52 protein-coding genes and 1 tRNA gene (1 of these 53 only partly in view) are annotated in these 57285 nt (G+C 71.8%); 30 read left to right on the forward strand and 23 right to left on the reverse strand.

Annotated elements, in window-relative coordinates; genetic code table 11:
* Positions 1-161 precede the first annotated feature (161 nt).
* The 4 genes from dnaN to ADK67_RS08145 form a co-directional block, all read right to left on the reverse strand.
* Positions 162-1265 (reverse strand): DNA polymerase III subunit beta, encoded by a 1104-nt coding sequence (dnaN, locus tag ADK67_RS08130; protein WP_053715779.1) that lies wholly within the window; start codon positions 1263-1265, stop codon positions 162-164.
* A gap of 29 nt (positions 1266-1294) precedes the next feature.
* Positions 1295-2530, reverse strand: a complete 1236-nt coding sequence (locus ADK67_RS08135; protein WP_053715780.1) for an MFS transporter — start codon at positions 2528-2530, stop codon at positions 1295-1297.
* A 455-nt stretch (positions 2531-2985) separates the two neighbouring features.
* A complete protein-coding gene (locus ADK67_RS08140; protein WP_033441932.1) occupies positions 2986-3660 on the reverse strand; it encodes a Crp/Fnr family transcriptional regulator in 675 nt (224 codons plus the stop codon).
* A 201-nt stretch (positions 3661-3861) separates the two neighbouring features.
* Positions 3862-4113 (reverse strand): hypothetical protein, encoded by a 252-nt coding sequence (locus ADK67_RS08145; protein ID WP_015097743.1) that lies wholly within the window; start codon positions 4111-4113, stop codon positions 3862-3864.
* A 281-nt stretch (positions 4114-4394) separates the two neighbouring features.
* On the opposite strand from ADK67_RS08145, the gene nth reads away from it, so the two are divergent.
* From nth to ADK67_RS08165, 4 genes are read left to right on the forward strand one after another with little or no spacing between them, the layout of a single operon-like run.
* Positions 4395-5162, forward strand: a complete 768-nt coding sequence (gene nth, locus ADK67_RS08150; RefSeq protein ID WP_053715781.1) for an endonuclease III — start codon at positions 4395-4397, stop codon at positions 5160-5162.
* Positions 5159-5761, forward strand: coding sequence for a TlpA family protein disulfide reductase (locus ADK67_RS08155; protein WP_053715782.1), 603 nt, complete (start codon positions 5159-5161; stop codon positions 5759-5761). The genes nth and ADK67_RS08155 overlap by 4 nt, the downstream gene beginning before the upstream one ends.
* On the forward strand, positions 5758-6429 hold the full coding sequence (locus ADK67_RS08160) for an NUDIX hydrolase (RefSeq protein ID WP_053715783.1): 672 nt from the start codon (positions 5758-5760) through the stop codon (positions 6427-6429). Before ADK67_RS08155 ends, ADK67_RS08160 begins: the two co-directional genes overlap by 4 nt.
* Complete coding sequence (locus ADK67_RS08165; protein WP_053715784.1) at positions 6426-7613, forward strand: MarP family serine protease; 1188 nt, start codon at positions 6426-6428, stop codon at positions 7611-7613. The genes ADK67_RS08160 and ADK67_RS08165 overlap by 4 nt, the downstream gene beginning before the upstream one ends.
* Here ADK67_RS08165 and ADK67_RS08170 read toward each other — a convergent pair whose 3' ends face one another.
* The 5 genes from ADK67_RS08170 to ADK67_RS08190 all read right to left on the reverse strand — a co-directional run bounded on the left by ADK67_RS08170 (position 7614) and on the right by ADK67_RS08190 (position 13151).
* Positions 7614-8540: an alpha/beta fold hydrolase gene (locus ADK67_RS08170; protein WP_053715785.1), complete on the reverse strand. Its 927-nt coding sequence runs from the start codon at positions 8538-8540 to the stop codon at positions 7614-7616.
* Positions 8541-8548: 8 nt separating this feature from the next.
* The gene (locus ADK67_RS08175) at positions 8549-9019 is read right to left on the reverse strand and encodes a phage holin family protein (RefSeq protein WP_053715786.1); all 471 of its coding nucleotides are present in this window, start codon (positions 9017-9019) and stop codon (positions 8549-8551) included.
* A gap of 57 nt (positions 9020-9076) precedes the next feature.
* Complete coding sequence (gene nhaA / locus ADK67_RS08180) at positions 9077-10276, reverse strand: Na+/H+ antiporter NhaA (RefSeq protein WP_082403306.1); 1200 nt, start codon at positions 10274-10276, stop codon at positions 9077-9079.
* Between the two features lie 126 nt (positions 10277-10402).
* Positions 10403-12379: an acetate--CoA ligase gene (acs, locus tag ADK67_RS08185; RefSeq protein WP_053715788.1), complete on the reverse strand. Its 1977-nt coding sequence runs from the start codon at positions 12377-12379 to the stop codon at positions 10403-10405.
* 202 nt (positions 12380-12581) lie between these two features.
* Positions 12582-13151: a GNAT family N-acetyltransferase gene (locus tag ADK67_RS08190; protein WP_053715789.1), complete on the reverse strand. Its 570-nt coding sequence runs from the start codon at positions 13149-13151 to the stop codon at positions 12582-12584.
* A gap of 93 nt (positions 13152-13244) precedes the next feature.
* Here ADK67_RS08190 and ADK67_RS08195 point away from each other — a divergent pair, with 93 nt between their 5' ends.
* Positions 13245-13970, forward strand: a complete 726-nt coding sequence (locus ADK67_RS08195; RefSeq protein ID WP_053715906.1) for a hypothetical protein — start codon at positions 13245-13247, stop codon at positions 13968-13970.
* Positions 13971-14142: 172 nt separating this feature from the next.
* Here ADK67_RS08195 and kynU read toward each other — a convergent pair whose 3' ends face one another.
* Positions 14143-15273 (reverse strand): kynureninase, encoded by a 1131-nt coding sequence (gene kynU / locus ADK67_RS08200; RefSeq protein ID WP_442974113.1) that lies wholly within the window; start codon positions 15271-15273, stop codon positions 14143-14145.
* Positions 15270-16085, reverse strand: a complete 816-nt coding sequence (locus tag ADK67_RS08205) for a tryptophan 2,3-dioxygenase (RefSeq protein ID WP_157620008.1) — start codon at positions 16083-16085, stop codon at positions 15270-15272. Before ADK67_RS08205 ends, kynU begins: the two co-directional genes overlap by 4 nt.
* Positions 16086-16192: 107 nt before the next feature.
* On the opposite strand from ADK67_RS08205, the gene ADK67_RS08210 reads away from it, so the two are divergent.
* Positions 16193-16642: an Lrp/AsnC family transcriptional regulator gene (locus ADK67_RS08210; RefSeq protein WP_197289340.1), complete on the forward strand. Its 450-nt coding sequence runs from the start codon at positions 16193-16195 to the stop codon at positions 16640-16642.
* On the opposite strand, the gene murQ is transcribed toward ADK67_RS08210, so the two are convergent.
* The 6 genes from murQ to ADK67_RS08240 all read right to left on the reverse strand — a co-directional run bounded on the left by murQ (position 16611) and on the right by ADK67_RS08240 (position 24588).
* Positions 16611-17546 carry an N-acetylmuramic acid 6-phosphate etherase gene (murQ, locus tag ADK67_RS08215; protein ID WP_053715792.1) on the reverse strand — a complete coding sequence of 312 codons (936 nt, stop codon included), beginning with the start codon at positions 17544-17546 and terminating at the stop codon, positions 16611-16613. The two genes, ADK67_RS08210 and murQ, sit on opposite strands and share 32 nt — an antisense overlap.
* The gene (locus tag ADK67_RS08220) at positions 17543-18460 is read right to left on the reverse strand and encodes a MurR/RpiR family transcriptional regulator (protein WP_053715793.1); all 918 of its coding nucleotides are present in this window, start codon (positions 18458-18460) and stop codon (positions 17543-17545) included. Before ADK67_RS08220 ends, murQ begins: the two co-directional genes overlap by 4 nt.
* 109 nt (positions 18461-18569) lie before the next feature.
* Positions 18570-20222: a serine hydrolase domain-containing protein gene (locus ADK67_RS08225; RefSeq protein WP_053715794.1), complete on the reverse strand. Its 1653-nt coding sequence runs from the start codon at positions 20220-20222 to the stop codon at positions 18570-18572.
* A 13-nt stretch (positions 20223-20235) separates the two neighbouring features.
* A complete protein-coding gene (locus ADK67_RS08230; RefSeq protein ID WP_053715795.1) occupies positions 20236-21477 on the reverse strand; it encodes an exo-beta-N-acetylmuramidase NamZ family protein in 1242 nt (413 codons plus the stop codon).
* A 5-nt stretch (positions 21478-21482) separates the two neighbouring features.
* The gene (locus ADK67_RS08235) at positions 21483-23207 is read right to left on the reverse strand and encodes a glycoside hydrolase family 3 protein (RefSeq protein WP_053715796.1); all 1725 of its coding nucleotides are present in this window, start codon (positions 23205-23207) and stop codon (positions 21483-21485) included.
* A 568-nt stretch (positions 23208-23775) separates the two neighbouring features.
* A complete protein-coding gene (locus tag ADK67_RS08240) occupies positions 23776-24588 on the reverse strand; it encodes an HAD-IB family hydrolase (protein ID WP_053715797.1) in 813 nt (270 codons plus the stop codon).
* A gap of 472 nt (positions 24589-25060) precedes the next feature.
* Here ADK67_RS08240 and ssd point away from each other — a divergent pair, with 472 nt between their 5' ends.
* From ssd to ADK67_RS08280, 8 genes are all read left to right on the forward strand, one after another.
* Positions 25061-26113 carry a septum site-determining protein Ssd gene (gene ssd / locus ADK67_RS08245; RefSeq protein WP_053715798.1) on the forward strand — a complete coding sequence of 351 codons (1053 nt, stop codon included), beginning with the start codon at positions 25061-25063 and terminating at the stop codon, positions 26111-26113.
* A gap of 764 nt (positions 26114-26877) precedes the next feature.
* Positions 26878-28008, forward strand: coding sequence for a TadA family conjugal transfer-associated ATPase (locus ADK67_RS08250; protein ID WP_053715799.1), 1131 nt, complete (start codon positions 26878-26880; stop codon positions 28006-28008).
* Positions 28005-28766 (forward strand): type II secretion system F family protein, encoded by a 762-nt coding sequence (locus ADK67_RS08255; protein ID WP_053715800.1) that lies wholly within the window; start codon positions 28005-28007, stop codon positions 28764-28766. The genes ADK67_RS08250 and ADK67_RS08255 overlap by 4 nt, the downstream gene beginning before the upstream one ends.
* Complete coding sequence (locus ADK67_RS08260; protein ID WP_053715801.1) at positions 28763-29317, forward strand: type II secretion system F family protein; 555 nt, start codon at positions 28763-28765, stop codon at positions 29315-29317. The genes ADK67_RS08255 and ADK67_RS08260 overlap by 4 nt, the downstream gene beginning before the upstream one ends.
* 32 nt (positions 29318-29349) lie before the next feature.
* A complete protein-coding gene (locus ADK67_RS48770; protein WP_082403308.1) occupies positions 29350-29526 on the forward strand; it encodes a DUF4244 domain-containing protein in 177 nt (58 codons plus the stop codon).
* Positions 29523-29867: a TadE family type IV pilus minor pilin gene (locus ADK67_RS08265; RefSeq protein ID WP_053715802.1), complete on the forward strand. Its 345-nt coding sequence runs from the start codon at positions 29523-29525 to the stop codon at positions 29865-29867. The genes ADK67_RS48770 and ADK67_RS08265 overlap by 4 nt, the downstream gene beginning before the upstream one ends.
* A 202-nt stretch (positions 29868-30069) precedes the next feature.
* Positions 30070-30402: an Rv3654c family TadE-like protein gene (locus ADK67_RS52295; protein ID WP_197289341.1), complete on the forward strand. Its 333-nt coding sequence runs from the start codon at positions 30070-30072 to the stop codon at positions 30400-30402.
* Between the two features lie 268 nt (positions 30403-30670).
* Complete coding sequence (locus ADK67_RS08280; protein WP_053715805.1) at positions 30671-31273, forward strand: bifunctional DNA primase/polymerase; 603 nt, start codon at positions 30671-30673, stop codon at positions 31271-31273.
* Here ADK67_RS08280 and ADK67_RS08285 read toward each other — a convergent pair.
* On the reverse strand, positions 31243-33711 hold the full coding sequence (locus ADK67_RS08285) for a DEAD/DEAH box helicase (RefSeq protein ID WP_053715806.1): 2469 nt from the start codon (positions 33709-33711) through the stop codon (positions 31243-31245). The two genes, ADK67_RS08280 and ADK67_RS08285, sit on opposite strands and share 31 nt — an antisense overlap.
* Before the next feature lie 204 nt (positions 33712-33915).
* Between ADK67_RS08285 and ADK67_RS08290 the strand changes: the two genes are divergently transcribed.
* From ADK67_RS08290 to ADK67_RS08325, 8 genes are all read left to right on the forward strand, one after another.
* Positions 33916-36219, forward strand: a complete 2304-nt coding sequence (locus tag ADK67_RS08290) for a sodium-translocating pyrophosphatase (RefSeq protein ID WP_053715807.1) — start codon at positions 33916-33918, stop codon at positions 36217-36219.
* Between the two features lie 127 nt (positions 36220-36346).
* The gene (locus ADK67_RS08295) at positions 36347-36931 is read left to right on the forward strand and encodes a hypothetical protein (protein ID WP_231648072.1); all 585 of its coding nucleotides are present in this window, start codon (positions 36347-36349) and stop codon (positions 36929-36931) included.
* 44 nt (positions 36932-36975) lie between these two features.
* Entirely contained in the window at positions 36976-37596 is a 621-nt protein-coding gene (locus ADK67_RS08300) for a hypothetical protein (RefSeq protein WP_053715809.1), read from the forward strand.
* Positions 37597-37686: 90 nt separating this feature from the next.
* Positions 37687-38673 (forward strand): hypothetical protein, encoded by a 987-nt coding sequence (locus ADK67_RS52300; protein WP_197289342.1) that lies wholly within the window; start codon positions 37687-37689, stop codon positions 38671-38673.
* A 126-nt stretch (positions 38674-38799) separates the two neighbouring features.
* Entirely contained in the window at positions 38800-41562 is a 2763-nt protein-coding gene (topA, locus tag ADK67_RS08310; protein WP_053715810.1) for a type I DNA topoisomerase, read from the forward strand.
* A 13-nt stretch (positions 41563-41575) separates the two neighbouring features.
* On the forward strand, positions 41576-42082 hold the full coding sequence (locus ADK67_RS50590) for a hypothetical protein (protein WP_157620010.1): 507 nt from the start codon (positions 41576-41578) through the stop codon (positions 42080-42082).
* Between the two features lie 84 nt (positions 42083-42166).
* Positions 42167-44194 carry a bifunctional MFS transporter/dTMP kinase gene (locus ADK67_RS08320; protein WP_053715812.1) on the forward strand — a complete coding sequence of 676 codons (2028 nt, stop codon included), beginning with the start codon at positions 42167-42169 and terminating at the stop codon, positions 44192-44194.
* Positions 44195-44214: 20 nt separating this feature from the next.
* Positions 44215-45414 carry a DNA polymerase III subunit delta' gene (locus ADK67_RS08325; RefSeq protein WP_157620011.1) on the forward strand — a complete coding sequence of 400 codons (1200 nt, stop codon included), beginning with the start codon at positions 44215-44217 and terminating at the stop codon, positions 45412-45414.
* A 3-nt stretch (positions 45415-45417) separates the two neighbouring features.
* Here the strand turns inward: ADK67_RS08325 and ADK67_RS08330 are convergent, their stop codons facing one another.
* Entirely contained in the window at positions 45418-46995 is a 1578-nt protein-coding gene (locus ADK67_RS08330) for a hypothetical protein (RefSeq protein ID WP_053715813.1), read from the reverse strand.
* Between the two features lie 125 nt (positions 46996-47120).
* Between ADK67_RS08330 and ADK67_RS08335 the strand changes: the two genes are divergently transcribed.
* Both ADK67_RS08335 and ADK67_RS08340 read left to right on the forward strand, forming a co-directional pair.
* Positions 47121-47194, forward strand: a tRNA-Thr gene (locus tag ADK67_RS08335).
* A gap of 170 nt (positions 47195-47364) precedes the next feature.
* Positions 47365-47544, forward strand: a complete 180-nt coding sequence (locus ADK67_RS08340) for a hypothetical protein (RefSeq protein ID WP_157620012.1) — start codon at positions 47365-47367, stop codon at positions 47542-47544.
* On the opposite strand, the gene ADK67_RS08345 is transcribed toward ADK67_RS08340, so the two are convergent.
* Both ADK67_RS08345 and ADK67_RS08350 read right to left on the reverse strand, forming a co-directional pair.
* Positions 47531-48481, reverse strand: a complete 951-nt coding sequence (locus tag ADK67_RS08345; RefSeq protein WP_053715815.1) for a TIGR03617 family F420-dependent LLM class oxidoreductase — start codon at positions 48479-48481, stop codon at positions 47531-47533. The genes ADK67_RS08340 and ADK67_RS08345 overlap by 14 nt on opposite strands.
* An 11-nt stretch (positions 48482-48492) precedes the next feature.
* Positions 48493-49191: an excalibur calcium-binding domain-containing protein gene (locus tag ADK67_RS08350; RefSeq protein WP_231648073.1), complete on the reverse strand. Its 699-nt coding sequence runs from the start codon at positions 49189-49191 to the stop codon at positions 48493-48495.
* Between the two features lie 313 nt (positions 49192-49504).
* Between ADK67_RS08350 and ADK67_RS08355 the strand changes: the two genes are divergently transcribed.
* Together ADK67_RS08355 and ADK67_RS08360 are read left to right on the forward strand one after the other, a co-directional pair.
* A complete protein-coding gene (locus ADK67_RS08355) occupies positions 49505-50020 on the forward strand; it encodes a MarR family winged helix-turn-helix transcriptional regulator (RefSeq protein ID WP_053715816.1) in 516 nt (171 codons plus the stop codon).
* The gene (locus ADK67_RS08360) at positions 50020-51696 is read left to right on the forward strand and encodes an MDR family MFS transporter (protein WP_053715817.1); all 1677 of its coding nucleotides are present in this window, start codon (positions 50020-50022) and stop codon (positions 51694-51696) included. Before ADK67_RS08355 ends, ADK67_RS08360 begins: the two co-directional genes overlap by 1 nt.
* A gap of 65 nt (positions 51697-51761) precedes the next feature.
* Here the strand turns inward: ADK67_RS08360 and ADK67_RS08365 are convergent, their stop codons facing one another.
* Positions 51762-52265, reverse strand: coding sequence for an inorganic diphosphatase (locus ADK67_RS08365; RefSeq protein ID WP_053715818.1), 504 nt, complete (start codon positions 52263-52265; stop codon positions 51762-51764).
* A gap of 114 nt (positions 52266-52379) precedes the next feature.
* Between ADK67_RS08365 and dacB the strand changes: the two genes are divergently transcribed.
* From dacB to hpt, 4 genes are all read left to right on the forward strand, one after another.
* Positions 52380-53996, forward strand: coding sequence for a D-alanyl-D-alanine carboxypeptidase/D-alanyl-D-alanine endopeptidase (dacB, locus tag ADK67_RS08370; RefSeq protein ID WP_053715819.1), 1617 nt, complete (start codon positions 52380-52382; stop codon positions 53994-53996).
* Positions 53997-54244: 248 nt separating this feature from the next.
* Entirely contained in the window at positions 54245-55258 is a 1014-nt protein-coding gene (locus ADK67_RS08375) for a zinc-dependent metalloprotease (RefSeq protein ID WP_053715820.1), read from the forward strand.
* Positions 55255-56166, forward strand: a complete 912-nt coding sequence (tilS, locus tag ADK67_RS08380; RefSeq protein ID WP_053715821.1) for a tRNA lysidine(34) synthetase TilS — start codon at positions 55255-55257, stop codon at positions 56164-56166. Before ADK67_RS08375 ends, tilS begins: the two co-directional genes overlap by 4 nt.
* A 17-nt stretch (positions 56167-56183) precedes the next feature.
* Positions 56184-56735, forward strand: coding sequence for a hypoxanthine phosphoribosyltransferase (hpt, locus tag ADK67_RS08385; RefSeq protein ID WP_053715822.1), 552 nt, complete (start codon positions 56184-56186; stop codon positions 56733-56735).
* Positions 56736-56829: 94 nt separating this feature from the next.
* On the opposite strand, the gene ADK67_RS08390 is transcribed toward hpt, so the two are convergent.
* A protein-coding gene (locus tag ADK67_RS08390) for a substrate-binding and VWA domain-containing protein (protein WP_053715823.1) crosses the window boundary here: on the reverse strand, positions 56830-57285 show its 3' portion. It continues 1245 nt past the right edge of the window; the window shows 456 of its 1701 coding nt (coding positions 1246-1701); the start codon falls outside the window, past its right edge; it ends in the stop codon at positions 56830-56832.

Consider the following 57285-nt stretch of genomic DNA (forward strand, 5'->3'; position numbering starts at 1 on the left):
GGTCAGTGGTGGGTGGGTCCGGGTGGTGGGCGGCTTGGCTTCGGGTGGTGGGCGGTCGGGGGTGGTTGAGGCGGGCTGCTGGTTTTCAACCGAGGTACGAGAACAGTGTTTCCGTACATTTTTGGGCGATGTTCACCCGATTGTGTTGGTGGGCGGTTTGGTCAGGAGACGGTTCGGAGGGGGACGACGAGGTAGGTGAGTTCTACACCGTCCGGGCCCGCTTGGCTCGTCAGGACGGTGGAGCGCAGGCCGTCTTGGATGCGGAGTTCCACCCGGCGGCCGCTGAAGGCGCGCAACGCATCCGCCAGGTAGCGGGCCTGGAAGGTCTTGGTCACGCGGTTGCCGTCGATGGTGGCTTTGACCGACTCCTCGGACTCTCCACTCTGCGGGTCGCTGCCGCGCACCCGCAGCTCGCCGTCGTCCACCTGGATGGTGACCGAACCGTGCGGACCGGCGTACGGGACGGCGCGTCGCACCGCGCCGGCCAGCACATCGGCCTCCACCACCACCGTGCTGTCGATGACCGCCTCCAGCAGCTTCCGCACTCGATCGTCCGGGAACGGGGCGGCCAGCAGCGCCGTGCTGACGCTCCCACCGGCCCACGACAAGGCGATGCGGTCCGCGTCGGCGTGCACCGTCACGTCCGCCGCACGGTCCGGTTGCCTGGACGCCTCGGCCAGCACCACCGCCGGCGCCAGCACGTCCAGCTCCCCTGTCGGCACCCACGGTAGCGAAGCGAACGCCATCCGATAACGGTCCGTCGCGATCAGCTCCAGCCGGCCGCCCGCGCCGTGCATCCGCACGCCCGTGAACATCGGGAGGGCGTCGTCCTTCGACGCGGCGGACGAGACCGGGGCCAGGGCGGCGGTCAGGGTGCGGGCGGGGATCACGCCCACGGCGGGCGGCAGCGGGGGGATGCCCGGGTGGGACGACAAGTCGAGCAACGGCAGGGCGAAGCGGGCCGTCGAAGTCCGGACGGCCAGGCGCGAGCCCTCGACGACCAGCCTGACCTGAGGGTCCTCCAGGCTGCGGAGGGTGTCGGCCAGCGGCCGGGCCGGGACGACCACCGCGCCGTCCGCGTGCACGGTGGCGGCACGGGTCAGGCGGACGGCGTGCTCGCGGTCGCTGCCCGCCAGCTCGACCCCGCCACCGTCGGCCCGCAGCACCAAGCCGGCCAGGACCGGGTCGTACACCCTGGTCGGCAGGAGGCGGGCGACGTCGGCGGCGGCAGTGGCCAGGTCGGCGGTGGTGGCGGTCAGGTCCATGCCGACAAGCTAGACCCGACCACCGACAATCAGCGGGCCACCAGGGCCAGTTCGTCCTGGCTCAGCGGCACGCCGGCCGCGACCGTGCGGCGGAAGATCCACACCAGCACGGCGATCACCAGGCCGGAGACCGCGGCGGCGACGAACGCCACGCCGGTGCCGTAGACCTCGACCAGCTGACCGCTCGCCGACTGGCCGATCGCCAACCCGACGGTCACCGCCGTCACCACCCAGCCGAACGCCTCGGTGGCCGTGCCGTCGGGTGCGACCTGCTCGATCGCGGCCGAGTGGGTGGTGGCCTGCGGCGTGATCAGGGTGCCGACCACGAGCAGCGCGGCGCCCAGACCGATCAACCCCGTCGGCACGGCGAGCAGCAGCGACAGCAGCGCGAACCCGCCCAGCAGCACGGGCAGCCGCAGGTGCATCGCCCGCGGGAACGGCTTCATCGAGTACAGGACGCCGAACAGCACCGAGCTGACCGACCAGAGGCTCAGCAGCAGACCGCCCACGCCGACGTGACCGGCCTGCGCCGCGGCGGCGGGCACGGCCACCTCGATGAACCCGATCGTCACGCCGAACCCCAACGCCGCCAACGCGACCGTGCGCATGCCGGGTGACGCCAGCGCGCCGAGCAGGCTGCGGCTCATGGGCGCCGGGCGGACACCGCGCACCGTCGGGTTCAACGCGAACCACAGCGCGCCGACCGCCATCGACACCGCGCCGATCACCACGCCGGTCCCCGCCCACGGCGCCGTGACCAGCAGCCCGGCCAGACCGGGGCCGAGGATGAAGAAGACCTCCATGCTGATCGCCTCGTAGGCGTACCCGGCGAGCCGCGTCGACCCGGCCGGCAGCACGTGCGACCACAGGGCGCGGGACGCGGAGCCGACCATCGGCTCGGTGATCCCGACCAGGAACGCGACGGGCACCAGCACGGCCAACGTCGCGCCGGCCTCGACCGCGCTGATCGCCAACGCCACGAACACCGCGAACAGCGCCACCGCGCCGAGCAGCGGGCGGGTCGGCCCGTGCCGGTCCATCAGCCTGCCCTGCACGATCGACCCGACCGCGACACCGACCAGCGACGACGCCGACACCAGACCCGCCGCGGCGAACGAGCCGGTCTCGCGCTGCACGTAGAGCAGCAGCGACAGGCCGACCATCGCGATGGGCAGGCGGGCGAGCAGGGACGCGACCACGGGGCCGCGCATGCCGGGGGTGGTGAGGGCAGCACGGTAGTCGGAGAGGCGGGCAGAATGGGACATGTGTACCAGTATGCACCGCACTGGTACGCCCGTACCAGTCATTGCGCGGTGTGATCCATCACCAGGTCACCGCGGGTACGCCGGATGGTCTTGAACCGTCCATCGGCTGGGAGTGGATTGCAGTTCGATTACAACAATGGGATGACCGGGTGAAACCACACGGAGAAACCGCTGAACAGAGGGTCCTTGAGGGTGAACGGGCTTGAGTTGCGGGGGAGGTGTCGTGCGATCGTGGAAGTAGCCACCGCCAAGTCACCGCCAAGCCGCTCCCGGCCTGTTTCGAGCGCGGTAGCAGCGGGTAACCAAGCCTCCTTCCGGCGCCACGAGGGTCGGGGCCTGCGGGTGCCGGAGGTGTGGAAGGCGCGGTCTGTCGGGGGATGGGCCGTGCGGCAACAAGACCGGTGCGCCGCGTCGGGGGCGGCGCCCGGTCTTGTTGTTCTTGCTCTCCAGTGCTGCTAGCGGGCGCGGCGGGCCAGGCGCTCCGGGTCCAGGATCAGCACGCTCTTGCCCTCCAGTCGCAGCCAACCGCGGTGGGCGAAGTCGGCCAGGGCCTTGTTCACCGTCTCGCGCGAGGCGCCGACGAACTGGGCGATCTCCTCCTGCGTCAGGTCGTGCGTGACCCGCAGCAGACCGGCCTCCTGGCTGCCGAAGCGCTGTGCGAGCTGCAGCAGCGCCTTGGCCACCCGGCCGGGCACGTCGGTGAAGATCAGGTCGGCCAGCATGGAGTTCGTCCGGCGCAGCCTGCGGGCCAACGCCCTCAGCAACTGCTCGGCGATCTCCGGCCGGTTGGTGATCCACTGCCGCAGCGCTGGGCGGTCCATGCTGACCGCGCGCACTTCGGTCACCGTGGTCGCGGTGGACGTGCGCGGACCGGGGTCGAAGATCGACAGCTCGCCGAACATGTCGGACGGTCCGAAGATCCCCAACAGGTTCTCCCGGCCGTCCGGCGACTTGCGGCCGATCTTCACCTTGCCGGACTGGATGATGTAGAGCCGGTCACCCGGCTCGCCTTCCGCGAAGATCACGTGGCCACGCGGGAATTCAACAGACTCCAGCGTCTGCGCCAGCGCCTCCGCTGCGGCCTGTTCAACCCCCTGGAAAATGCCCGCGCGGGCCAGGGTCTCGTCCACCTCGTCCCTCCTGTCGAGACGCGGCGGCATGGTTGAGCGCGTTCCGCCTTCTGGCGGATCAGCGCCTGCCGCCGATCACTGAGTGCAGTCTAAGGGCTGTGGTCGGGATCGCCTTTCGGCGCGCCGCCCACCACAGCCCCGGACAGCCCGATAAGGCCCGCCGGGGGGTTGACCCCGTGGGCCTCGCCGGTCCTACCCCGCTTAGCGGCGGGTGCGCCGCTGACGCAGGTTCCTGGCACGACCGCCCAGCCTGCGCAGCCGGAACAGTTCCAGCGCGCGGCCGATGCCGTGCCCGTAGAGCGCCCTGACCTCGTCCGGCCGGGCCGACTCCAGGAACTCCTCGACCTCGTCCTCCTGCACGGCGACGTGTCGCAGACGAGCTTCAACGCGCTCCATGAAGAGCGCGAAGAACATGATCACGATCGGAACGGCGATGACGAACCAGGCAGTCATGATGGCTCCGATCCTTGCGCATCCGGTTCGGCGCGCGGTCAAGGGGGGTCACTCCGGCGTGTCGGTTCGAGGTCGTTCAGCCGTTCAAAGGACGTGTGCGGGCGGCCGATGGTTGCCTGCCCCTCGATCGTCGCGCTTCGCCCGGAGCGCCGCTCGCCGGCGCGTATCCCCCGCGAGGGTGGGAAATCTCGCAGCACATCGCGGGATTCCGCGGGACCTCACCGGACCTCGCGCCCGACCGAGCCGCCGTGCGCGCGGCGGCGGCCAGTAATCTCGTCCGCATGGCGAAGAGCGCGGTGAAGCAGCCGGAGACGCGGCTGGGACTGGTCCGCCGGGCGCGTCGCATGGTGCGGGTCCTCGGCGAGGGTTACCCGGACGCGCACTGCGAGCTGGACTTCACCGAGCCGCTGGAACTCCTGGTGGCCGTCGTGCTCTCGGCGCAGACGACGGACGTGCGGGTGAACCTGGTCACGCCCGCGTTGTTCAAGCGGTACCGGACGGCCGCCGACTACGCCTCCGCCGACCGCGCCGAGCTCGAAGAGCTGATCAAGCCGACCGGGTTCTACCGCAACAAGGCGACCTCGCTGATCGGCCTCGGCTCCGCCCTGGTGGAGCGGTTCGGCGGCGAGGTGCCCGGCAGGCTGAAGGACCTGGTGACGTTGCCCGGCGTCGGCCGCAAGACCGCGAACGTGGTGCTGGGCGACGCTTTCGGTGTGCCGGGGATCACCGTCGACACGCACTTCGGCCGGCTCGTCCGACGTTGGGGCTGGACCGAGGAGGAGGACCCGGTCAAGGTCGAGCACGCGATCGGCGCGCTGGTCGAGCGCAAGGAGTGGACCTTGCTCTCGCACCGCACGATCTTCCACGGCCGCCGCGTCTGCCACGCCCGCACACCCGCGTGCGGCGCGTGCCTGCTGGCGCCCCAGTGCCCGTCCTACGGCATCGGCCAGGTCGACCCGGTCAAGGCGCAGAAGCTGGTCAAGGGCGAGGAAGCGCCGCACCTGATCGAACTCGCCGAACGCGTGCGCGCGGGGGAGAAACTGGCGTGAGCCCGGCAGCGCGGTGGGCCGCCGTCGTCCTGGTGCTGGCGGTGGCGGGCGCCGTCGCGCTGTGGCCTCGCTCACCTGATCCGGTCGACCAGAACGCGATCCCGACCCGGACCATGCCGACGACCGACCTGGACGCCGCACGTGACCAGGCCGCGCTCAGGCCGTGCCCGCGAGGTCCGGCGGACGTTCAGGGGCCGCAGGTGCTGCGCGGTCTCACGGTCACGTGCCTGGGCGACGGGCAGCCGGTCGACGTGGCGTCCACCGTCACCGGACCGGCTGTGGTGAACTTCTGGGCCACCTGGTGCGTTCCCTGTCAGGAGGAGCTCAAGGTCCTCGACGCCTACGCGCAGGAGCCCGGCGCGGTCGACGTGGTCGCGGTCCTGGTGGAGAGCAAGGAGGCTGACGGTCTGGAGCTGTTGGCGAAACTCGGCGTGCGCCTGCCGTCGGTGGCCGATCCGGCCGACGGGGTGCGCAGGGCTGCCCGCGTGCCCCGGACGTTGCCGATGAACTACGTCGTCGGCGCGGACGGCTCGCTGACCCAGGTGACCGATCCGGTGACCTTCACGTCGGTGGAGCAGGTGCGCGAGGTGGTCGGATGACGGCCCTGGTCGATCCGGACGACGTGCCCGGGTGGATGGGCGGGCTGGTCAAGGCCACCGCCGAGATCGACGCCCGCGCCTTCACCCGGATCACGCCGCCGCCCGACGGCAGCGGACGTCCCGCCGCCGTGCTCATGCTGTTCGGCGACGGTCCGAGCGGTCCCGACGTGCTGCTGCTGCGCCGTGCCGACACGCTCGGCTCGCACCCCGGGCAGGTCGCGTTCCCCGGCGGCGCGGCCGATCCGACCGACGACGGGCCGGTGGACACGGCGCTGCGCGAGGCGTTCGAGGAGACCGGCGTGCTGCGCGAGGGCGTGCGGCCGGTGGCGACGTTGCCGCGGCTGTACGTGCCGGTGTCCGGGTTCGTCGTCACACCCGTGCTGGCGCACTGGGACGAGCCGTCGCCGGTCGCACCCGTCGACCCGGGCGAGACCGCCGCCGTGGCGCGGGTGCCGATCGCGCACCTGGCCGACCCGGCGAACCGGTTCCGGGTGAGCCACCCGTCCGGGTACGTCGGTGCGGCGTTCTCCGCACCGGGCATGCTGGTGTGGGGCTTCACCGCCGGCCTGCTCAACGGCCTGCTCGCGCTGGGCGGGTGGGAACGGCCGTGGGACACCGCGGACGTGCGCGATCTCGACCTGGCCCTGCGAGCGGTGGAGGTGTCGTGAACTGGGTCGACCTGCTCGTGCTGGCGCTGGCCGCCTTCGCCGCGGTGTCCGGCGCGCGACAGGGGATGGTCGTGGCGCTGCCCGCGTTCGTCGGCGTGCTCATCGGCCTGGTGCTGGGCACGCAGCTCGCGCCGCTGGTCGTCTCCCAGTTCGACAACGTGGTGACCAAGGTCGTGTTCGCGGTCGGCATCGTGGTGCTGCTCGTGGCGTTGGGCGAGACGCTGGGCGTGTACATCGGCCGCACCATCAAGCCCAAGGTGAACTCGACCCCATTGCGCGGCGTGGACAACGCGCTGGGCGCGATCGTGCAGGGCGCGGTGGTCTTCGTGGTGGCGTGGATGATCGCGCTGCCGCTGACCATGGTCGCCGGCCTGCCGTCGTTGGCGAAGGCGCTCAACCAGTCGGTGATCCTGTCCACGGTCGACGACACCATGCCGCAGGCCGCGCGGACGTTGGCCGACGACCTGCAGAACCTGTTCGACGTGTCCGGTTTCCCGGCCGCGATGGACCCGTTCGACCGGACGCCGCTGCGGGAGGTCGGCCCGCCCGACCCGGCGCTGAGCGCGAACCCGATCGTGCGGAAGCTGGAGCCCAGCGTGCTGAAGGTGCGCGGCCGGGCGCCGTCGTGCTCGCGGGCGTTGGAGGGCACGGGTTTCGTCATCTCGCCGGAGCGGGTCATGACGAACGCGCACGTGGTCGCGGGCACCACGGACGTGACGGTGGAGGTCGGCATCGGCGAGTTCGACGCCACGGTCGTGCACTACGACGCGCAGACCGACATCGCGATCCTGGCCGTGCCGGACCTGGAGGCGACTCCGCTGCAGTTCCGCACCGACGAGATCGCGCCGGGCGAGGACGGGATCGTGCTCGGCTACCCGTTGGACGGGCCGTACACGGCGTCCGCGGCACGGGTGCGCGAGCGGATCAGGATGCTGCGCGGGCCGGACATCTACGACGCGCAGACCGTGACGCGGGACGTGTACACGGTGCGGGCGAAGGTGCGCAGCGGCAACTCCGGCGGGCCGTTGGTCGACCCGCAGGGGCGGGTGATGGGCGTGGTGTTCGGCGCGGCGGTGGACGACCAGGAGACCGGGTTCGTGCTGACGGCGGACGAGGTCGCGGAGGAAGTGGCGAAGGCGCCGACACTGGTGCGCCGGGCGTCCACGCAGACCTGCGCGTCGTGACTAGACCTTCGCCAGGAAGTCGGTGATGTGCAGGCTCGTCGTGCCCGGCGCCTCCTGGTGCGGGAAGTGGCCCACCTCCGGCAGCACGCGGTAGACGGACCGGGCGCCCGTCCACAGCGCCGAGTCGGACGCGGTGGGTTCCAGCACCACCGGGTCGAGCGCGCCGTGGAGCTGGAGGACGGGGACGTCCAACGTGCGGTCCACCGCCTCGGCGAAGCGGCGGCCGTCGCTGCGCAGCTGCGACCGCACGGCCCACCGGTAGTACTCCATGGAGCTGTGCGCGACGCCCGGCACCAGGACCGCCTCCCGGTTGCGGTGCGCCACCTCGTCGAACTCGGGCGACACCCTCCACTTCGGACCGCCCCACGCGGCGAGCATCCCGGCCACGGCCGCGCCGCGGTCCTTGGTCAGCCACCGTTCCGGGTACATCGGGAGCTGGAAGCGGAACAGGTGCGCGCTCGCCCGGCCCTGCCGGCGCGGGTGGCGGCGGATCGCGCGGCGCAGCGCCAGCGGGTGCGGCGCGGACACGGCCGTCACCGAGTAGACCAGCCGGGAGTGCATGGCGGCGACCGTCCACGCCAGCATGCCGCCCCACGCGTGGCCGACGAGGTGCGCCCGCGGTTCGCCGAGCGCCTTCACCAGGCCCGCGACGTCACCGGCGAGCGTGAAGCCGTCGTAGCCGCGCGGTGGTTTGTCGGAGTCGCCGTAGCCCCGCAGGTCGACGGCCACCGCGCGGTAGCCCGCCTCGGCGATCGAGACGAGCTGGTGCCGCCACGTCCACCAGAACTCCGGGAAACCGTGCAGCAGCAGCACGAGCGGGCCCTCGCCCAGCTCGGCGACGTGCAGGCGGATGCCGTTCGCGGACACGTCGCGGTGCGTCCACGGGCCGGGCACCCGGGCGGTCGACGGGTCCGGAGGCAGCCGCACGGCGCGGCTCAGTGGCCCTCGCCGCGGTGCCGGAGTGCCGCGACGGTGTCCTTGGCCGAGTCGATGGTCCGCTGCGGCGCGCGCAGCTTCTTCACCTTCCGGTAGCCCAGCAGCGCGAACAGCACCGAGGTGAGGAGCATCAACCCGAACACGATGAGGAACGCCGACCAGCGGGGCAGCCACACGTCCAGCAGTTCCGCGCCGAAGAAGAACAGGAAGAACGAGCTGAACAGCAGCACGGTCAGCGCGACGATGAAGTAGACGCTGCCCTTGACGCCCTTCTTGATCTCGCCGGCGACCTCGGACTTGGCGAGCTCGACCTCCGCCCTGACCAACGTGGACAGGTGGGCCGTGGCGTCGCGCACCAGCCCGCCGATGGACGTTTCCTCCGCGATCTTCGCCGCGCTCTCCGCGGTCAACGGGATCGACGGAACAGGTGGCAGTCCGCTGCCGTTGGTGTTCTCCCGAGCGCTGGTCACCGGCTCATCGTGCCATGCACGCCGGACCGAGGCCGCCCGACCGGCTGATCCGGAGCACTATTGCCCGTCCTCGTCGGCGCGCTGGTGGACCTTGCTGCGCCGGACCAGCAGGACCGCCGCGAGCAGCGACGCCGTCAACGACGCCAGCAGCACCGCCGCCTTGGCCTGTTCGGCCGCCGGACCGTCCAGCGCGAGGTCCGCGATCAACAGGCTCACGGTGAACCCGACCCCGCCGAGCATGGCCACCGCGACGATGTCCCGCGGCCCCGCGCCGCTCGGCCACCGGGCGGCCTTGAACAGCACCGCCAACGCGGACGCGCCCACGATGCCGACCACCTTGCCCACCACCAGGCCGAGCATCACGCCCAACGCCAACGGGTCGGAGAACAACGAGCCCAACGCCTCGCCGTTCACCGGCACACCGGCCGCGAACAGCGCGAACACCGGCACCGCCACGGCCGCCGACCACGGCTGCAACCGGTGCTCCAGCCGCAACGCCGGCGCCTCGCGCTCGTAGTGGTCCTTGCGCACGCGGGTCAGCAGGGCCAGCGCGACGCCCGCGATGGTGGCGTGCACGCCCGCCGCGTGCACGGCGACCCACGTGCCGACGGCGATCGGCACGTACAGCCAGGGCGTCGTCACCCGCTTGTGCTGCAGGAACGCGTACAGCGCCAGCAACGCGACCGCGGCCGCCGCCGCGACCAGGTTGAACGACGCGGTGAACAGCACCGCGATCAGGAAGATCGCGCCGAGGTCGTCCACCACGGCCAGGCTGAGCAGGAACAGCCGCAGGCCGTTCGGCAGCCCCGACGCGGTGATCGCCAGCACGCCGAGCGCGAACGCGATGTCCGTGGCCACCGGGATGGCCCACGCCCGCTCGACGCCCGGCTCACCCCAGCCGACGCCCAGCGCGATCAGCGCGGGCACGACCATGCCGCCGAGCGCGGCCACCACCGGCAGGATCGCCGACTTGAAGTCGTTCAACTCGCCGATCACGAGTTCGCGCTTGAGCTCGAGCCCGGCGACGAAGAAGAAGATCGCGAGCAGGCCGTCCTTGGCCCAGTCGCCGACGCTCAGGCTCAGGTGCAGCGACTCGGGGCCCACGTGGAAGTCGCGCAGCGCCGTGTACGAGCCGGAGATCGGGGAGTTCGCCCAGATCAGCGCCACGGCGGTGGCGGCGAGGAGGATCATGCCGCCGACGGTCTCGGTGCGCAGGTAGCGCGCGAACTCGGCGGCGGTGGGGCGAATGCGGTTCAAGATCGACTCCGGTGGTTCGGCTACGACTCATCCTCGTGCCGACCAGGCTTCCCGGCTCACCAGGAGCGACCCTAACCCAGGAAGGGGCCCGCCGACGAACGGCAGGCCCCTCCCGAGTGCTCTGTCTCAGTCCTCGGAAGCACCCGACTTCAAACCACTCGAAATCAGGTCCATCACGGACGAGTCCGCGAGCGTGGTCACGTCGCCGACCTGCCGGTTCTCCGCCACGTCGCGCAGCAGGCGGCGCATGATCTTGCCCGAGCGGGTCTTCGGCAGCTCCGGCACGACCATGATCTGCCGCGGCTTCGCGATCGGGCCGATCTCCTTGGCCACGTGGTCGCGCAGCGCCTTGATCGCCTCGGCGCCGTCCGAGCCCTCGGCCACGCCGCCGCGCAGGATCACGAACGCCACGATGCCCTGGCCCGTGGTCGGGTCGGTCGCGCCCACCACCGCCGCCTCGGCCACCGTCGGGTGCGAGACCAGCGCGGACTCGACCTCGGTCGTGGAGATGCGGTGCCCGGACACGTTCATCACGTCGTCCACCCGGCCCAGCAGCCAGATGTCGCCGTCGGCGTCGTACTTCGCGCCGTCGCCCGCGAAGTAGTAGCCCTGGTCGGCGAACCGCGACCAGTACGTGTCGCGGTAGCGCTCCTCGTCGCCCCAGATGCCGCGCAGCATGCCCGGCCACGGCTGGTCGAGCACCAGGTAGCCGCCGCCACCGTGCGGCACCTCGTTGCCCTGGTCGTCGACGACCTTCGCGCCGATGCCGGGCAGCGGGCGCTGCGCCGAACCGGGCTTGGCCGACGTCGCGCCGGGCAGCGGCGAGATCATGATCGCGCCGGTCTCGGTCTGCCACCAGGTGTCCACGACGGGCGTCTGACCCGCGCCGATGGTCTCCCGGTACCAGATCCACGCCTCGGGGTTGATCGGCTCGCCGACGCTGCCCAGCACGCGGAGGCTGGTGAGGTCGTACTTGGCGGGGATGTCCGCGCCCCACTTCATGAACGTGCGGATCAGCGTCGGCGCGGTGTAGTAGATCGACACGCCGTACTTCTGCACGATCTCCCAGTGGCGGCCCTCGTGCGGGGTGTTGGGCGTGCCCTCGTAGACGACCTGCGTGACGCGGTTGGACAGCGGGCCGTACACGATGTAACTGTGCCCGGTGACCCAGCCGATGTCGGCGGTGCACCAGTAGACATCGGTGTCCGGCTTGAGGTCGAACACGTTGTAGTGCGTGTACGACGCCTGGGTCAGGTAGCCGCCGGAGGTGTGCAGGATGCCCTTGGGGCGGCCCGTGGTGCCCGACGTGTAGAGGATGAACAGCGGGTGCTCGGAGTCGAACGCCTCCGGCGTGTGCTGGTCGGACTGGCGGTCGACCACGTCGTGCCACCAGACGTCGCGGCCCTCGGTCCAGTCGACGTCGGAGTTCGTGCGCTTGACCACCAGCACGTGCTCGACGCTCGCGGCCTTGGCCACGGCCTCGTCCACGGCGGGCTTGAGCGCCGCCGGGTTGCCGCGCCGGTACTGGCCGTCGGTGGTGATCACCAGCTTGGCCTGCGAGTCCTCGATGCGGGTGCGCAGCGCCTCGGCGGAGAAGCCGCCGAACACCACGCTGTGCATCGCGCCGAGCCGTGCGCAGGCGAGCATCGCGAAGATGGCCTCGGGGACCATCGGCATGTAGATGGCGACCCGGTCCTCCGCGCCGACACCCAGCTCGATGAGCGCGTTGGCGGCCTTGGAGACCTCGCGCTGCAGGTCGGCGTAGGTGATCGCGCGGCTGTCGCCGGGCTCGCCCTCCCAGTGGATGGCGACCTGGTCGCCGTGGCCCGACTCGACGTGCCGGTCGACGCAGTTGTAGGCGACGTTGAGCTTGCCGCCGACGAACCACTTCGCGAACGGGGCGTCGGACCAGTCGAGGACCCGGTCCCACTTGGTGGCCCAGGACAGCCGCTCGGCCTGCTTCGCCCAGAACGCCTCGCGGTCGGCGTCCGCCTCCCCGTACAGGGCGGCGGTGGCGTTCGCCTGCGCGGTGAACGCCTCGCTGGGCGGGAACGTCCTGGTCTCCGTCGACAGGTTGTCCAGGGCGACTTGCGGCTCTGTCATGGCGGGCGGACCTCCTGAATCCGTGGGGATGCGCACTGACCGTAGTGCGATTCAGCTCACTGCGCACCCAAAAGGTTCAGACCAATTTTGGCCGAGTTCGAAACGCGTGGGTAACTGTGTAACCCGTGGCAGGCCCACTGACCACTGCGATTCCGTCGAACGACACCTAGGTTGCGACCAGCGGCACATGTCGTGACTCGCGTCACGTCGTGAGCCTCGCCTTCAGGTCCGGCCACTCGTTCGAGGTCATCGAGTACACGACCGTGTCGCGGAGGGTGCCGTCCGGTCGGATGCGGTGCACGCGGAGGACGCCCTCGCGGGTCGCGCCGAGCCGTTCGATGGCCCGTTGCGAGCGCTCGTTGCGCAGGTCGGTGTGCCAGCCGACGCGGAGCGCGCCCAGGTCCTCGAAGGCGCGGCGGAGGAGCAGGAACTTGGCGTCGGTGTTGAGGGCGGTGCGCTGCCAGCGCGTGCCGATCCACGTGTGGCCGATGTAGAGGCCGCGGTTCTTCGGGTCGATCTCGTAGTACGACGTCGTGCCGGCGACCTCACCGGTCCGCGGGTCGATCTGCGCCCAGGCGAGCCTGGTCGGGTCGGCCAGGCTGCGTTCGACGTAGGCGTGGGTCTCCTCGACCGTGGTCGGCTGGGTCGTGCTGAGCCAGGTCCAGACGTCCGGGTCCTTGCCCGCCTCGTGCAGGCCTTCCGCGTGGTCGGGGGTCAAGGGCTCGAGGCGGACGTGCTCGCCGGTCAGCACGGGGCGGTCGTACCAGTTCATGCCGCGGACGTTAGTTGGCGCTAGTGGCTACTTGTAATAGCCATTTCCAGCTTGTTGTGGATGGCCACTTACCGACGGGTAGTGTGCTCCGGCGTGACCGATCCGCTTGCTCCGCTGCTGGACCTGCCCGGTGTGGCCGACGCCGTCGCCGGTGCTCGTGACGCCGTGTTCCAGGTGCACCGGCACCGGGTGAACCTGCGCGGCTGGGCGACCACCGCGGCCGAGGCGTCCGTGCGCGCCGCCCGTGCGTCGGCGGCGTTGGACGGCGGGCCGACCGCCATCCCGTCGGACGGCACCGTGTCGGACCCCGTGCTGGCGGGCGCGTTGCGGGTGGCCGAGTCGTTGGGCGTGGTGTTCCCGACGTGGCAGCGGGCGCCGTTGCAGGCGTTGGCGCGGCTGCACGTGCTGGCGGGGGCGGATCTGGGCGGTGAGCTGGGGCGTCCGCGTTCCGCGCCCGGCGTGTCCGAGCGGTTGGACGGGTTGGCGCACCTCGTCACCGGCGGCACGTCCGTCCCGGGTCCGCTGCTGGTCGCCGTCGTGCACGGCGAGCTGATGTCGCTGGCGCCGTTCGACACGGCCAACGGTGTGGTGGCCCGTGCGGCGTCCCGGCTGGCGTCCATCGCCACGGGCCTGGACCCGAAGTCGCTCGGCGTGCCCGAGGTCCTGTGCCTGCGCCGCCAGAACGACTACGCCGCGGCCCTGCACGGCTACTCGACCGGCGACCGCGAGGGCATCACCCGCTGGCTGCTCTTCTACTGCGAGGCCCTGACCGCGGGCGCCCGCGAAGCCCGCAGCATCGCCGACGCCGCCACCCCCTGACCCCCGCGCGTGTCGAACCTCCAGGTCCCGCGTGTCCTACGTTCGCGTCGCGCGTGTCCTACGTTCAGAACAGGCGAGTTCAACGCTCAGAACAAGATCGACTGTTCTGAGCGTTGAACTCGGGGTACCGGAACGTAGGACACGCGCGTTCTGAACGTAGGACACGCGCGGGTTAGAGGAGTTCTTTCAGGGTGGTGGCGGCGCGGTCGGCTTCGTCGAACGTGTTGTAGAGCGGGGCGAAGCCGAAGCGCAGCAGGTCCGGCGGGCGGTGGTCGCCGATGACGTCGCGCGCGATCAGCTCGTCCATGATCCGCGCGGCCTCGGGGTGGCGGAGGGTGATCTGGTGGCCGCGCCACTCGTCGGCCGGGGTGATCACCTCGATGCCCGGCAGGCCCTCGACCAGCGAGCGGAAGTGCGCGGTCAGGGCCAGGCCCTTCGCCCGCACGTCGGCGAGGTCCACGTGGTCCCAGACGTCGAGCGCGGCGTCCAGGGCGAGCATCGAGATGATGTCCGGCGTGCCCACGCGCGCACGGGAGACACCAGGGTCCGGCGTGTACTCCGGCGACATCGCGAACGGCACCTCGTGCCCCGTCCACCCCGTCAACGGCTGGTCGAACGTCGGCTGGGCGTGCTTCGGCACGTACAGGAACGCGGGCGAACCCGGCCCGCCGTTGAGGAACTTGTACGTGCACCCCACGGCGAGGTCGACGTCCAGCGCGTCCAACTCGATCGGCAGCACGCCCGCGCTGTGGCACAGGTCCCACACGACCTTCGCGCCCACCGCGTGCGCCTGCTCGGTCAGCTTCGCCATGTCCAGCAGCCGACCCGTGCGGTAGTCGACGTGGTTGAGCAGCACGACCGCCGTCGTGTCCCGCAGGTCCAGCTCCTCCGGCGGCGCCGGCCGCAACGCCAACCCGGTCAGCTCCGCCACCGACCTGGCGATGTACCCGTCGGTCGGGAACGTCCCCGCGTCGACCACGATCTCCATGCGGTCGGTGTTGCGCACCGCCGCCATCAGCGCCTTGAACAGGTTCACGCTGGTCGAGTCCGCCACGACGACCTGGCCGGGCTTCGCCCCGATCAGCCTGCCGACGCGGTTCCCGACCCGTTCCGGCGCCTCCCACCAGCCCTCCGACCAGCTCCGGATCAGCCGTCGGCCCCACTGCTCGCGCACCACGTCCTGCAGCCGTTCGGCGACGACCTTCGGCGGCGCGCCCAGGGAGTTCCCGTCCAGGTACACCACGTCGTCGTCGAGGTCGAACAGGTCGCGGAGATGCGCCAACGGGTCGGTCATGCGCGTCATACGTGACTCCTAGCCGTCCACAGTTCGGGGAAGACGGAGCGTTGCGTGCGCTTCTCCAGCCACGCAACCCCCGCGGAGCCACCGGTTCCGGTTTTCGCGCCCATCGAACGACGGGTGGCCAGCAGGTGGTCGTACCGCCAGCGGGCGAACTCCTCGGCGATGTCGGTCAACGCCTCGCCGAGTTCGAGCAGGTCACGCGACCCGCCGCGGTAGATGTCCGCCCACACGGCCTCCACCTCGGCGTTCGGCTCGTACGGTTGGCTGACGTCGCGTTCCAGCACCTCCGCCGGGATCGGCAGGCCCTGGCGGCGCAGCGCGGCGAGCACGTCGTCGTACAGGCTCGGCTCGTTGAGCAGCTGTTCGAGCGCGTCGTGCTGCTGCGGCACGGCGCGGTGCGGCACGAGCATCGACCGCGACTTCTCGCCGAGCAGGAACTCGACCTCGCGGTACCGGCCCGACTGGAAGCCGGAGCCCTCGCCGAGGGCGTCGCGGAACGAGTTGAACTCGGCGGGCGTCATCCGGGCGATCGGCCGCCACGCCGCGTTGAGCGCCTGCATGTGCAGGTCGCTGCGGCGCAGGGTGCGGACCGCCGCACGCAGGTCGTCGGCGCGCAGCTCGGACTTGGCCTGCCGCCACTCGAAGCACAGCAGGCCGAAGTACAGCTCCATGACCTGCGTGATCACCAGGAACGACATCTCACGCGGGTCCTTGGACCACTGCTGCTGCAGCGAGTGCAGCACGGAGGCGTGCACGTAGTCCTCGTAGGGCGTCGTGCCGCCGAAGTCGAGCTTGGGTGAGACCGGACAAGTCATGCCTTCCATCATGACCGCGCGTTCGGGCTAGTTGAATGGGCGACGAACAGTGTTCCGGCGGAAAGTTCTTACGAACGGAAGGTCATCGCCGGAGTAGCTTCGTGGTCGTGAGCATCGAACTGGACAGCGTGGACTGGGCCCTGCTGGAGGCCCTGCAGGAGGACGCGCGGCTGTCGTACAACGAGCTGGCACGGCGCGTGCACGTGTCGCCGCCCACGGTCGCGCAACGCGTCCGGCGGCTGGAGAACGCGGGCGTCATCACGGGCTACCGCGCGACCGTCGACCCGACGGCGGTGGGCCGGTCGGTGGTCGCCCTGGTGCGGATGAAGTGCTACGGACCCCGGTGCATCACCGTGCACCCGGAGCTGCTCGACGACTGCCCCGAGGTGGTGGAGGTGGTGCGGCTGACCGGCGACATCTGCTCGGTGGTGAAGGTGGTGACCACGTCGATCAGCGAGTTGGAGCGGTTGCTGGTGCGGCTGGGCGGCTACGGCGAGACGTCCAGCGCGATGGTGCTGTCGACGCCTATCCCGTGGCGCCCGGTGCTAGCCGGCTGAGGGCCAGCCGGACGTGCCCCTGGCTGCGTTCCAGCGCCTCCGCGGCGCGTGCCGCGGGCACACCGGACAGCAGGTGCACCAACGCCACCTTCAGGTCGCCACCCGAGTCGGCCAACGCCGTCGTGCACTCCTGCTCGCCCAGGCCCGTGGCCTCGCGCAGGATGCGCACGGTGCGACCGCGCAGCTTGGCGTTCGTCGCGCGCATCGACACCATCAGGTTCGAGTACGTGCGGCCGAGCCGGACCATCACGGCGGTCGAGAACGACGTCAGCACCAGCTTCTGCGACGTGCCCGCCTTCATCCGGGTCGACCCCGCGATCGCCTCCGGGCCGGTGTCGACCGCGATCAGCACGTCCACCTCGACGGGCGCGGGCGCGGTCGGGTTGTTGGACACCAGCACGGTGTGCGCGCCGAGCGAGCGCGCCTCTTCCAGCGCCGCCATCACGAACGGCGTGCGGCCGGACGCCGTGACGCCGACGACGAGGTCGCCCGCCGCCGCGTGCTTGCGGATCTCGGCGGCGCCGTCCGCCCCTTGGTCCTCGACGTCCTCCACGGCGTTGACCAGGGCGTCCCGGCCGCCCGCGTGGTGGGCGACGAACCAGTCCGGCGGCGCGTTGAACGTCGGCACCAGCTCGGCGGCGTCGAGCGTGGCCAGCCGGCCCGAGGTGCCCGCGCCGACGTAGTGCACGCGGCCACCGGCGCGCAGGGCGCCGACGGCGAGGTCGGCGGCACGCGCCAGTTCGGGCAGCACGGCGGCCACGGCGTCGGGGACCAGGTGGTCCTCGGTGTTGATCAGGCGGAGCACGTCCAGCGTGGAGAGCCGGTCGATGTCCTGCGTCCGCGGGTTCCTGGCCTCGGTGGGGGAGTCCACGCGGACCGCGACACCGTCCCGGGGCGGGGTCATTTACCGGACTCCCGACGTCGCCTGCCATCCGGTCGGGCGCCGAGGCGGTGCCCCGACACCGCGTCGTACGTCGCCTCCAGCGCGGTCTTGGCGCTGTCCACGTGCCGTTGCGCGACCCCGATGAACAAGCAGTCGATCACGGTGAGCTGGGCGATCCGGCTGGCCATCGCGCCCGAGCGGAACGTGGTCTCGCGCGCCGCCGTGGTCAGCACGTGGTCGGCGACCTCGCTGATCGGCGAGCGCGGGAAGTTCGTCAGCGCCACCGTGGTGGCCCCGTGGTCCTTGGCCACCCGCAGCGCCTCGACGGTCTCGGACGTGGAGCCGGTGTGCGATATCCCGACGGCCACGTCCGCCTCGGTGAGCACGGCGGCCGACGTGAGCGCGATGTGCGTGTCGTTCCAGGCGAAGCAGGTTCGCCCTATGCGGTGCAGCTTCTGCTGGAGGTCGAACGCGACGAACGCGCTCGCGCCGAACCCGTAGACGTCCACCCGGCCCGCGCCCGCGACCGCTTCGACCACCGCTTCGAGCGTCTCCACGTTCAGCTGCTCGGCGGTCTCCTCGACCGCCCGCGCGTCCGCGAACGCCACCTTGCCCACGACCTGGCGCATGTCGTCGCCGGGGCCGATGTCGCCGCCGAGGTCCCTGTCGGGGCGCATGGACGTCCGGGCCGTGTCGGCGGCCAGCGCTATGCGCAGCTCCGGGTACCCGCCGACGCCGATGGCCTTGCAGAACCGGGTCACCGTTGTCTCGCTGGTGCCGGCGGCCTCGGCGACCTCGGTGATGCTGCGGTGTGCGACGGTCGCCGGGTTGTCCAGCACGACCTTGGCGACCCGCTGCTCGGCCCGGGCCAGGCCCGGCAGGAGTGAACGGATCTTGACCAGGGGACTGGAGTCGGCGGTACTTTCGGTGGACACGTGGGAAACTTACTAACCGCTCAACCTACGGTCAACGCGGGGTCGGGGTAACTCACCCCAACCGTGACCCAATAGCACCGCTTGGCGGGGTCGGGCGGTCCGAATGTCACTAACGGTCCGCGGCCCGCCACCCTTCGGGGTGCATACCCGCTGGTTCACGTTCCGCGTCGAGGGCCACACCCCGCTCGTCGGTCACGCGCACGGCGTCCACGTACACGCCGCGCCCGCCGTAGCCCGTGCCGCGCACGTACCGCCAGCGGAACTTCACCGCCGACTCCGTCCCGACCTCGACCTTCTGCCACCGCCGTTGCCCGTAACCGGCCAACACCCGCACCTCGCGCCAGGTCGACCCGTCGTCGGTCGCCTCGACCACGACCTGGTCGCCCGGGTCGAGGTCCACGAACGCCCAGAACGACAGCTGCTGCCGGTCGGCGCGCTGCGGCAGGTCACGCGTCGTCAACGTGCCACCGGCCGACTCGGGCGTCCACGCCGTGCCGTGCCGCGGGCGCACGGCCAGCGCCTGCGCCAGGCCGTTGGCCACCACGCGCCGGGCCGGGTTGATCGAGCCCCAGTTCCGGCTCGGGTGCACGCGGTTGGTCAGCAGGATCGCGATCGACCGCGACAACGGGTCCAGCACCAGCGTGGTGCCCGTGTAGCCGGTGTGGCCGGCGGCCCTCGGCGACGTCAGCGCGCCCATGTACCAGCGCTGGTCCAGCTCGAAGCCGAGGCCGTGCGAGTTGCCCGGGAAGCCCTGGTTGAAGTCGGTGAGCATCAGCTCGACGGTGTCCTCGCGCAGGATCCGGCCGCCCGCGTGCGCGCCGCCGTTGAGGATCGTCTGGCCGAGCACGGCCAGTTCCCGCGCGGTGGAGAACATGCCCGCGTGACCCGCGACGCCGCCCAGCGACCAGGCGTTCTCGTCGTGCACGCTGCCGCGGACGATGCCCCGGCCCGCCTGGTACTCGGTGGCCGCGATCCGGTCCAGCTTGGCCGCCGGCGGGTTGTAGCCGGTGTCCACCAGGCCCAACGGGCGGGTGATGTCGTCGCGGACCAGCTCGTCCAGCGTCTTGCCCGACCACTTCTCGACCAGCACGCCGAGCGTGATCAGGTTCAGGTCCGAGTAGAGGTACGTGGTGCCGGGCGCGCTGCGCGGCGTCGTGTCCATCACGGCCTTGAGCCGCGACGGGATGTCCGGGTACTGAGACCACAGCGGCAGCCACGCCACCAGGCCCGAGGTGTGGGTCAGCAGCTGCCGGACGGTGATCGACTCCTTGCCGTTGACGCCGAACTCCGGCAGGTGGCGTGCCACCGGGTCGTCCAGCCCGAACCGGCCGAGCTCGTGCTGCCGCATCACCACGATCGAGGTGAACAGCTTGGAGATCGACGCCAGGTCGAAGATCGTGTCCTGGGCCATCGGCACGCGTTGCGCCTCGGGCAGCTCGGTGCCGGCGGCGTCGGCGTAGCGGACCGCCCAGCCCGTCGGCTCGTGGGTGACCACCACGCCGTCGTGCGCGAACAGCGTGACGGCGCCCGCGAACAGCGGGTGGCCGGTCGCGTCGGGCACGGTGTACCGCTCGATCTGCGCCAAGGCGGCGTCGAGCGGTGCCGGGTCGAGTCCCACGTGGTGCGGGGTACCCGTGCGCAGCACGCTGCTCGACCAGCCCTCATGCGGCTGGTCGAAGCGGGCCTCGCGGCGGTCGGCGTGCGCCGGCGCGGTGACGGTCAGGGCCATGGTGGTCGCGATCAGCAGGGCGGGGACGCGCATCACTGTTCTCCCTCTACCGGTAGCGCAGGTAAGGCCGGCGGGTGCGGTCGAACGCGGCCAGCTCGTCGGCCCAGGCGCCGACCACCTCGTCGGTGTTCGCGCCCGCGTCGACCATGCGGCGCAGCCGGTCCGAGCCGCTGAGCTTGTCGATGTAGAGGTCGGGGCGCCACGCGAAGACCTCGGGGTAGCGGGCCCTCGCGGTGACGATCATGGCCACGGCGGTGCGTGGCGCGTCGAAGCTGTGCGCGTCGGTGAGGTGCAGGGCGACACCGCCGCACAGCTTGTTCGCGAACTTGTTGAAGGTGGGCGTGAAGTAGGTCTCGCGGAACCGGACGCCGGGCAGGCCGAGCGCGTTCAGGTCCTCGGCCCACCGCCAGTCCAGGCCCGGCGCGCCGATCGTCTCGAACGGGCGGGTCGTGCCGCGGCCCTCGGAGAACACGAGCCCTTCGAACAGGCACGTGCCGGGGTAGACCAGGGCCGTGTCGTGCGTGGGGACGTTCGGGCTCGGCGGGACCCACGGGATGCCGGAGTGCAGGTCGTCCCGCTTCCAGCCCCTCACGTCGACCACTTCGAGGCTGCTCACCCGGCCGCCGTCGGTCGGCAGGAACTCGCCGTCGAACAGGCGGGCCAGCTCGCCGATCGTCATGCCGTGCTGCTGCGCGATCGGCTTGCGGCCCACGAACGTGGCGTAGGCCGGGTCGAGCTGCGGGCCGCGGGCCGTGCCGCCGACCGGGTTGGGGCGGTCGAGGACGACGAACCGCACGCCGGTCGCGGCGGCCGCCTGCATGACCGCGTACATGGTCCAGATGTAGGTGTAGAACCGGGCGCCGATGTCGGCGATGTCGAACACGAGCGTGTCGACGCCCGCCTTGGCGATCATCTCGGCGATCTTGGCCGTGCTCGCGCCGTAGGTGTCGTAGACCGGGATGCCGGTGCGCGGGTCGAGGTAGCTCCCCTCCGAGCCGCCCGCCTGCGCCGTGCCGCGGAAGCCGTGCTCGGGGCCGAACGCGGCGTGCGGCCTGACCCCGGCGGCCACCATCGAGTCGACGATGTGGGTGTGGTCGCGCAGCACGCCCGTCGGGTTGGTGACCACGCCGATCTTGCTGCCGGCGAACCGCCGCCAGCCGTCCTCGGCCAGTTGCTCCGCGCCGGTCTTGATCAGGCGCGGCCGGTCGGGGTGGTCGGGCGTGCTGTCGAACGCGGTGAGCGCGGGTACGGCGAGGGCGCCCGCGGCGAGGAAGTGCCTGCGGTCCATGGTGCTCACCACTCCAAGCCGTGGCCGAAGGGGTACGGCGTCGGACCGGGCACCTCGACCGGCAGCTTGCCCACTGGGCTCGCCTCTCCGGTGATCACCCTGGCCAGCGCCGCCATCGACACCGCGCCGTAGGAGTAGGTCGCCAGCCACGTCGGCGCGGCCGTGTGCGCCACGTCGTACGGGTTCTGCACGGCGACCGCGATCACCGGCTTGCCGGTGGCCAGCAGACTCGTCAGCAGGGTCTGCTGCGCCGGTTGGCGGGACAGCGCGTTGGTGAGCACGACGACCACGTCGGCGTTGCCCGCGGCCTGGACGGCGGCCGTGATCTGGGCCTGGGTCGGCGCGCTGCCGGTGGGCAGGGCGGTGCCGCCCAGCACGCCCGCCAGCGTGCGGGTCGTCGTCTCACCCCAGCCCGTGACCAGTGCGGCGGTGGGCTTCGCGCGCAGCGGCAGGACGCCCGCGTCGTTGCGCACGGCCGTGACGGTGCGGTCGGTGATCTCCGCGGCGGCGGCGAGGTGCTCGGCCGGGCCGACCGCCGAGTCGACCTTGTCCACGTCCACGAGAGGGCCGGTGAGCATGCCGCGCAGGAACTTCATCCGCAGGATCCGCAGCACGCTCTGGTCGATGCGCCGCTCGGTGAGCTCACCGCCGCGCACCGCCGCCAGCACGCTGTTCACGGCCAGTTCCAGGTCGACCGGCATGAGGAGCTGGTCGACGCCCGCCTTCAGCGCCAGCACGGGGATCTCGGCGTCGCTGTGGAGCTGCCGCACGCCCGCCATGGCCAGCGAGTCGGTGATGACCACGCCGTCGTAGCCCAGGTTCTCGCGCAGCAGGTCGAGCGAGGGCTTGGACAACGTCGCCGGCTCGCCCGACGGGTCGATCTTCGGCATCGTGATGTGCGCGGTCATGACCGAGTCGATGCCCGCCGCGATGGCCGCGCGGAACGGCGGCGCGTCCACCTCGCTCCACTCCGCCTCGGTGCGGTCGACCGTCGGCAGCGTCGAGTGGCTGTCGGTGTCGGTGTCGCCGTGGCCGGGGAAGTGCTTGGCGGTCGCGCTGACGGTGTGCTTGGCCAGGTAGCGGCCCTGGTAGCCGCGCACCTGGGCGGCGGTCAGCTCGGCCGCCAGCGCCGGGTCGCTGGAGTAGGAGCGCACGCCGATCACCGGGTTCGCCGGGTTGGAGTTGACGTCCGCGTCCGGCGCGAAGTTCTGGGTGATGCCCATCGCGCGCAGCTCACGGGCGGTGATGCGGGCGGCGTGCTCGGCGTTCGCCGCGCTGCGGCCCGCGCCGAGGGCCATGTTGCCGGGGAACTGGGTGGCGGGCGCGCCGATGCGGGTGACGATGCCCATCTCCTGGTCCGTGGCGATGGCCAGCGGCACGCGGCTCGCCCGTTGCAGGCCGTTGGAGAGGGTGGCGATCTGGCGCGGGGTGTCGACGTTGTCGTAGCTGGAGTTGTTGAAGTAGACGACACCGCCGGGCTGGAACTTGGCCACCACCTCGGCCGGGGTGGCGACGCCGAAGTCGCGCACGTTGCCCGGGTGCGCCTCGTCCGGTGACTGGCCGTGCAGGTAGGTGACGAACAGCTGGCCGACCTTCTGCTCCAGCGACATGCCGCGGACCAGGGCGGTGAGGTGCTGCGCCTGGTCCGGTGCGGCGTGCGCGGGCGCGACGGCCGGGGATGTCACTGCGGAAGCCGCGGCCACGGCGACGGCGACGAGCGGACGGAGCACTGCGGCCTCCCCTCTGGGAAACTTTCCACCACCAAGTGGTGCGTTTGGCAAGTTACCCACGTCACAGAGGTGGGTCAACGGGTTGCGTTGTGTGGCCATTGTGCGGAGGGGCACCGACAGAACCAGGGGGTTCGCGCATCACTCGTTCGGGGACTGTTTCGGGGTCCGGACGCGAAAAGACGGTGGGGCCCCTCACCTGAGGGGCCCCACCGTCGTCAGCGCGGGCTTCTGAGTTACCAAGCGTGCAACTCGTGTCGTACCAACCTGGCCTCGGCGTCCGGCGTCCCGGTACGCAGGCCCTAGACGACAAGCCTCCCGCGGCGTGCTGCGCGTGGGTGTCTCGAAGTCCGCGCACGGAGCTCTGCCGGGGTGGACGCTGCTTCTCTTCCGCTTCGTCCCTGGCCGACCCGAGGTCCGCACTTCCTTTGTAGTGCGTGTCCGGCGTCACAGCAAGGGCTCGATGGGGTGCACCGTTCAAGCGACGTTCAGTAGCGGAAAGGCTTTCGTGACAGTGATTCCGAGCCGCTCCGGACCCCAGGTACCGCTGACCGGGGCACGCCGGGGTGAATCAGCTCCGGCGGCGCCTGCGCAGGCCGTACCAGGCCACGCCCGCGGCCGTCGCGGCGCCCAACCCGATCGCGGTCACGGCGACCGCGGTGCCCGACGGGCGGGGGATGCGGGCCCGCAGCGACACGGGGTCGGAGAACGTCAGCACCGGCCAACCGCGCTGGGTGGCGATCCGGCGCAGCGCGCGGTCCGGGTTGACCACCGTGGGGTGGCCGACGGCCTCCAGCAGCGGCAGGTCCGTGATGGAGTCGGAGTAGGCGTAGCAGCTGCTCAGGTCGTAGTCGTGCTGCTCGGCGAGCTGCTTCACGGCGATCGCCTTGTTCTCGCCCGCGCAGTAGAAGTCCACCTCGCCGGAGTAGCGGCCCTCCGTGACGACCATCCGCGTGCCGACGCTGTGCGTCGCGCCGACCATCGTGGAGATGGGCGCGACCAGCTCGTCGCCCGAAGCGGACACGACGACCACGTCGTGACCCTCGCCCTTGTGGTCGGTGATGAGCTGCGTGGCCTCCTTGTAGACGAGGGGGTCGACGATGTCGTGCAGCGTCTCTTCGACGATCGAGCGCACCTGCTCGACGTCCCAGCCCTCGCAGAGCGCGGTGATGTGCGAGCGCATCCGGTCCATCTGGTCGGCGTCGGCGCCAGCCAGCATGAAGACGAACTGCGCGTAGGCGCTCTTGAGCACCGCACGCCGGTTGATCAGGCCCTCTTGGAAGAAGGGCCGGCTGAACGCCAGCGTGCTCGACTTGGCGATGACGGTCTTGTCCAGGTCGAAGAACGCGGCGACTCGACTGCCTTCGGTGGCGTGCTCGGTCACCGGTCAAGCTTAAGCGGGGCAGGCGCGGTGGGCCGCCGCCAGTACTTCGTGACTTTACGAAGTAGGTGTGCGGTCCATCGAAATTTGGTCTCCCTCTAACGGAAGACACGCAAGACCCTGTCCCGTGGGGATACAGTAGACGGGTCCGGCTCGACCGGACGGGTTCAGTCCGACCCCCGGGACTGAACCAATGACGACCCCCGTCCCTCCCCCCTGGCGGGGGTCGTCCCATGTCCAGGGTCGGTTTTGCCGGTGCTTCGCGCTGAACCTCCGCGCACTTGTGCCCCTTCTTGCATCAACCTCTGATCTTTTGCCGCGCGCCCGTGACGGCTGCCGCTCGCGCCGCTGTCGGACCGCGAGTTGTCCACAGCCCACCCGGTTGTCCACATGTTGATCAAGCACTGTTGTGTCCTTCCTCACCGCTCGACACCGTGGAACCCGCAGATCCACCACGGGAAACGGGGAGAGCGACATGAAACGACCGGTGGCACTGGTGACCGACACGGGACTGGTGGACGAGGTGCTGAACGCGGCGGCGGTCGTGGGCTGCGAGGTGGAGCGCGTGGTCGACGTGACGGCGTTGCGCGGGCGTTGGCACGGCGCGGCGGCGGTGGTGCTGGACTTCGAGGCCGTCGTGGCGTGCGGCGGATTCCCCCGCAGACCGGGTGTTCACGTCGTCGGCGCCGGTCCGCCGGGCGAGGAGGTGTGGCGGCGGGCCCTGGCGCTGGGTGCGGAACAGGTGTTGGAGCTGCCCGCCGACCAGGAGCGGCTGCGGGCGGTGCTGGCCGATGCCGCCGAGGGCGCGCCGGCCGGTGAGGGCCGGGTGCTGGCGATCCTGGGTGCCCGCGGCGGGGCCGGTGCGTCCGTGCTGGCGGTGGCGGTGGGTCAGGCCGTGCTGGCGGCCGGTGGCCACGGTCTGCTCGTCGACTGCGACCCGTTGGGCGGCGGTCTGGACCTGACGTTGGGCGCCGAGCGGCAGGAAGGCCTGCGGTGGCCCACTTTGCGGCTGACCGGCGGGCGCGTGCCCGCAGCCGCGCTGCGCACCGCGCTACCTGGCCGTTCGGGCGGGCGGGGCAGCCTGACCGTGCTGTCCTGCGGCCGGACGGGGCCGGGTCCGGAGCCGGACGCCGTGGTGGCGGTGATCGAGGCGGGCCGGCGTGCGGGCGGCACGGTCGTGTGCGACGTGCCGCGCCAACTGACCGAGGCCGCGTGCGCCGCCCTGGACCGTGCCGACTTGGCGGTGCTGGTGGTGCCGGCGGACGTGAAGGCGTGCATGGCGGCCAAGACGTTGGTCGACCAGGCCGGCGAACGGGGCGTGCGGCTGAAGGCGGTGGTTCGAGGCCCGGCCCCAGGCGGCCTGACCACGGCACAAGTGGTGGCGGCGATCGACGTCCCCCTGCTGGCCACTATGCGCCCGGAACCGAGGCTGGCCAGGGCCCTGGACAACGGCCACTTCCCCGAAACCACCCGCGGCCCACTGGCCAAGGCCGCCCGCAAAGTCCTGGCAGCCCTGCACACCAACTAACCAAACACCCCACCCACACCCAACCGCACCCTCCACCAGCGCCCGTGCGCGGAGCGGCTCGGCACCGGTCGATGCGCAGGAACCGGTGCCTTCCAGCGACTCCGCAGCCGTAGCGGCCACAAACGACCTTCTCGATACCCACGCTCATACCCCGGCCACAGCTAGCCAACGACGACCGCAACCCCGGCCTCGGCCGGCCAATGACGCCCACGGCCGGGCCTGCTCACGACAGCCACCCGCGCCGAGGCTTGGCGCAGCAATTGTCGCGCCCCGCAACCGGGGCGATTCCCTCCGTCCGCTTGGCGGTGCCTCATGACCACTGACCTGAACCACCTCTCCCATCGCGCGGCCACCACCTCGCCGACGTCCGCGCCTCGACTCGGCCTCTTCCTTCCCGCACTCAGAACGAAGCCGACCGCCGTACCGGGCGATGGGGCTCCCGGAAAGGTGGCGACAGCGCCCCGGTCACCCCGGCTGTTTCCGCTTTACCGGCGCGATCCAGCTGGCCGGACCGCCCACGTTCAGTCGCGCGACGGATCGGCGGTGGGGCGTGAGTTGTGATCGCGCGCCCACTGTGCGGCGGCACCCGGGTTTCCGGCCGCCCGTGGGGTTTCGGAGTTGTCGGCCCGTGCCGCTCTCGGAGCTGGTGCTCGCGGAGTTGTCCGCGCCGTTCCTGGCCGAACCGGGCGATGGCCGGCAGGGCTTGGTCCAAGCGGCCCGGGAGGTTCTCGGCGGGCGGCGGCACACGGTGAGGGAGGGTGGTTGTGAACGACCTCGTTGAGCGCGTTCGGTTGCGGTTGGCCAGTGGGCATGGCGAGCTCACGTCGGCGGCGGTCGCGGCGGCTGTGCGTGGTGAGGCCGGTGGGGTGCTCGGTGACGAGGACGTCCAGCGGGCACTCGCGGTGCTGCGGCAGGAGTTCGTCGGGGCCGGGCCGCTGGAGCCGCTGTTGCGCGACCCGGACACGACCGACGTCCTGGTCACCCGGCCGGATCAGGTGTGGGTCGACGGGGTCGGCGGGTTGCGGCGGGTCGACGTCGCCTTTCCGGACGAGGCCGCCGTTCGTCGGCTCGCGCAGAGACTGGCGGTGGCGGCCGGGCGGAGGCTGGACGACGCCGCGCCCTACGTCGACGGGTGGTTGCCCGGCTCGGTGCGGTTGCACGCGGTGTTGCCGCCGATCTCGCCGTTCACCTGCCTGTCCTTGCGGGTCCTCCGCCCGGCGGTGCACGACCTGGTGACCTTGGAGGCTTGCGGCACGTTCGACGAAGTGGCGGCCGACCTGCTGCGGGCGATCGTGGTTGCCCGGCAGGCGTTCCTGGTGGTCGGCGGCACGGGCTCGGGGAAGACGACTCTCCTCGCCGCCTTGCTGGGGTGCGTGCCGCACGACGAACGGGTCGTGTGCGTCGAGGACGCCGGCGAACTCCAGCCCGACCACCCGCAGGTCGTCCGACTGCTGGCCCGCGGCCCGAACGTCGAAGGCGCCGGCGAGGTGACGATGCGCGACCTCGTCCGGCAGGCGTTGCGGATGCGGCCCGACCGGATCGTGGTCGGGGAAGTGCGGGGTGCGGAGGTGTGCGAGCTGCTGTCGTCGCTGAACACCGGGCACGACGGCGGTGCGGGGACGTTGCACGCGAACTCGCCGGCCGAGGTGCCCGCCCGGCTGGAGGCGTTGGCCGCGCTCGGCGGGCTCGACCGGCACGCCTTGCACAGCCAACTGGCCGCGGCGGTGAAGGTCGTGCTGCACATGCGCCGCGCGGGCGACGGTAGCCGGTACCTGGCCGAGATCGGTGTGCTGGAACGGAGGTCCGGTCACCTCGTCGTGCGGCCCGCGTGGCGGCGTGACGGCGGTTGGCAGGAAGCAGGCGCGGCGCTCAAGAGCCTGGTGGGTGCGTCATGAGCCTGCTGTTGCTGGCCGCCGCGCTGCTGGTGTTGCCGTCGGCTGAGGCGCGACGACGCCTGGCCGGGCCGCGGCGCGGAGCGCGGTGGAAGTCGGTGAAGCCCAATCGGGTGTCGGCGGTCGTGGTGGGAATCGCGCTGGGGCTGCCGGTGGGCGTCGGCGGGGCGATCGCGGGCGCGTTGCTGGCGGCGACCGTGTGGCGCACGTACCGGGAGGCGGTCCGGCAACGTGACCGGATGGCGGCGTCCGTCGCGCTCGCCGACGGGCTGAAGGCGTTCGTCGCCGAACTGCGGTCGGGGGCCCACCCGGCCAAGGCGGCGATCGGCGCGGCCGAGGACGCGGAGCCGCCGGCGACCGACGTGCTGCGGGCCATCGCGGCGACGTCGGCACGGGGCGGCGACGTCGAGGCGGCGCTCGCCGACTTCCCCGACGCCCGCCACCTGGCCAGGGCGTGGCGGCTGTCGGCGGTGCACGGCGTGCCGTTGGCCGACGTGCTGGACGCGGTCCGCCGGGACCTCGACCGGCGCACCGCGTTCGCCGGGCAGGTCCACGCCCGCATGGCCGGTCCGCGGGCAGGCGCGGCGGTGCTGGCCGGGCTGCCGCTCTTCGGCGTGGTGCTCGGCGAACTCGGCGGCGCGAGGCCGTTGGCCGTCCTGTCCGGCACGCCGCCCGGACAGGTGCTGCTGGTCGCCGGGGTGGTCCTGATCTGCGTCGGATTGCGGTGGAGCGGTCGGTTGACCAGGCAGGTGATCGCATGAGCCTGTTGCTGCTCGCCCTGGCGGTGATCGCCTTCCCGGCGCCGACGAGAGCCGCGGCGCGGCTGCGATCGAGGACCAGGCGAAAACCCGTGCCGAAGGCGAGACCGCCGGACCCGTTCGCCGCGGCGGCGACGTGGGACCTGCTGGCCGCCGCCTTGCGGGCGGGCCTGCCGGTGGCCGGAGCGGTGAGCGCCGTCCTGCCGGGCGTCCCAGCAGGGCCGGCCGAACGCCTCCGCGAGGTGGTCGACCTGCTCACGTTGGGCGCGGACCCGGTGCACGCGTGGGCCAAGGCGCTCGCCCACCCGGACACCGCGCCGCTGGCGAGAGCGGCACGCCGGACCGCCCGGTCGGGAGCGGCGTTGGCCGGTGCGGCGGCGGACCTGGCCGCGGAGGCCAGGGCGAGGGTGTCCGACCAGGCCGAAGCCCGTGCGCAACGCGCCGCGGTGCTCGTGGCGGGACCGCTGGCGCTGTGCTTCCTGCCCGCGTTCCTGTGCCTCGGCGTGGTGCCCGTGGTGATGGGCATCGTCGCCGGCGTGAGCGACAACTGGTGACTATCCACAATGGACTTCAAAGGAGTTGGAAGATGGTGGCTGCAAGGCGGAACCTGTTGGACGACAGGGGGATGTCGACGGTCGAGTACGCGATCGGCACGCTCGCCGCCGCGGCGCTCGGGCTGCTGCTGTACTCGCTGCTGAGCGGTGGCTGGGCGCGAGAGCTGCTCCAAGCCCTGCTGCTGCGGTCGTTCACGGTGGACGCGTGAAGCGGGCTGTGCTGGGCGACGACCGGGGCGGGGTGACGGTCGAAGCGGCGGTGGCGGTGTGCGGGTTGGTCGCCGTGCTGGTGCTGGGCGTCTCCGCCGTGATGGCGGTCGTGGCGCAGCTCCGGTGCACGGACGCGGCACGGGAGGCCGCTCGGCTGGTCGCCCGGGGCGATCCCGGACGGGTCGACGGGGTGGTCGGGGAAATCGCGCCGGAAGGGGCGCGGTGGGCGGTGCGGAGGGAGGGGGACACGGCGTCGGTGGAGGTCGCCGTCTCGCGGTTGGGGATCGAGCTGCGGGCACGTGCCTACGCGGTGGTGGAGCCGGGGGTGGTCGATGGATGACCGCGGTGGTCGGCACCAGTGGCGGTCGGCGGACCGCCGGTGCAGGTGGTGGCCGCAGTTGCGGCTGTCGGTCGACGGCGGGGGTCGGTGCTGGACCCGTTGGTCGATGGACTGCTGGAGCCGGTGGTGGTCGGTGGACCGCCGGGCTCGGAGTCGGTCGTCGCGGTGGCGGTGGCGGAGAGAAGGGCGGGCGCGGTGGTCGGTGGATGACCGTGGGGCGGCGTCCGTCATGGCGGTGGCGGTCGGGGCAGTGTGGTTCGGGCTCGTGGTGGTCGGGGTGCACGTCGGCGAGGCCGTCGTGAGCAGGCACCGGGTCAGTGCGGCGGCCGATCTCGGGGCGTTGGCGGCGGCCGGGCAGTTGGCCGGCGGAGTCGCGCACGCCTGCGGCCGCGCCGAGTGGGTCGTCGAACGGATGGGCGGCCGGCTGGTCGAGTGCCTGGTGGAGGGGTGGGAGGTGAGCGTCCACGTCTCCGGCGAGGCCACGGTGTTCGGCGCGCCGAACGCACGGGCCCGTGCAGGTCCGGCCGAACCGTGACCCCTACCCCACACGACGAACGGTCGTCCGCCGGCGGTGAGCGGACTCACACGACCGCAGATTCGCGGCTTCGCAGTGGGTGGACGGCTCGCACGCCGTTCTGCCGCCCGCCCCCACCCGCCGCGCTCGCCGTGCCACAACGACCAGTTGTCGACAGGCGGTTACCAAAACCCCCGGTCATGGCGTTAGTTCAAGTGGTGGCACCGACACGGTGTCGAACAACACGCGACACGGTGTCGTGGACGCAGACGCTGGAGGCGAACGAAAGATGGAGTGGTCGGATAGCTGGCGCGGGGCCTTCCGCATCGAGCTGCGCGCAGAGGCGGTCAACCTCGCGTGGCACGGGTGGCCTGTGCTGCCGGGCACCTATCCGGCGGGTGAGCGGTGGGCCGGGCGCGACGGCGTCGAGGACAGCGGGCCGGTCCCGGTGCACCACGACTGGCAGGAGCGCATCGGCACCAAGGCGGAGCAGGTCGCCACCTGGTGGGCGGGCCACTCCTACAGCATCCTGCTGGCCACCGGCCACGGCGTGGACGCCGTCGAGGTGAGCGCGGACCTCGGCCGCCGGGCCGCGGTCGAGCTGCGGGCCGCCGGCATCCCGGTGCCGATCGTCGCCACCCCGGAAGGCCGCTGGATGTTCCTGGTCGCCTCCGGCGGCACGCCGGTCACCGACCCGGACGTCAAGCACCACGGCGAGGGCGAGTACGTCCCGCTGCCGCCGAGCACGGGCCAGGTCGGCGTCGTGCACTGGCGGGTCAAGCCGCAGATCTGCGCGTGGCACCTGCCGCACGTGGACGTGGTCCGCGACGCGCTGCTCCAAGCCGCCGACCACACCTCCGCCTACGGCCTGGTCGCCGCCGACCGGTCGTGACCGACGTGGCCGTGCCGGACGTCGTGGCGTCTCTCCCCGACCACCCCGAGTACGACGTCCAGCACGGCCACACCGCCTGCCTTGTCCAGCGGATCGTTGCCATTCCCGCACTTCGGCGACTGCACGCAGGACGGGCACCCGGCCGGACACGCGCAAGCCGCGATGGCCTCCCTAGTAGCGACCAACCACGGGACTACCGCGTTGAAACCGCGGTCGGCGAACCCGGCTCCTCCGGGATGACCGTCGTGCACGAACACCGTCGCCTCCCCGGTGTCCTGGTGCAGCGCGGTCGAGACTCCGCCGATGTCCCAACGGTCACAGGTCGCGAAGAGCGGTAGCAGGCCGATCGCCGCGTGTTCGGCGGCGTGCAGTGCGCCGGGGATGCGCGCCGGAACCAGACCGGCGCCCCCCGGCGCACTGCCCACCACCTCAGAGTCCGACGTCGAGGAGTCCGGCGACCCGGTGCCGGACAACGCCGCGTCCAGCAGCTCCGCCGACACCGTGTACCAGACCGCCCGCGTCACCAACGTCTGCGCGGGCAGCGACAGCGGCACCGAGTCGACCACCTGGCCGGACGGCAGTTTCCGCAGGTAGCCGACCACCTGCGAGGTCACCTCGACCTCGCCGAGGCACACCGTCACCCCGTCGTACTCGCGCTTCTCCAGCACCCGCACCACCGAGATGTCCTTCGTGTCACGGGCGGTCGTGGTCCAGTCCGGCTTCTCCGCGTGCACCATCGCCAGACCGCTGTCCAGGTCCAACTCGTCCACCACGTACGACTCGCCCTGGTGCAGGTAGACGGCGCCGGAGTGCACCTGCCAGCACGCCGAACCCGGGTCGACCGTGCCGAGCATCCGCCCCGAGTCGGCCTCCACCACCACGACCTGCTCGCCGCCGGACCCGCGGATGTCCACGGACGAGTGCGGCCGGTCGTGCGAGGTCCAGTACCAGCCGTTCGGCCGCCGCCGCAGCACCCGCCGCGCCACCATGTCCTCCACCATGGCCAGCGCCGCGTCACCGCCGAACGAGGCCAGCGACTCCGGCGTCAGCGGCAGCTCGGCCGCCGCGCACGCCAACTGCGGCTCCAGCACGTACGGGTTCGTCGGGTCCAGCACCGTCGCCTCGACCGGCTTGTCCAGCACCGCCGACGGGTTGTGCACCAGGTAGGTGTCCAACGGGTCGTCCCGCGCCACGAACACCACCAGCGCGTCGGTGTCCTCGGTCCGCCCCGCCCGCCCGGCCTGCTGCCAGAACGACGCCAGCGTGCCCGGGAACCCGGCCACCACCACGGCGTCCAACCCGACGATGTCGACGCCCAGCTCCAACGCGTTCGTCGTCGCCACGCCCAGCAGCTCGCCCGACGACACGGCCCGCTCCAACGCCCGCCGCTCCTCCGGCAGGTACCCGCCCCGGTAGGCGGCCACCCGCTCGGCCAGCGACGGGTCCACCTCCGACAACACCCGCCGCGCGCCCAACGCGGTCAGCTCCGCGCCCACCCGCGACCGCACGAACGCCAACGACCGCGCGCCCTCCACGACCAGGTCGGCCAGGATCCGCGCCGTCTCCGCGCCCGCCGAACGCCGCACCGGCGCCCCGTTCTCGCCCTCCAGGTCGTCCAGCAGCGGCGGCTCCCACAACGCCACCGTCCGACCCGCCCGCGGCGACCCGTCCTCCGTCACGGCCTCGCACGGCGCGCCGAGCAACGCCGCCGCCGACGCCGCCGGATCGGCCACCGTCGCCGACGCCAGCACGAACACCGGGTCAGCGCCGTACCGCTGCGCGACCCGCCGCAGCCGCCGCAACAACAACGCCACGTGCGAGCCGAAAACACCCCTGTACGTGTGACATTCGTCGACCACCACGTACGAGAGCCGGCGCAGGAACCTGATCCACCGGGCGTGGTTGGGCAGCACGCCGCGGTGCAGCATGTCGGGGTTGCTGAACACCCAGTTGGCGTGCGCGCGCACCCAATCGCGTTCCGCCATCGGCGTGTCGCCGTCGAACGACGCCGCGCGGACGCCCGGCACGCCCAAAGCGCTCACCGATCTCAACTGGTCCGCGCCGAGCGCCTTCGTGGGCGAGAGGTACAGAGCTGTTGCCTTCGGATCAACTGTCAACGCGCTCAGGACCGGCAATTGGTACGCGAGCGATTTTCCCGACGCGGTGCCCGTCGCCACGACGACGTGTGATCCGGACCACGCGTGCCTCGCCGCTTCCACCTGGTGCCGCCACGGCTGCGCCACACCCCGCTCCACCAGCGCGGACACCACCGGCGGCGCGGCCCACGAGGGCCACGGCACGGGCTGCGCGGGGCGCGCCGGCTGCTCCTCGGTGTGCGTCAACGGCGATTCGCCCGCCGGAACCCCGGCGAGAACCCGGTCCAGCAAACGACGTCCCTGGTTCGCCACGTGGCGCAGCTTCGCACACCCGTCCGACATCCGGACCGTGCCTGTGCGGATAACGGTGTGTGTACGGATCGGGACGCCCCGTTGCCTGGTTGCGCACTATGAATAGACTCCGCCGCTATCGCATCCAATGAGGGGTGCATCACGTTGTGTCGGGGCTGACAGTCGCGTGAGTGACCCGCCTCACACCGCGGGGTGGCCCTGGCATTGGGCTTGGAAAACTCACCAGGAGGACGGATGTCCCGGCAATTCCTCGCGGAGGGCCTAGAGCTCTCCGGAGGTGATCGCGGCCTCGTCGCCGTGGTCGCCGTGGTCGCCCTGGCTGCCCTGGCCGTGGGCTATGTGCTGCTCCGGGAGGTACTGGCCGCGGGCCAGGGCACCTCCAAGATGCAGGACATCGCCAAGGCGGTCCAAGAGGGCGCAGCGGCCTACCTCAACCGGCAGTTCCGAACGCTCGGCATCTTCGTCGTGATCGTGTTCGTGCTGCTGTTCGCGCTTCCTGCCGAGGACATCGGCGAACGGATCGGCAGGTCGCTGTTCTTCCTCGTCGGCGCCGGCTTCTCCGCCGTCATCGGCTACCTCGGCATGTGGCTGTCGACCCGCGCGAACGTGCGCGTCGCCGCCGCCGCCAAGGAGACCGGCGGCCGGGAGAAGGCCATGCGGATCGCGTTCCGCACCGGCGGCGTGGTCGGCATGTTCACCGTCGGCCTCGGCCTGTTCGGCGCGGCCCTGGTCGTGTTCGTCTACGTGGGCCAGGCGCCCAGGGTGCTGGAGGGCTTCGGCTTCGGCGCCGCCCTGCTCGCCATGTTCATGCGGGTCGGCGGCGGCATCTTCACCAAGGCCGCCGACGTCGGCGCGGACCTGGTCGGCAAGGTGGAGCAGGGCATCCCCGAGGACGACCCGCGCAACGCCGCGACCATCGCCGACAACGTGGGCGACAACGTCGGCGACTGCGCCGGCATGGCGGCGGACCTGTTCGAGTCCTACGCCGTCACCCTGGTGGCGTCGCTGATCCTCGGCACGGCCGCGTTCGGCGCGAAGGGCCTGCTGTTCCCGCTGATCGTGCCCGCGATCGGCGTGCTCACGGCGGTCATCGGCGTCTACATCACCAGCGCCCGGACCGGCGAGAACGGCCTCACCGCGATCAACCGCTCGTTCTACATCTCGGCGGTCATCTCGGCGGTGCTGTGCACGGTCGCGGCGTTCCTCTTCCTGCCCAGCTCGTTCGCGGGCCTCGCCGGCGTGTCGGAGGAGATCGCGGGCACCCCGGGCAACCCGGCCCTGATCGCCGCCGTCGCGGTGATCATCGGCATCGTGCTCGCGGGCGTCATCCTGTGGCTGACCGGCTACTTCACCGGCACCGAGCACAAGCCGGTCAAGGAGGTCGGCCGCACCTCGCTCACCGGCGCGGCGACCGTCATCCTGTCCGGCATCTCGGTCGGCTTCGAGTCGGCGGTCTACACCGCGCTGGTCATCGGCGGCGCGGTCTACGGCGCGTTCCTGCTGTCCGGCTCGGTGGTCGTGTCGCTGTTCGCGGTCGCGCTGGCCGGTTGCGGCCTGCTGACCACGGTCGGCGTCATCGTGGCCATGGACACCTTCGGCCCCGTCTCCGACAACGCGCAGGGCATCGCCGAGATGTCCGGCGACGTGGACGGCGAGGGCGCGCAGATCCTCACCGAGCTGGACGCGGTGGGCAACACGACCAAGGCCATCACCAAGGGCATCGCGATCGCCACCGCCGTGCTGGCGGCGACCGCGCTGTTCGGCTCCTACAAGGACGCCATCGAGCAGGCGCTGCGGGACGTGCAGGTGGGTCTCGCCGACGTGCCGGTGTCGTTCACGAACGTGGTGTTCAGCCCGAACGTGCTGGTCGGCGTCATCATCGGCGCGGCCGTCGTGTTCATGTTCTCCGGTCTCGCGGTCAACGCGGTGACCCGCGCGGCGGGCGCGATCGTGTTCGAGGTGCGCCGCCAGTTCCGCGAGAACCCCGGGATCATGGACGGCACGGTCAAGCCGGAGTACGGCCGGGTCGTGGACATCTGCACGAAGGACTCGCTGCGCGAGCTGGCCACCCCCGGCCTGCTGGCGGTGCTGGCGCCGATCGCGGTCGGCTTCGGCCTCGGTGTCGGCCCGCTGGCCGGTTACCTGGCCGGCGCGATCGCCACCGGCACGCTGATGGCGGTGTTCCTGGCCAACTCCGGTGGCGCCTGGGACAACGCGAAGAAGCTGGTCGAGGACGGCAACCACGGCGGCAAGGGCTCCGACGCCCACGCCGCGACCGTCATCGGCGACACCGTCGGCGACCCGTTCAAGGACACCGCCGGTCCGGCCATCAACCCGCTGATCAAGGTGATGAACCTGGTCTCGGTGCTGATCGCGCCCGCGATCGTCGGGTTCTCGGTCGGCGCGGGCGAGTCGGCGGGCATCCGGTACGCGATCGCGATCGTGGCGGTCGTGGTCATCGTGGCGGCCGTGGTCGTGTCCAAGCGCCGTGGCACGGCGATCGCGGACACCCCGGCGGAGGTCACCACCTCGGCGTGAGCCGTGGTCGAGGGCGGGGTGCCGCGGTCGGAGGCACCCCGCCCTCGCACGTCCGGGCAGGCCGGGTGGGCGCGCCCGGATGGGGGCACACTGTTCGGTGACGCCGAGAACGATGGGGAGCGCCCTGATGAGACTTCTTCCGCTGGTCGCCGCGACCGCCCTGGTCGCCGCGGTTGCCGGGTGCGGGTCCGGGGGTGACTCCACTGCGCCCACGACGTCGTCCACGACCCCGTCGGACGCGGCGGCGGTGGCGTACATGGACAAGGTGTGCACGGCGACGGCGTCCTTCGCCTCGGTGCCGAGGACCCCGCCGCAGATCGACCCGAACGACCCGGCGAAGGGCAAGGCCGACATGGCCGCCTACATGGGTCAGATGGCGGAGGCGTTCAACCAGCCCGCCACCAAGCTGCGCGAGGTCGGGCCGTCGCCGGTGGCGGGCGGTGACCAGCAGGTCGAGCAGATGGCGACGACGTTCGCCGGCATCGCGAAGAACTTCACCGACGCCAAGGCCGCGCTCGAGGCGGCGGACGCCAACGACCCGGTCGGCGGGCTCCAGGCCGCCGGCGAGGCCATCACCCGGCTGGATGAACTCGTCGCGCCGCTGAAGCAGTTGGAGTCGGTGCCGGAGCTGGCGGCGGCGGCCGAGAAGGCGGCGGCCTGCCAGGACCTGCGCACGCTGAAGCCGTCGGAGTCGACGACGCCCACCTCGTAGTACGTTGCTTCCTCACCCTTTTCACCCGATCTGGGGGCTTTCCTGTGAAGCACCGTGTGGCGCTCGCCGGCGTGTTCGCCGCTGTCCTGGTCACCTCCGCGTGCAGTGGTGGCAACGGCTCGTCGTCGTCCTCGACGCCCGGTTCGACGGCGCCCACCACGACCGCGGCGGCGACAGGGAAGGCCGGCGCCGACCCGATCGAGTGGACCGGCACGTTCTGCGAGGGCGTCGGGCCCGCCGTCGAGGGCGTGTTCGCCCTGCTGAAGACGATGTTCGAGGGCGGGGCGGACAACCCGGCCCTGCAGAAGGCGGCGCTGCTCGACTACAACGCCAAGGCGGGCAAGGCGCTCGCCGACGCGGGCGCGAAGCTCGAGGACCTCGGCGCGCCGTCGCCCGAGAACCAGGAGCTGCACGACGAGCTGGTCAAGTTCTTCACCGACACGGGCAACTCGCTGACCAAGAGCAACGCCGAGCTGGTGGCGCTCGACCCGGCCGACCCGGAGTTCGCGACCAAGCTGGAGCAGCTCGGCGGCGACCAGGCCGACCCGTCCAAGCTCCAGGAGCAGATCAAGAAGCTCCAGGAGGACCCGAAGCTCGGCGACGCGTTCCGGCAGGCGCCGGCGTGCGTGGCGATGACGGAGATGCTCGAGAGCCTGGGCAGCTGACACCGCTGGGACGGCTGAGACCGTTGGGGTAGGTGTTTCAGCCCTTCGGAGACTGGCCGTGGTCGAACGTGTGTTCTACGCTGCGTGTCCGTGGGGCAATTGTCCTTCTACTCGGCCGAGGCGAGACAGCCTTGCGTCGGTGACCTGGCGGGCCTGCTGTGCGGGCCCGGCCTGGCGCTGGGCTTCGCCCGAGGGCGTGCGGCCAGGGTGTCGGTGGACCTCGACACCCCGGATCGCGCTGCCGCCGTGGTGGCGGCGCTGGCCGAGCGGGGCGTGCAGGCCCGCGTCGAACTGGTCCGGACGGAGCAGACCAGGATCGGTCTCGCCGAGGACGACACCGAGGACGACGCCACCGAGGACGGATCAGCAGCGGACGAGCCCGCCGCGGTCGACGTCGTGGCGGACGCCGCCGCGGACGAGCCGTTGGACGAGGTGCCGGACGAGCCGTTGGACGAACCCCTGGACGACCTGGTCGAACCCCTCGACGAGCTGGTCGACGACGAGCCGGACGGGTTCGCGCCCGTGGTGATCGGGTCGGGCCGGCGCGGGCCGGTCGAAGCCGAGCCCGAGTCCGAGGCGGCCGAGCCCGAACCGGAGGCCGGGACCGCCGAGCCGGAGACCGCCGACACCGAGACCGCCGAGCCGGAGACCGCGACCGCCGAGCCGACTGAGATCGAGATCGAGACCGAGCCGGTGGTCACCGAGTCGTGGCAGGTCACGACCGCTTTCCGCACTGACCTGGCCGGGTTGGCGGCGCAGTGGTTCGACGGCGACCGCAAGGTCGTCCCACCCGACTTCACGCTCGACGGCGCGGCCCTGCGGCTGTGGGCGCTCGCGTCCGGCCGGTGGGTCGAGTCCGGCTCCGGGTACCTCCTGGGCCTCGACCCCGAGGCGCCCGACACGCACGAAGCGTTGCGAAAAGCATTGGCCACGTCGGGCCTGCCCTCGACACTCTTGACCGGGAAGGCCGGGGGACCGGCGCTGCGCGTCGTCGGCAGACGGCGGCTCGAACGGCTCGCCGAGCTGGTCGGACGCGCGCCGAGGGGCGTCGCGGAACGCACCTGGCCGGCCGCGTAGCGCGTCCTCCTGGCGGAGGATCCGGCACAGTTGTGTCACCCTGTCCCGACCAGGGCTGCCCAGCGGCGACAAAGGACAGTGCACACTGGCGGGTCGGGACACAGTGTTCGAAGAGAGCGGGACGGCGTGGCTGGATCGACACGGGCGAGGAAGACAAACGGGGGATCAGCGAGCGGCAACCGGCGGTTGGTGATCGTCGAGTCGCCCGCGAAGGCGCGGAAGATCGCGTCCTACCTCGGCAACGACTTCGTCGTGGAGTCATCCAAGGGGCACATCCGGGACCTGCCCCGCGGCGCGGCCGACGTGCCCGCGAAGTACAAGGGCATGCCGTGGGCCCGGCTCGGCGTCGACGTCGACCACGGCTTCGAGCCGCTCTACGTCGTCACGCCGGACAAGAGGGCGACCGTCGCCGAGCTGAAAGAGCTGCTCAAGGACGTCGACGAGCTCTACCTCGCGACAGACGGCGACCGCGAGGGCGAGGCCATCGCCTGGCACCTGCTCGACACGCTGAAGCCGAAGGTCCCGGTCCGCCGGATGGTGTTCCACGAGATCACCGAGCCCGCGATCCTCGCCGCCGCCGCGAACCCGCGCGACCTGGACCAGGACCTGGTCGATGCCCAGGAGACCCGCCGCATCCTCGACCGCCTCTACGGCTACGAGGTCAGCCCGGTCCTGTGGAAGAAGGTCATGCCGAAGCTCTCGGCGGGCCGCGTGCAGTCCGTGGCGACCCGGATCGTGGTCGAGCGCGAGCGCGAGCGGATGAAGTTCGTCACCGCCTCGTACTGGGACGTCTCGGCGACCATGGACGCGGGCAAGGACGCCTCGCCGCGCACGTTCGGCGCCCGGCTGATCGCGGTCGACGGCACGCGCCTGGCCACGGGCCGCGACTTCGGCTCCGACGGCAGGCTGAAGGCGGGCTCCGAGGTCCGCGTGGTGGACGAGGCGCAGGCCAGGGCCATCGCGGACGGCCTGGTCAACGCCACGATGACGGTGTCCTCGGTCGAGGAGAAGCCGTACACGCGCAAGCCGTACGCGCCGTTCATGACCTCCACGTTGCAGCAGGAAGCGGGCCGCAAGCTGCGCTTCTCCGCGGACCGCACGATGCGCACCGCGCAGAAGCTGTACGAGAACGGCTACATCACCTACATGCGCACCGACAGCACGACGCTGTCGGAGACGGCGATCGCGGCGGCCCGGGCGCAGGCCACCGAGCTGTACGGCTCCCAGTTCGTGTCCAAGGAGCCCCGCCAGTACACGCGCAAGGTCAAGAACGCGCAGGAGGCGCACGAGGCCATCCGCCCGGCCGGCGAGGTGTTCCGCACCCCCGGCCAGGTGGCCCGTGAGCTGGAGTCCGACGAGTTCAAGCTGTACGAGCTGATCTGGCAGCGCACGATCGCCTCCCAGATGGCCGACGCGCGCGGCAACACCACGTCGGTCCGCATCTCGGGCACGACGACCGGCGGCGAGGACGTCACGTTCGCCGCCTCCGGCCGCACGATCACGTTCGCGGGCTTCCTGAAGGCCTACGTGGAGACGGTCGACTCGGAGGCGGGCGGCGAGTCCGACGACGCCGAGTCGCGCCTGCCGCAGCTGGTCAAGGACCAGTCGCTGCTGGCCGCCGAGCTGTCCGCGGACGGCCACTCGACCAGCCCGCCGCCGCGCTTCACCGAGGCGAGCCTGATCAAGACGATGGAAGAGCTGGGCATCGGCCGGCCCTCCACCTACGCCTCGATCATCAGCACCGTCCAGGACCGCGGCTACGTGTGGAAGAAGGGCTCCGCCCTGGTCCCGTCGTGGGTGGCGTTCGCCGTGGTCGGGCTGCTGGAGCAGCACTTCGGCCGGCTGGTCGACTACGACTTCACCGCCGCGCTGGAGGACGAGCTCGACGGCATCGCCGCCGGTCGCCAGGAGCGGACCACGTGGCTGTCCGGGTTCTACTTCGGCGGCAACGTCGGCCCCGAGTCGTCGGTCGGCCGTTCCGGCGGGCTGAAGAAGCTGGTCGGCTCCAGCGTCGAGGCGATCGACGCCCGCGAGGTCAACTCGATCCCGCTGTTCCCCGACCTGGAGGGCCGCACGGTCTACGTGCGGGTCGGCCGCTACGGGCCGTACCTGGAGCGCGAGGTCGAGGGCGAGGACGGCACGACCAGCGCGCAGCGCGCGAACCTGCCCGACGACCTGCCGCCGGACGAGCTGAACCGCGACATCGCGGACAAGCTGTTCGCCACGCCGCAGGAAGGCCGCTCGCTGGGCAACGACCCCGTCACCGGGCACGAGATCGTGGCCAAGGAAGGCCGGTTCGGGCCGTACGTGACCGAGGTGCTGCCGGAGGCCCCGGAGGGCACCAAGAAGCCGCCGAAGCCGCGCACCGGCTCGCTGTTCAAGTCGATGTCGCTGGACACGGTCACGCTGGACGACGCGCTGAAGCTGCTCTCGCTGCCGCGCGTGGTCGGCAAGGACCCGGAGACCGGCGCGGAGATCACCGCGCAGAACGGCCGGTACGGGCCCTACCTGAAGAAGGGCACCGACTCGCGGTCGCTGACCAGCGAGGACCAGCTCTTCTCGGTCACCCTCGACGAGGCGCTCAAGATCTACGCCGAGCCGAAGAAGCGTGGCCGGGCCGCCGCCGCGCCGCCGTTGAAGGAACTGGGCGCGGACCCGGTCTCGGGCAAGCCGATGGTGGTCAAGGAGGGCCGGTTCGGCCCGTACGTCACCGACGGCGAGACCAACGCCTCGCTGCGCAAGTCGGACAGCGTCGAGGGCCTGTCCGACGAACGGGCGGCGGAGCTGCTGGCCGAGAAGCGGGCCAAGGGTCCGACCGCGAAGAAGAAGGCGCCGGCCGCCAAGAAGGCGCCCGCGCGCAAGAAGGCTCCGGCGAAGTCCAAGAGCTAGGGGAGGCGGGGCGGTGGACGGCTTAGGGAAAGGTCGGTCCGGCGCTGGTCGATTCGGTGTCGGTCGATCCGGTTACGACGGGACGCAGCCGCCCCCGCCCCCTCCTCTGTTCCCGGACGCGCTCGCCGGCCTGGTCACGGGCGAGCGCTACGTCACCAAGGCCGTGCCACCGGTCGTGCCGCCGGCGCCACCGCCCGTGCCGCAGCCCGGATCGCCGGACGTCCCGCCGACCCGTCGCGCACCCGCTCACCGGCCCGTGCGCGCCCCGTCCCAGCAGGTGACGGGCGAACCGGCGGCGCACGTGCCGCACGCCGCGCTGGCCCGTCAGCAGCCCAAGACGGCACCCACGCCGCACCCGGAGCCGATCTGGCGCAAGCCCGGGCGGGTGATCGTCGACAACGAGCCGAAGAAGGGCAAGGGCGGGCTGATCGGGTGTCTGGTCGTGCTGGCCGCGCTCAGCGGGCTGCTCTTCAACGTGGTGCGTGAGATCATCGAAGCTGTGGTCGACCTGGTGCGATGATCTCGCTTGGGTCACCCGAACGGCGGATGTGGTCAGACGGGTGAAGTGGTCCGGCTACCCTTACCGCCTGCACCATCGGCGGGGGTGAGCACCATCCAAGACGGCGGCACAGCGGCCTCGACCAGCCACCGGATTCGCAGCGTGTTGGCGATCCGGCCGTTCCGCAGGCTCTGGGGTGTCACCTATCTGTGCAGCGTCGGTGACTGGCTGTCATTGCTGGCCTTGACGGGCCTGGTCACCAAGATGATGGACAGCTACCAGTGGCAGAGCTTCTCGCTCAGCCTGGTCGTGCTGACCCAGCTGCTGCCCGGCATCCTGTTCGCCCCGCTCGGCGGCGTGCTCGCGGACCGGTTCGACCGCCGCAAGATCATGGTGGTCTGCGACCTGCTGCGCGGCGGCCTGTTCATCTCGATCGCGCTGGTCGGCACGGCGTGGTGGCTGTTCATCGCGAACTTCCTGGTCGGCTGCTGCGCGATGCTGTGGATCCCGGCCAAGGACTCGGCCGTGCCGAACCTGCTGCGCCGGCCCGACCAGGTGGAGACGGCCAACCAGCTCGGCCTGGTCATGACCTACGGCATCTCGGTCATCTCCGGCGCGGGCCTGTACTCGATCATCTCCGGCATCCCCGGCTACCTCGGCCTGCAGAACAGCGACCTCGAGTTCCGCATCGCCACGATCGCGGTCATGGTCAACGGCGCGCTGTACGTGACGTCGGCCATCATCGTGGCCACCCGCATCCCGGAGCTGTCCGGCCGGATCGCCGCGGTCAAGCACATCCGGGAGAACGGCGAGGCGCCCGGCTTCTTCGCCATGCTGCGCGACGGCATGAAGTACGCGGCCCGCACGCCGCTCGTCCGCGGCCTGGTCATCGGCATGATCGGCGCGTTCGCCGCGGCCGGCGCGGTGATCGGCACGGCCACCCCGTACTCGCTGTCGCTGCTCGGCGGCGACTCCACGTTCGGCCTGCTGTTCGTGGCCGTGTTCGCCGGGTTGGCGCTGGGCATGGCGACCGCGCCCCGGATGGCCCGGCGGCTGCCCTACGACCGGCTGTTCGGCGTGACGATCCTGGTCGCGGGCGTGAGCCTGCTGTTCGTGGCGTTCGCGCCGCACCTGTGGGTGGCGCTGGTCGCGGTGGCGTGCGTCGGCGCGTCGGCGGGCATGGCGTTCCTCACCGGCCTGACCATCGTCGGCTCGCAGGTCGAGGACGCGATGCGGGGCCGGACCGTGGCGTTGCTCCAGTCGCTGCTCAAGATCGTGCTGTTCGCCGCGTCGGCCGCCGCGCCGCTGCTGGTCACGCTGGTGCAGAGGCGCACGATCACGGTCTTCGGTCACCCGATGGTGGTGGACGGCACCCGTCCGGTGCTGTTCGGCGCGGGCGTGATCGCCGCCCTGCTCGGGCTGATCGCCTACCGGCAGATGGACAACCGGCGCTCGGAGCCGTTCCTGTCCGACCTGCTCGCGGCGCTGCGCGGGCGGGCGCGGCGGACCGGCGGCGTGCTGATCGCGGTCGAGGGCGACACCCGCCAGGACACGTCCGTGCAGGCCAGGAGGCTGGCCGAGGCGTTGCGCGAGACCGGCCGCGAGGTCGTGCTCGCCTCCGACCCGGACCTCGACGAGCAGCGGCTGCGCAACCTGCTGTCCACCGCCGACCTGGCCGGCGTGCGGGCGCACGCCCTGGTGGCCGCCGCCGTGCGGGCCGACGTGGTGGAACGCGAGGTGCGGCCCGCGCTGGACAACGGCGCGCTCGTCGTCATGGAGCGGTACGTCGACAGCCCGTTGGCGCACTTCAGCGCGGCGGGCAGCGTGGAGCCGCGCGAGGTGGAGGGCCTGGTCGACTGGGCCACCGGCCGGCTGCGGCCGGACATGACCGTGCTGCTGGACCGGATGCCGTCGCAGGTGCGTGCCGCCGGCGGCACGCTGGACACCGTCGAGCACCACTGGCGCGTGCAGAAGCTGCTGACCGACATGGCCTCGGCCGACCCCGAGCGGTACGTCGTGGTCGACGCCGACGGCACCGAGGACGAGGTGGCCGCCCGGGTGCGGACCGCCGTGCTGCCGCTGCTGGCCCGGCGCACCAGGATGCCGGTCAAGCCGGTGGCGGAGACGCCCTGACGGATCGGTACGGTCGCCTGGTGAACGGTGGTGTGTGGGACGACGTCGTCGGCCAGCCGGAGGCGGTCGCGGTGCTGTCGGCGGCGGCGGAGGCCGCCGCGTCGATCGTCGCGGGCGGCACGCCGGCCCCTGGTGCGATGACCCACGCGTGGCTGTTCACCGGGCCGCCCGGATCGGGCCGCTCGGTGGCGGCACGGGCGTTCGCCGCCGCGTTGCAGTGCGGCGCCGTGGACGACCGGCCGGGCTGCGGCTCGTGCGCCGGGTGCCACACGACGTTGGCCGGCACGCACGCCGACGTGCGGGTGGTCGCACCCGAGGGCCTGTCGATCTCGGTGGCCGAGATGCGGTCGCTGGTGCAGGTGTCGGCCCGGCGGCCGACGTCCGGGCGGTGGCAGGTGGTGATCATCGCCGACGCCGACCGGCTCACCGAGGGCGCGGCGAACGCGCTGCTCAAAGCGGTGGAGGAGCCTCCGGCGCGGACCGTGTTCCTGCTGTGCGCGCCGTCGGACCACCCCGAGGACGTGTCGGTGACCATCCGGTCGCGCTGCCGGATCGTGTCGCTGGCCACCCCGCGCGCCGCGGCGATCGCGTCGGCGTTGGAGCACGAGGGCGTGGCGCCGGAGGTGGCGTCGTGGGCGGCCTCGGTGTGCGGCGGGCACGTCGGCCGGGCGCGGCGGCTGGCCACGGACGAGCAGTCGCGGGCCCGGCGCGAGGCGGTGCTGCGGATCCCGACCGCGTTGCGGCGGCCCGCGGACATCTTCACGTGCGCCGACCAGCTCGTCTCGGCCGCCGAGGGTGACGCGCAGACCGCGAACGAGGGCCGTGACACGGCCGAGCGCGAGGCGTTGGAGACCGCGATGGGCGGTGGCGGCACGGGCAAGGGCACGGCCGCCGCGTCACGCGGGGCGAAGGGCGCGCTGAAGGACCTGGAGAAGCGGCAGAAGTCGCGGGCCACCCGGACCCAGCGCGACTCGCTGGACCAGGCGCTGGTGGACCTGGCCGCGTTCTACCGGGACGTGCTGGTGACGTCGACTGGCGCGCGTGCCGTGCTCAACCACCCCGACCGGGCGGAGGACGCGCGTGCGGCGGCGGCGGAGTGGACGCCCGAGTCGACGTTGCGCCGGCTGGAGGCCGTGCTGAACTGCCGGACCGCGCTGGAGCTGAACGTGAAGCCGCGGATCGCCATCGAGGCCATGCTCACCACGCTCCAGCGTGGCTGACGCTCACCCGGACGGCTTCGTCGTCTGCCGGGTCGGGCGGCGGGCGGGCAGGGCCGCGACCAGGACGACGCCGACCAGCAGCAGGGCCGTGCCCGTCCAGAAGATCGGGACCGTCCGGTACGCCGCGTTCGTGTAGGCCAGCGGCTCGCCCTTCTTCGGCGGCGCGGCCTGTCCGCCGCCACCCGGAGGTGCCTGCGCCGGAGCGCAGACCACGCCGCCGTCCGGTGCCGCCGCGCGCACGACCTGCTCACCCAGGGACACCTGTGCCAGCGCCGACGGCAGGTTCGGCAGACCGAGCGCGTCGGTCGGCAGCAGCTGGAGGTCGAGCAGGCGCGCGGTGGCACCGAGCATGAACCCCTTGATGGTGGGACCGCCCTGCTGGAGGGGGCCGTCGAGCACCATCTCCTTCTGGTTGAGCTGCGCGACCTGCAACCGCAGCACGCCGATGTCGAGCTTGGGCAATCCCTCGGCCAAGGCGCCGACCAGCGGCAGCTTCTGGCCGGCGGCGACGCCGATCGGGACGTCCAGCTTCGGGTTGGCCGCGTCGAGCGTGCCCAGCTCCTTGCCGCCCTGGCTGACCCGCAGCACGGGCGCGGTGTAGGTGATCTTGGACGTGGCACGGTCGCCGGTGGACAGCGCGACCAGCGTCGGTTGGCCGACCACGTCGACGCGGATCTCCGCCGCCGTGCCGGCGAGGAGTCGGACGCTCGCGGCCTGGAGCGTGGACGTCGACCGCACGGCCTTGTTGGGGCTGCCGGGCAGGTCGACCAGGTCGACGGTGGAGTGGGCGCTGAGCGTCTCGGGGAGGCTGAGCAGCGAGCCGTCCGCGCCGGTGTCGGGCGTGCCGGAGAGCAGGCCGCCGAGTTGGCTGAGCGGCGCGGTGAGCTGCTTGACGTTGTCGATCAGGGCCTGCTCGGCGGCGGCGTCGAGCTTCGGCGTGTCCGCGGTGAGCAGGCCGGTCAGGTCCGGTGTGCTGGGCAGGGTCGGGATGGCGTTGAGGACGCTCAGGGACGCGACGGAGGTCTTGGCGTCGGCGAGGGGCCGCACGCACGGGCCCAGCTCGTCGTGCCAGCGGGCGTGCACGCTGCCGTTGAGCAGGCCGACCTTGAGCAGGGCGTCCAGCGGGGTGGCGGGCGGCGTGAGGCCACCCGTGACGGGCGCGGCGTTGTCCGGGGACGCGGTCTGCACGAGCGTGCCGGGAGTCTGCGGCGCCCGGCCCTGCACCGCGAAGCCCAGCGGCGACGCCTGCGCGATCGACCGCTCGTAGGACAGGAACGCCTCGGTGTTGGCCTGCGCGGAGGCGAGCCCGACGCCGATCTCGGCCGCCGACTGCTTGGGCAGCTGGTCGCCGAAGCCCGGCAGGATCGTGTTCGTGGGCGACGAGTCCGGCGCGAGCCTGACCACGGCCAGGCCGGTGCCCGCGTCGCCGATCGCGTGCGTGCGCGGCGCCGGGCCGGCGGAGACCGGCGGCTGGTTCGGGTCACGCGGACCGGGCACCGGCGTCGTCGTCGGCTGGCCGAGAGCGGGAGCGGCGCACAGCGCGACGAGCACGGCGGCAGCGGGCACGGCCATCAGGCGCATGTGGTCTGACCTCCACGGCGGTGGCGTCGGCGTGCGACGCTCGCGTGAGCACCGTCACTTGTTGCTCTAACGACCATCCCCCGGTTCGGTGACGCCGCGGCGGTCGGCTATAGTTGTCGCGTCTCGCCGCCTTAGCTCAGTCGGCCAGAGCGGCTCACTCGTAATGAGCAGGTCATCGGTTCGATTCCGATAGGCGGCTCGCGAGATACGAAGGCCCCGGGTTTCCGCCCGGGGCCTTCGTCGTGTCCGCCTTTCGCGTCGACTTCCCTTGCCGGCTACGGCGCGAGTCCGCGATGCTGCTCCATCGGGGTGACCTTTTCACCATTGGCGTCAGGTGTGGGCAACGGTGTCGTTGCCACCGTGGAGGTGATGGCGATGGTCACGATGGTCGTGCTGACGGTGCTGGCCCTGCCGCTGGCCGTGCTCGCGGCACGCGTCGGTCGTCGGCGCTGGGTGCGCAGGCGGGCCGTGGCGCGGGTCCGGGCCGAGTTGTTCCGGCACTGGGTGATGCGCGACGAGCCGAGCGGGCGGCACCTCATCCGGTCCTGACGACGGGCGCCGCGATCCTGGTGATCACGTCGCCGTAGCGGCGGGTCAGCTCGGCCTTCGCCGCCGCGGGCGTGCCCACGACGGCGAAGGCGGCCAGGACCTCGTCGGTGACGGCGGCGGCCATGTCGTCCCACCGCCGCCGCCGGGACAGCTGGTGCAGCTCCTCGTGCAGGTCGCCCCAGCCGTGCAGGTCCAGCACCTTGCGGTAGGTGGGCGTGGACCCGTAGAACGCGATCTGCCGCCGGACCTCCGCCACGCCCTCCTCGTCGCACGCCACCAGCGACGGTCCGCTGATCTCCATGCCCGCCAACGGTTTGCCCGCCTTGGCCCGGCCGCGCGCCAACGCGGGCAGCGTCACCTCGCGCAGGTACCGCTCGGTGGTGAAGCTGTGGCACAGGAACCCGTCCGCCACCTCGCCCGCGACCTCGGTCATCAGCTCGCCGACGCCCGCCAGCCACACCTTCGGCGGGCCGTGCGGGTTGGGGCCCGGGTCGAAGAACGGCGTCATCAGCGTGTGCGTGTAGAACTCGCCGCGGAACTTCAGCCGCTCGCCGGTGGCCCAGGTGTGCCAGATGGCCCGCAACGCCAGCACGAACTCGCGCATCCGCGCCGCGGGCCGTGACCACGGCATGCCGAACCGCTTGGTGACGTGCGGCTCCACCTGCGAGCCGAGCCCGAGGTGGAACCGGCCGCCCGCCAGCAGTTGCAGGTCGTTGGCCTGCACGGCGGTGCTCATCGGGTTGCGCGCGAACGCCACCGCGATGGCCGTGCCCAGGTCGACCCGCTCCACCTGCCCGGCCACGCGGCCCAGCGCCAGGAACGGGTCGTGCCTGGTCTCCGCCAGCCAGAAGCCGTCGCAGCCCTGGTCCTGAGCCGCACGTGCCGCGTCGAGCACGGTCCGCGGGTCGTACTCGATCTCCAGCCGGTCCACCTTCACGCCAGGGGAACCTACTCGCAGGCCACGCCGTCCTTGTCGCGGTCCAGGGCGGGTCGGTAGCCGGGCTGGCCGGCGTAGAGCGGCGCGGCACCCGCGGCACGGGCGGCGTCGCAGTTGGCGTAGTAGGCCTCGGCAGGCGGGGCGGGCTGCACGGGCTGCGGCGCCGGCTGCACCGGTTGCGGCGGAGGCGGGTTGTACGTCGGCTTCGGCGCGGGCGGGGGAGGTGGCGGCGGCGCGATGGTGTCGGCGCCGGCGCACGGCGCGCCCCACAGGCCGAGACCGGCGGCCTTCGCCGCGTCCTGGGCCGTGACGAGGGCGGCGGACGCGGCGTCCTCGGCACGGGCCATGCCCTTGCCGACCACGTGCACGGCCAGGTCGACGCCGTCGGGCAGCAGCACGGTCGCGCCGACGACGCGCAAGTCCTTGCCCGGCAGCGTGGTCTTCAGGAAGTCCACCGCGGCCGCGGCCCAGCACTCGCCGGGCTGCGCGAGCCCGGCCAGCTGCACCCGTCCGCCGCCGGACACGGTGATCGTGCGCCCGTCGACCACTTCCGCGACCGTCACGGGAGGCGTTGTCGTCGTGGTGGCCGGGGTGGTTGTCGTAGTGGTGGTTGTCGTGGTGGTCGTGGTCTGCGTCGCGTTGAGCGCGCGCGGGGTGCCGTCCTCGGGCGTCGGGTTGGTGATGCCGACGATGAACAAGAACAGCACCACGACACCGACCGTGATGAGGACGCGGCGCTTGCGGGGGAGCTTGCGCCACGCAGCTAACGGGCCCGAATCCGCCGGGCCTGCGGGTCTACCTGCCATGTCCGCCTCATCGTCGGTGCGATGATCGGGTGTTACCAACATCACTTGACAGGATCGGTTGCTCACGTTGAGTCATCGGGCTGGGCGTGGGTCATCGTGGCTACCCACGAGTAGCAACGAGACCGGTGTCACGGGTAATCCGTTTGCCATGTCACCCGAACGAGCGCATGCTTGTATCCAGCAACTAGTTGGTTGATGCAAGCAAACGGAGTGTGTGATGGCGACCCCGGTGGGTGACGAGGTGCGGGCCGACGAACTCGCCATGGCCGACCGGCTCGGCATGGCGCTGGTGCGGATGAACAAGATGCACGCCTGCGTCGCCGCGCACATGAGCAAGGCAGGGCTGGACAAGGCGTCCTTCGTGCTGCTGGCCAACCTCAACCAGATGGGCCCGTCACGGGCGGGCGCACTGGCCGAGGCGGTGTTCTCCGACCCGTCCACGGTCAGCCGCCAGGTGGCGACGCTGGTCAAGGACGGCCTGGTGGAACGCCGGGCCGACCCGGAGGACGGCCGGGCGAGCGTGCTGGCGGTGACCGAGGCGGGCGCACGACTGCTCGCCGAACGCCGCGCGCAGCGCAACGTCCTGCTGGCCGGCCTGTTCACGGACTGGTCCCCGCAGGAGTGGACGCGGTTCATCGAGTACTTCGAGCGCTTCGTGGGGGACTACGAGAAGGCGCTACCGGATTTCATCGCTGAGAGCGGACTGGGGCCGCGCTCAGAAGGGGAGAAGTGATGTCGGAAACGACAACCCGAGCGGACGCGCCGCCACCCGGCGCCGCCCTGCTCACCCACCGGCAGATCCTGACGATCCTGTCGGGCCTGCTGCTCGGGCTGTTCCTGGCCGCGCTCGACCAGATGATCGTGGCCACGGCCATGAAGACCATCGCGGACGAGCTGCACGGCCAGACGCTCCAGGCGTGGGCGACCACCGCCTACCTGATCACCGCGACGGTCTCCACGCCGCTGTACGGCAAGCTGTCCGACATCTACGGCCGCAAGCCGATGTACCTGACCGCGATCACGCTGTTCCTCGCGGGCTCGCTGCTGTCCGGCATCGCGAACTCGATGTACGAGCTGGCCGCGTTCCGCGCGGTGCAGGGCCTCGGCGCCGGCGGTCTGATGTCGCTGGCCATGGCGATCCTGGCGGACATCACGTCGCCGCGTGAGCGCAGCCGTTACACGGGCTACTTCATGGCCGTGTTCGGCATCTCCAGCGTCGCGGGCCCTGTGGTCGGCGGCCTGTTCGCGGGCATGGAGTCGTTCCTCGGCACGGCCGGCTGGCGCTGGGTGTTCCTGATCAACGTGCCGATCGCGCTGGTCGCGCTCGTCGTGGTGGGCAAGGTGCTCAACATCCCGCACCAGCGGGTGAACCACCGGATCGACTTCGTCGGCGCGGGCCTGCTGACCACCGGCCTGGTGCCGCTGCTGATCGTGGCCGAGCAGGGCCGCGGGTGGGGTTGGGCGTCCGGCACCTCGATCGCCATGTACGTCATCGGCGTGCTGGGCCTGATCGGGTTCGTGCTCACCGAGAAGCGGATGGGCGACGAGGCGCTGCTGCCGCTGCGGCTGTTCAAGCGGCAGACGTTCGCGCTCGGCAACGTGGTCAACTTCCTGCTCGGCGTCGGGATGTTCGGCGGCATGGTCTCGCTGCCGCTGTACCTGCAGATCGTGAAGGGCTACTCGGCCACCGAGTCCGGCCTGATGATGCTGCCGCTGACGCTCGGCATCATGCTGGCGGCGGGGACGAGCGGCAACATCACCGCCAAGACCGGCCGCTACAAGGTGTTCCCGGTCATCGGGTTCGGGTTGATGACGGCCGCGCTGTTCGTCTTCAGCACGGTCGGCACGGACACGTCGATCTACCAGCCGCTCGCGTTGATGTTCTTCCTGGGCGCCGGTCTCGGCCTGTGCATGCAGACCCTGCTGGTGGCCATCCAGAACGACGCCGAGCCGCGCGACATGGGTGTGGCGACCTCGTCGGCCACGTTCTTCCGCCAGATCGGCGGCACGGTCGGCACCGCGGTGTTCCTGTCGATCCTGTTCAGCACGGTCGGCGACAAGATCGGCAACGCGTTGCGCACGGCAGCCGGCACGCCCGACTTCCAGGCGGCGCTGGCCCGGCCGGAGAACCGCGAGTTCGCGGCCGGCCTGCAGGGCGGCGGCACGGCGTTCGACCTGGACAACACCGAGTTCCTGACCAAGCTCGACCCGGTGCTCGCCCGGCCGTTCCTGGACGGCTTCTCGTCGTCGATCGACCTGGTGTTCCTGGTCGGCGGCCTGGTGACGGCGATCGGGTTCGCGGTGATCTGGTTCCTGCGCGAGGTGCCGCTGTCCAACCGGTCCGGCCTGGAGCGCGTGCAGGACGAGAACGCGGAGGGCGCGAAGCCCGCGCCGGTCGCGATGCACTGATCGGCCAGAACGCGAAGAGGCCCGCTCCCCGGCATGGGGTGCGGGCCTCTTCGCGCGTCAGCAGCTCAGTGGTCTTCGCCGCGCGCCACGGCGTCCTTCAGGCGCTGGTACGAGCGGACGATCTCCGCCTCGGCGTCGGTGCGGCCGACCCAGGTCGCGCCCTCGACGCTCTTGCCCGGCTCCAGGTCCTTGTAGACCTCGAAGAAGTGCTGGATCTCCAGCCGGTAGAACTCGTTCAGGTGGTGGATGTCGCGCAGGTGCTCGGAGCGCGGGTCCTCCGCCGGGACGCAGAGCAGCTTGTCGTCGCCGCCCTTCTCGTCGGTCATCCGGAACATGCCGATCGCGCGCGACTTGATCAGGCAGCCCGGGAACGTCGGCTCCTGCACGATCACGAGCGCGTCGAGCGGGTCGCCGTCCTCGCCCAGCGTGTTGTCGACGAACCCGTAGTCCGCCGGGTACTGAGTGGCCGTGAACAGGGTCCGGTCCAGCCGGATGCGCCCCGTCTTGTGGTCCATCTCGTACTTGTTGCGGACCCCCTTGGGGATCTCGATGGTGACGTCGAACTCCACTGCGCGGTCCTCGCTCGTCTTCGCCGTTCGTTACGCCACTAGTGTGGACTACGTCGTCTCGTCAACCCCTGGCAGAGGGTGTGACGTTGCCCGTACTCGACCGCGGAGGACTGCGTGCCCGACGAGCCATCGTGGCCGACCTTTGACGGCGACGAGGTCGACCGCGAGCCGCCGACGGTGCAGGTCAGGCGGCCTGACCCGCCCACGATGCGGATTCCGGCGCCGGTGCCCGCCAAGCCCGTGAGGGTGCCGCCGGAGCCCGTGCCGCCGCACCGCCCGGCGCCGCCGACCGAGATCAAGTCGGAACCTGAACCGGTCCCTGAACCGATCACGGAACGTGAAGAGCCGCCGCCTCCGACCCGACGGCGGAAGCGCCCGTTCGTGTTGGCCGCCGCGGCGCTGTTGGTGATCGCGCTCGCCGGCTCGGCGGTGATCGGCACGCAGCGGGGGTGGTTCGACGCCGCGCCCGTGCCGACGACGGCCGCGCCGCTGCCACCCGCCCCGGTGTCGTTGACGATGAAGGGCGTCGGCGCGGACGGCAAGGCGGCCACGGCGGCGGGCGTGCGCGCGGTGCTGGCCGGTCCGGCGGCGAACGGGCTGCTGGCGCCGTTGGCGGGCCTGGTGGTGGACCCGGCCACCGGCACGGCGCTGTGGAACCAGGGCGAGACGACGCCGCAGACGCCCGCGTCCACGATCAAGGTGCTGACCGCGGCGGCGGCGCTGCTCGCGCTCGACCACACGTCCCAGTTCTCGACGAAGGTCGTGCGCGGCGCGCAGCCCGGCGCGGTCGTGCTGGTCGGCGGCGGCGACCCGACGCTGTCGTCCCGGCCCGCCGGCGAGACCACGGTGTACCCGGGCGCGGCCACGATCGACGACCTCGCCGCGCAGGTGCGCGCGTCCGGCGGCCAGGTGACGCAGGTGCTGTACGACGTGTCGCGGTACGCCGGTCCGGGCGCCGCGCCCGGCTGGGACCCCACCGACGTGCAGAACGGGTACGTCGCGCCGATCGAGCCGGTGATGCTGGACGGCGGGCGTGCCGACCCGACCAAGTACGACACGCCGCGCACGTCCACGCCCGCCGAGACGGCCGCGCGGGCGTTGGCGCAGCGGTTGGGCGTGCCCGCGGTGGCGGCGGGCGTGGCGGCGCCGGGGGCGCAGGTGCTCGGCGAGGTGAAGTCCGTGCCGGTGGACCAGCTGGTCGAGAACCTGATGCAGATCTCGGACAACGTGCTGGCCGAGACGATGGCGCGCGAGGTGGCCAAGGCGCGTGGGCTGGAGCCGTCGTTCGCGGGGGCGGCGCAGGCGGTGCGGGACGTGCTGACCGAGCACGGGTTCGACCTGTCGACGTCCACGATCGTGGACGGCAGCGGGCTGTCGCCGAACGACAAGGTGCCCGCGAAGCTGCTGGCGGACGTGCTCGCGGCGGCGGCGAAGCCGGACGCGTCCGACCCGAAGACGGCGAAGCTGCGGCCGTTGCTGACGGCCCTGCCGGTGGCGGGCGGCAGCGGCACGCTGGCGACCCGTTACGAGCAGTGGGGCGCGGGCGGGCGGGGGTGGGTCCGGGCCAAGACGGGCACGTTGACCTCCGTGAACTCGCTCGCGGGCGTGGTGGTCGACGTGGACGGCCGGCTGCTGGTGTTCGCGTTCATGTCGTTGAGCGCGGAGAACAACGACAAGGTGCGGGGCGCGCTGGACGAGATGGCCGCCGCCCTCCGGACCTGCGGCTGCTGACCCGTCCCGAGCGTTGAACTCGGCCTACCTGAACGTAGGACTCTCGTGTTCTGAACGTAGGACTCTCGCGACCTGAAGGTTCGACACGCGCGTTCTGAACGTAGGACACGCGCGCGTGTCGAACGCTCAGGTCGCGCGTGTCCTACGTTCGGGACGTGCGTGTCCTACGTTCGGAACGCGTGAGTTGAACGTTCGGGAGGCGCGGCGGGAGTGTTGTCCGGGCGGCCCTCGCAGGTAGCGTCAGAAGGGTGAACCCGGCGACGCAGGACCGCAGTGCCCCGGTCGATTGGGCCCTGGCCGTCACCACGGCGACCAGGCTCGTCCGGCCCGGCCCGATCGTGCCGAGAGCCGAGGCCGACATCGCCGTGCACCGGCTGCGCGAACTCGCCGTCGACGCCGAGGTGCACGTCCGCGAACTCACCGGCCTCGGCCACGGCATGCCCCTCAAGCAGGGCGAGGTGGTCGACCGGCCGGGCTGGGTGCGCGCCGCCGTGCAGGGCCTCGCCGCCCTCACCGACGGCGCCCTGCCCAAGCAGTCCGGCGCGCTCGGCGGCGTCCTCGCGGGCACGGCGGGCGTCCAGGCGGGCGTCGTCATCGCGTTCCTCAGCGGCCGGGTGCTCGGCCAGTACGACCCGTTCTCCGAAGGCGGCAGGCTGCTGCTGGTCGCGCCGAACATCGTCGGCGCCCAACGTGCCCTCGACGTCTCCGGCGAGGACTTCAGCATGTGGGTCTGCCTGCACGAGGGCACCCACCGCCTGCAGTTCACCGCCGTGCCGTGGCTCGCCGACCACTTCGCGGGCCTGGTCGCCACCCTGCTCGGCAGCATGGAGGAGGGCTCCGCGCCACGCCTGCGCGACCTGCCGAAGCGGCTGCGCGAGTCGGGCGGCCTGGTGGAGCTGCTGCAGAGCCCCGGCCAGCGCGAGGTGCTGGACCGGCTCATCGCCCTGTCGACGTTGCTGGAGGGCCACGCCGACCACGTGATGGACGCCGTGGGCCCGGACGTCGTGCCGTCGGTCCGCACGATCCGCGAACGCTTCACCGCCCGCCGCCAGGGCGGTGGCCTGCTGGACCGCGTGCTGCGCACGCTCCTCGGCGTCGAGGCGAAGGTCCGCCAGTACGCGGAGGGCGCGGCGTTCACCGGGCACGTGGTCGACGCGGTCGGCATGGACCGCTTCAACACCGTCTGGACCAGCGCGGACACCCTCCCGACCCGCGCGGAGATCGCCGACCCGGCCGGGTGGCTCCGACGCGTCCAACCGTGAACGGACCGCTCGCCGAGGTGCGCACGGCCGTCAAGCGCTTCCTCCACGAACACCGCCCCGACCGGGTGACGGTGGCCGTCAGCGGCGGCGCGGACTCCCTCGCGCTGGCCGCCGTCACGGCAGGCCTGGTCGAGGCGGACGCGGTCGTCGTGGACCACGGCCTGCAACCCGACTCGGCGCGGGTCGCCGAACGGGCCGCGAGCACGTGCCGCGAGCTGGGCCTGCCCGCCGAGGTGCGCCGCGTCGAGGTCACCGGATCGGGTGGACCTGAGGCCGCCGCGCGGAAGGCCAGGTACGCGGCGCTGAGACCGGAGCGCGGCCTGGTCCTGCTCGGCCACACGAGGGACGACCAGGCCGAGACGGTGCTGCTGGGCCTCGGTCGCGGCTCCGGCCCGCGCAGCATCGCCGGCATGCGCCCGCACGACCCGCCGTGGGGCCGTCCGCTGCTGCGGGTCTCCCGGGCCGTGACGGAGGCCGCGTGTGACGAACTCGGCCTCACCCCGTGGCGCGACCCGCACAACGAGGACCCGCGCTACACCAGGGTCCGCCTGCGCCGCGAGGTCCTGCCGCTGCTGGAGGACGTGCTCCAGGGCGGTGTGGCCGACGCGCTCGCCCGCACCGCCGCCCACTTGCGCGAGGACAACGACGCGCTGGACGAGCTGGCCGAGGCGTTCGACGGCGACCGCGGTTCGGTGGACGACGTCGGCCGCTTGCCGACCGCCCTGCGCCGCCGCGTGCTGCGCCGGTGGCTGCTGGAGGAGAAGGTGCCCGAGTTGTCCGACTCGCACCTGCGCCGGGTGGACGCCCTGGTGAGCGAGTGGCGTGGGCAGGGCGGCGTGTGGCTGCCCGGCGGCTTTGTGGCGCGGCGTGCGCATGGCAGGCTGCGAGTGGAACCAGTGCAGTCATGACAAAAGGGGAACCGTCCGTGTACGACGGCGACATCAGTTCCGTGCTCATCAGCGAGCAGGAGATCAGCGACAAGGTCACCGAGCTGGCCAACAAGGTCGCGGCTGACTACCCGGCCGACGGCGGGAACGACCTGGTGCTGATCACCGTGCTCAAGGGCGCGGTGATGTTCATGACCGACCTGGCCAGGGCGTTGCCGGTGCCGGTGCAGCTGGAGTTCATGGCGGTGAGCTCCTACGGCTCGTCGACCTCGTCCTCCGGCGTGGTGCGCATCCTCAAGGACCTCGACCGGGACATCGCGGACCGCGACGTGATCATCGTCGAGGACATCATCGACTCGGGCCTCACGCTGTCGTGGCTGCTCAAGAACCTGGCGTCGCGCAAGCCGCGGTCGCTGGAGGTCTGCACGCTGCTGCGCAAGCCGGACGCGGTCAAGGTCGAGGTGCCGGTGAAGTACGTCGGCTTCGAGATCCCGAACGAGTTCGTGGTGGGCTACGGCCTGGACTACGCCGAGCGCTACCGCGACCTCCCCTACATCGGCACCTTGGACCCGAAGGTCTACTCAAGCTGAGGAACGACCTCGCGGAGCGGCCTCTACTAGACCACTCCGCGAGGTCGCGTCGACCGAGCCGCCGTCTGCGGAGCAGCGGCAATCCAACACCGTTTCAGCAGTTCGGCCGGCAGCGGCGTTGTGAGATGCCGTCCAGCAGCACGCCGCGGATGTCCTCAGGCTCCATCGCCTGGTAGGCCTTGCCGCCGGTGGCCTCGGCGATCTGCCGCAGCGCGTTCATGTCCGCGTCCGCGCCCAGCCCCACCATGATCATCGGCACCGGCCGCGCCGGGTCGGCCTCCTGCTTCAGCGTGGCCAGCAGGCCGGGCAGGTCGATGCTGGAGATGTCGTCGTTGCTGCCGTCGGTGATCAGTGTGACTGAGTTGATCTTGGACGGGTCGTAGGTCTGCTGCACGTGCCGGAACGCGGCCAGCGCCGTCTCGTGCAACGCCGTGCCGCCGCCGACCAGGGCGGGCAGGTTGCCCGCGCCCTTCTGCAGCTGCACCCGCCGCGGCGCGCCGCCGATCGGCTCGCCGAGCGGACCTACCGGCACCAGCTCGATCCAGTCGTT

The organism is Saccharothrix sp. NRRL B-16348, assembly GCF_001280085.1.
Classification (GTDB): Bacteria; Actinomycetota; Actinomycetes; order Mycobacteriales; family Pseudonocardiaceae; genus Actinosynnema.

Bases quoted from the DNA above. Each gene is read 5' to 3' on its own strand.
- ADK67_RS08225 (WP_053715794.1), bottom strand. From the start codon at position 20,222: ATGCGCGTCCCCGCCCTGCTGATCGCGACCACCATGGCCCTGACCGTC.
- ADK67_RS08355 (WP_053715816.1), top strand. From the start codon at position 49,505: ATGGCGACCCCGGTGGGTGACGAGGTGCGGGCCGACGAACTCGCCATG.
- ADK67_RS08295 (WP_231648072.1), top strand. From the start codon at position 36,347: ATGAGACTTCTTCCGCTGGTCGCCGCGACCGCCCTGGTCGCCGCGGTT.
- ADK67_RS08230 (WP_053715795.1), bottom strand. From the start codon at position 21,477: ATGGACCGCAGGCACTTCCTCGCCGCGGGCGCCCTCGCCGTACCCGCG.
- ADK67_RS08280 (WP_053715805.1), top strand. From the start codon at position 30,671: ATGGAGTGGTCGGATAGCTGGCGCGGGGCCTTCCGCATCGAGCTGCGC.
- ADK67_RS08340 (WP_157620012.1), top strand. From the start codon at position 47,365: ATGGCGATGGTCACGATGGTCGTGCTGACGGTGCTGGCCCTGCCGCTG.
- ADK67_RS08285 (WP_053715806.1), bottom strand. From the start codon at position 33,711: ATGTCGGACGGGTGTGCGAAGCTGCGCCACGTGGCGAACCAGGGACGT.
- ADK67_RS48770 (WP_082403308.1), top strand. From the start codon at position 29,350: ATGGTGGCTGCAAGGCGGAACCTGTTGGACGACAGGGGGATGTCGACG.
- ADK67_RS08255 (WP_053715800.1), top strand. From the start codon at position 28,005: ATGAGCCTGCTGTTGCTGGCCGCCGCGCTGCTGGTGTTGCCGTCGGCT.
- nth (WP_053715781.1), top strand. From the start codon at position 4,395: ATGGCGAAGAGCGCGGTGAAGCAGCCGGAGACGCGGCTGGGACTGGTC.
- ADK67_RS08260 (WP_053715801.1), top strand. From the start codon at position 28,763: ATGAGCCTGTTGCTGCTCGCCCTGGCGGTGATCGCCTTCCCGGCGCCG.
- ADK67_RS08135 (WP_053715780.1), bottom strand. From the start codon at position 2,530: ATGTCCCATTCTGCCCGCCTCTCCGACTACCGTGCTGCCCTCACCACC.
- ADK67_RS08205 (WP_157620008.1), bottom strand. From the start codon at position 16,085: ATGACTTGTCCGGTCTCACCCAAGCTCGACTTCGGCGGCACGACGCCC.
- ADK67_RS08330 (WP_053715813.1), bottom strand. From the start codon at position 46,995: ATGCGCCTGATGGCCGTGCCCGCTGCCGCCGTGCTCGTCGCGCTGTGC.
- ADK67_RS08290 (WP_053715807.1), top strand. From the start codon at position 33,916: ATGTCCCGGCAATTCCTCGCGGAGGGCCTAGAGCTCTCCGGAGGTGAT.
- ADK67_RS08190 (WP_053715789.1), bottom strand. From the start codon at position 13,151: ATGAACTGGTACGACCGCCCCGTGCTGACCGGCGAGCACGTCCGCCTC.
- ADK67_RS08360 (WP_053715817.1), top strand. From the start codon at position 50,020: ATGTCGGAAACGACAACCCGAGCGGACGCGCCGCCACCCGGCGCCGCC.
- ADK67_RS08145 (WP_015097743.1), bottom strand. From the start codon at position 4,113: ATGACTGCCTGGTTCGTCATCGCCGTTCCGATCGTGATCATGTTCTTC.
- kynU (WP_442974113.1), bottom strand. From the start codon at position 15,273: ATGACGCGCATGACCGACCCGTTGGCGCATCTCCGCGACCTGTTCGAC.
- dnaN (WP_053715779.1), bottom strand. From the start codon at position 1,265: ATGGACCTGACCGCCACCACCGCCGACCTGGCCACTGCCGCCGCCGAC.
- ADK67_RS08160 (WP_053715783.1), top strand. From the start codon at position 5,758: ATGACGGCCCTGGTCGATCCGGACGACGTGCCCGGGTGGATGGGCGGG.
- murQ (WP_053715792.1), bottom strand. From the start codon at position 17,546: ATGACCCCGCCCCGGGACGGTGTCGCGGTCCGCGTGGACTCCCCCACC.
- ssd (WP_053715798.1), top strand. From the start codon at position 25,061: ATGAAACGACCGGTGGCACTGGTGACCGACACGGGACTGGTGGACGAG.
- acs (WP_053715788.1), bottom strand. From the start codon at position 12,379: ATGACAGAGCCGCAAGTCGCCCTGGACAACCTGTCGACGGAGACCAGG.